Source organism: Pseudomonas trivialis (genome assembly GCF_036864995.1).
In the GTDB taxonomy this organism is placed as follows: domain Bacteria; phylum Pseudomonadota; class Gammaproteobacteria; order Pseudomonadales; family Pseudomonadaceae; genus Aquipseudomonas; species Aquipseudomonas trivialis.
In genome coordinates, this window is sequence record NZ_CP142151.1 from 4,877,432 (window position 1) to 4,935,102 (window position 57,671).

The 57,671-nt window shown below is 58.5% G+C and carries 50 protein-coding genes, 1 tRNA gene and 3 pseudogenes (2 of these 54 running past the window's edge); 30 read left to right on the forward strand and 24 right to left on the reverse strand.

The annotated features are described in order from the left end of the window. Positions 1 to 445 carry the end of an esterase EstP gene (gene estP / locus VRB54_RS21610; protein WP_338478678.1) on the forward strand. Its footprint begins 1,478 nt before the window's first position, so only the last 445 of its 1,923 coding nucleotides appear in the window; its start codon lies beyond the left edge, outside the window; its stop codon occupies positions 443 to 445. Between the two features lie 74 nt (positions 446 to 519). Here estP and trpE read toward each other — a convergent pair whose 3' ends face one another. The 10 genes and pseudogenes from trpE to VRB54_RS21660 all read right to left on the reverse strand — a co-directional run bounded on the left by trpE (position 520) and on the right by VRB54_RS21660 (position 12,291). Further along, complete coding sequence (gene trpE / locus VRB54_RS21615; protein WP_338478679.1) at positions 520 to 2,001, reverse strand: anthranilate synthase component I; 1,482 nt, start codon at positions 1,999 to 2,001, stop codon at positions 520 to 522. Positions 2,002 to 2,071: 70 nt separating this feature from the next. After that, entirely contained in the window at positions 2,072 to 2,890 is an 819-nt protein-coding gene (locus VRB54_RS21620; protein ID WP_338478680.1) for a phosphoglycolate phosphatase, read from the reverse strand. Further along, the gene (gene rpe, locus VRB54_RS21625) at positions 2,887 to 3,561 is read right to left on the reverse strand and encodes a ribulose-phosphate 3-epimerase (RefSeq protein WP_338478681.1); all 675 of its coding nucleotides are present in this window, start codon (positions 3,559 to 3,561) and stop codon (positions 2,887 to 2,889) included. The genes VRB54_RS21620 and rpe overlap by 4 nt, the downstream gene beginning before the upstream one ends. A gap of 84 nt (positions 3,562 to 3,645) precedes the next feature. After that, on the reverse strand, positions 3,646 to 4,794 hold the full coding sequence (locus VRB54_RS21630) for an iron-containing alcohol dehydrogenase (protein WP_338478682.1): 1,149 nt from the start codon (positions 4,792 to 4,794) through the stop codon (positions 3,646 to 3,648). A gap of 200 nt (positions 4,795 to 4,994) precedes the next feature. After that, positions 4,995 to 5,818 (reverse strand): annotated as a pseudogene (locus VRB54_RS21635) (ABC transporter permease). A 12-nt stretch (positions 5,819 to 5,830) separates the two neighbouring features. Beyond that, positions 5,831 to 7,078 carry an ABC transporter permease gene (locus VRB54_RS21640; RefSeq protein WP_338478683.1) on the reverse strand — a complete coding sequence of 416 codons (1,248 nt, stop codon included), beginning with the start codon at positions 7,076 to 7,078 and terminating at the stop codon, positions 5,831 to 5,833. Between the two features lie 147 nt (positions 7,079 to 7,225). Beyond that, positions 7,226 to 8,266: an ABC transporter substrate-binding protein gene (locus VRB54_RS21645; RefSeq protein WP_338478684.1), complete on the reverse strand. Its 1,041-nt coding sequence runs from the start codon at positions 8,264 to 8,266 to the stop codon at positions 7,226 to 7,228. Positions 8,267 to 8,309: 43 nt separating this feature from the next. Further along, positions 8,310 to 9,422, reverse strand: coding sequence for an ABC transporter ATP-binding protein (locus tag VRB54_RS21650; RefSeq protein WP_338478685.1), 1,113 nt, complete (start codon positions 9,420 to 9,422; stop codon positions 8,310 to 8,312). 226 nt (positions 9,423 to 9,648) lie between these two features. Next, the gene (locus VRB54_RS21655; protein ID WP_003232590.1) at positions 9,649 to 10,278 is read right to left on the reverse strand and encodes a response regulator; all 630 of its coding nucleotides are present in this window, start codon (positions 10,276 to 10,278) and stop codon (positions 9,649 to 9,651) included. A gap of 18 nt (positions 10,279 to 10,296) precedes the next feature. After that, positions 10,297 to 12,291, reverse strand: a complete 1,995-nt coding sequence (locus VRB54_RS21660) for a PAS domain-containing sensor histidine kinase (protein WP_338478686.1) — start codon at positions 12,289 to 12,291, stop codon at positions 10,297 to 10,299. Positions 12,292 to 12,366: 75 nt separating this feature from the next. On the opposite strand from VRB54_RS21660, the gene VRB54_RS21665 reads away from it, so the two are divergent. Continuing rightward, entirely contained in the window at positions 12,367 to 13,341 is a 975-nt protein-coding gene (locus VRB54_RS21665) for an alpha/beta hydrolase family protein (protein ID WP_338478687.1), read from the forward strand. Between the two features lie 128 nt (positions 13,342 to 13,469). Here the strand turns inward: VRB54_RS21665 and VRB54_RS21670 are convergent, their stop codons facing one another. The 3 genes and pseudogenes from VRB54_RS21670 to VRB54_RS21680 all read right to left on the reverse strand — a co-directional run bounded on the left by VRB54_RS21670 (position 13,470) and on the right by VRB54_RS21680 (position 15,933). Further along, the gene (locus VRB54_RS21670; protein ID WP_338478688.1) at positions 13,470 to 14,237 is read right to left on the reverse strand and encodes a TerB family tellurite resistance protein; all 768 of its coding nucleotides are present in this window, start codon (positions 14,235 to 14,237) and stop codon (positions 13,470 to 13,472) included. A gap of 1 nt (position 14,238) precedes the next feature. Continuing rightward, entirely contained in the window at positions 14,239 to 14,913 is a 675-nt protein-coding gene (gene murU, locus VRB54_RS21675; protein WP_338478689.1) for an N-acetylmuramate alpha-1-phosphate uridylyltransferase MurU, read from the reverse strand. Next, positions 14,910 to 15,933, reverse strand: a pseudogene (locus VRB54_RS21680) (aminoglycoside phosphotransferase family protein). Before VRB54_RS21680 ends, murU begins: the two are co-directional and overlap by 4 nt. A 130-nt stretch (positions 15,934 to 16,063) precedes the next feature. Here VRB54_RS21680 and VRB54_RS21685 point away from each other — a divergent pair. The 11 genes from VRB54_RS21685 (at position 16,064) to VRB54_RS21735 (ending at position 30,220) form a co-directional block, all read left to right on the forward strand. Further along, a complete protein-coding gene (locus VRB54_RS21685; protein WP_338478690.1) occupies positions 16,064 to 18,874 on the forward strand; it encodes an LPS-assembly protein LptD in 2,811 nt (936 codons plus the stop codon). Further along, a complete protein-coding gene (locus tag VRB54_RS21690; protein WP_338478691.1) occupies positions 18,855 to 20,189 on the forward strand; it encodes a peptidylprolyl isomerase in 1,335 nt (444 codons plus the stop codon). Before VRB54_RS21685 ends, VRB54_RS21690 begins: the two co-directional genes overlap by 20 nt. After that, a complete protein-coding gene (gene pdxA, locus VRB54_RS21695; protein ID WP_338478692.1) occupies positions 20,186 to 21,175 on the forward strand; it encodes a 4-hydroxythreonine-4-phosphate dehydrogenase PdxA in 990 nt (329 codons plus the stop codon). Before VRB54_RS21690 ends, pdxA begins: the two co-directional genes overlap by 4 nt. After that, on the forward strand, positions 21,172 to 21,984 hold the full coding sequence (gene rsmA / locus VRB54_RS21700) for a 16S rRNA (adenine(1518)-N(6)/adenine(1519)-N(6))-dimethyltransferase RsmA (protein ID WP_338478693.1): 813 nt from the start codon (positions 21,172 to 21,174) through the stop codon (positions 21,982 to 21,984). Before pdxA ends, rsmA begins: the two co-directional genes overlap by 4 nt. 237 nt (positions 21,985 to 22,221) lie before the next feature. Then, positions 22,222 to 22,602 carry a Co2+/Mg2+ efflux protein ApaG gene (apaG, locus tag VRB54_RS21705; protein ID WP_015373096.1) on the forward strand — a complete coding sequence of 127 codons (381 nt, stop codon included), beginning with the start codon at positions 22,222 to 22,224 and terminating at the stop codon, positions 22,600 to 22,602. Then, on the forward strand, positions 22,602 to 23,447 hold the full coding sequence (locus VRB54_RS21710; protein WP_338478694.1) for a symmetrical bis(5'-nucleosyl)-tetraphosphatase: 846 nt from the start codon (positions 22,602 to 22,604) through the stop codon (positions 23,445 to 23,447). Before apaG ends, VRB54_RS21710 begins: the two co-directional genes overlap by 1 nt. A gap of 9 nt (positions 23,448 to 23,456) precedes the next feature. Continuing rightward, positions 23,457 to 23,786, forward strand: coding sequence for a thiosulfate sulfurtransferase GlpE (glpE, locus tag VRB54_RS21715; RefSeq protein ID WP_338478695.1), 330 nt, complete (start codon positions 23,457 to 23,459; stop codon positions 23,784 to 23,786). Positions 23,787 to 24,069: 283 nt separating this feature from the next. After that, positions 24,070 to 25,992, forward strand: coding sequence for a PrkA family serine protein kinase (locus VRB54_RS21720; RefSeq protein ID WP_338478696.1), 1,923 nt, complete (start codon positions 24,070 to 24,072; stop codon positions 25,990 to 25,992). A gap of 104 nt (positions 25,993 to 26,096) precedes the next feature. Continuing rightward, a complete protein-coding gene (locus tag VRB54_RS21725; protein WP_057006670.1) occupies positions 26,097 to 27,368 on the forward strand; it encodes a YeaH/YhbH family protein in 1,272 nt (423 codons plus the stop codon). Beyond that, the gene (locus tag VRB54_RS21730) at positions 27,365 to 28,930 is read left to right on the forward strand and encodes a SpoVR family protein (protein WP_338478697.1); all 1,566 of its coding nucleotides are present in this window, start codon (positions 27,365 to 27,367) and stop codon (positions 28,928 to 28,930) included. The genes VRB54_RS21725 and VRB54_RS21730 overlap by 4 nt, the downstream gene beginning before the upstream one ends. Positions 28,931 to 28,993: 63 nt before the next feature. Further along, the gene (locus VRB54_RS21735) at positions 28,994 to 30,220 is read left to right on the forward strand and encodes a multifunctional CCA addition/repair protein (protein WP_338478698.1); all 1,227 of its coding nucleotides are present in this window, start codon (positions 28,994 to 28,996) and stop codon (positions 30,218 to 30,220) included. A gap of 6 nt (positions 30,221 to 30,226) precedes the next feature. Here the strand turns inward: VRB54_RS21735 and folK are convergent, their stop codons facing one another. Both folK and folB read right to left on the reverse strand, forming a co-directional pair. Then, positions 30,227 to 30,751 carry a 2-amino-4-hydroxy-6-hydroxymethyldihydropteridine diphosphokinase gene (gene folK, locus VRB54_RS21740; RefSeq protein WP_338478699.1) on the reverse strand — a complete coding sequence of 175 codons (525 nt, stop codon included), beginning with the start codon at positions 30,749 to 30,751 and terminating at the stop codon, positions 30,227 to 30,229. Beyond that, entirely contained in the window at positions 30,742 to 31,095 is a 354-nt protein-coding gene (gene folB / locus VRB54_RS21745; protein WP_003232620.1) for a dihydroneopterin aldolase, read from the reverse strand. Before folB ends, folK begins: the two co-directional genes overlap by 10 nt. Positions 31,096 to 31,169: 74 nt before the next feature. Here folB and plsY point away from each other — a divergent pair, with 74 nt between their 5' ends. After that, on the forward strand, positions 31,170 to 31,739 hold the full coding sequence (gene plsY, locus VRB54_RS21750; RefSeq protein ID WP_338478700.1) for a glycerol-3-phosphate 1-O-acyltransferase PlsY: 570 nt from the start codon (positions 31,170 to 31,172) through the stop codon (positions 31,737 to 31,739). A 33-nt stretch (positions 31,740 to 31,772) separates the two neighbouring features. Here the strand turns inward: plsY and tsaD are convergent, their stop codons facing one another. Then, positions 31,773 to 32,798: a tRNA (adenosine(37)-N6)-threonylcarbamoyltransferase complex transferase subunit TsaD gene (tsaD, locus tag VRB54_RS21755; RefSeq protein ID WP_338478701.1), complete on the reverse strand. Its 1,026-nt coding sequence runs from the start codon at positions 32,796 to 32,798 to the stop codon at positions 31,773 to 31,775. Between the two features lie 203 nt (positions 32,799 to 33,001). Here tsaD and rpsU point away from each other — a divergent pair, with 203 nt between their 5' ends. The 6 genes from rpsU to VRB54_RS21785 all read left to right on the forward strand — a co-directional run bounded on the left by rpsU (position 33,002) and on the right by VRB54_RS21785 (position 42,709). After that, complete coding sequence (rpsU, locus tag VRB54_RS21760; protein ID WP_002551877.1) at positions 33,002 to 33,217, forward strand: 30S ribosomal protein S21; 216 nt, start codon at positions 33,002 to 33,004, stop codon at positions 33,215 to 33,217. Positions 33,218 to 33,661: 444 nt separating this feature from the next. Next, positions 33,662 to 35,632, forward strand: coding sequence for a DNA primase (gene dnaG / locus VRB54_RS21765; protein ID WP_338481140.1), 1,971 nt, complete (start codon positions 33,662 to 33,664; stop codon positions 35,630 to 35,632). A 67-nt stretch (positions 35,633 to 35,699) separates the two neighbouring features. After that, positions 35,700 to 37,550 carry an RNA polymerase sigma factor RpoD gene (gene rpoD, locus VRB54_RS21770; protein WP_057006663.1) on the forward strand — a complete coding sequence of 617 codons (1,851 nt, stop codon included), beginning with the start codon at positions 35,700 to 35,702 and terminating at the stop codon, positions 37,548 to 37,550. A gap of 133 nt (positions 37,551 to 37,683) precedes the next feature. Next, positions 37,684 to 41,427 carry an EAL domain-containing protein gene (locus VRB54_RS21775; RefSeq protein ID WP_338478702.1) on the forward strand — a complete coding sequence of 1,248 codons (3,744 nt, stop codon included), beginning with the start codon at positions 37,684 to 37,686 and terminating at the stop codon, positions 41,425 to 41,427. A gap of 15 nt (positions 41,428 to 41,442) precedes the next feature. Further along, positions 41,443 to 41,519, forward strand: a tRNA-Ile gene (locus VRB54_RS21780). 125 nt (positions 41,520 to 41,644) lie between these two features. Beyond that, positions 41,645 to 42,709: a site-specific integrase gene (locus tag VRB54_RS21785; RefSeq protein ID WP_338478703.1), complete on the forward strand. Its 1,065-nt coding sequence runs from the start codon at positions 41,645 to 41,647 to the stop codon at positions 42,707 to 42,709. Positions 42,710 to 42,937: 228 nt separating this feature from the next. Here VRB54_RS21785 and VRB54_RS21790 read toward each other — a convergent pair whose 3' ends face one another. Then, complete coding sequence (locus tag VRB54_RS21790) at positions 42,938 to 43,792, reverse strand: hypothetical protein (RefSeq protein WP_338478704.1); 855 nt, start codon at positions 43,790 to 43,792, stop codon at positions 42,938 to 42,940. 772 nt (positions 43,793 to 44,564) lie between these two features. Between VRB54_RS21790 and VRB54_RS21795 the strand changes: the two genes are divergently transcribed. From VRB54_RS21795 to VRB54_RS21835, 9 genes are all read left to right on the forward strand, one after another. Then, positions 44,565 to 45,338, forward strand: coding sequence for a hypothetical protein (locus tag VRB54_RS21795; protein WP_338478705.1), 774 nt, complete (start codon positions 44,565 to 44,567; stop codon positions 45,336 to 45,338). 464 nt (positions 45,339 to 45,802) lie between these two features. Next, on the forward strand, positions 45,803 to 46,045 hold the full coding sequence (locus VRB54_RS21800) for a plasmid-related protein (protein WP_338478706.1): 243 nt from the start codon (positions 45,803 to 45,805) through the stop codon (positions 46,043 to 46,045). Further along, the gene (locus VRB54_RS21805; RefSeq protein WP_338478707.1) at positions 46,042 to 46,677 is read left to right on the forward strand and encodes a helix-turn-helix domain-containing protein; all 636 of its coding nucleotides are present in this window, start codon (positions 46,042 to 46,044) and stop codon (positions 46,675 to 46,677) included. Before VRB54_RS21800 ends, VRB54_RS21805 begins: the two co-directional genes overlap by 4 nt. Before the next feature lie 173 nt (positions 46,678 to 46,850). Then, positions 46,851 to 47,105 (forward strand): hypothetical protein, encoded by a 255-nt coding sequence (locus VRB54_RS21810; protein ID WP_338478708.1) that lies wholly within the window; start codon positions 46,851 to 46,853, stop codon positions 47,103 to 47,105. 275 nt (positions 47,106 to 47,380) lie between these two features. Beyond that, entirely contained in the window at positions 47,381 to 47,719 is a 339-nt protein-coding gene (locus tag VRB54_RS21815; protein WP_338478709.1) for a hypothetical protein, read from the forward strand. A gap of 84 nt (positions 47,720 to 47,803) precedes the next feature. Next, complete coding sequence (locus tag VRB54_RS21820; RefSeq protein WP_338478710.1) at positions 47,804 to 47,989, forward strand: EexN family lipoprotein; 186 nt, start codon at positions 47,804 to 47,806, stop codon at positions 47,987 to 47,989. A 1-nt stretch (position 47,990) separates the two neighbouring features. Then, positions 47,991 to 48,920 (forward strand): type IV secretion system protein, encoded by a 930-nt coding sequence (locus VRB54_RS21825; RefSeq protein WP_338478711.1) that lies wholly within the window; start codon positions 47,991 to 47,993, stop codon positions 48,918 to 48,920. Between the two features lie 1,329 nt (positions 48,921 to 50,249). Further along, positions 50,250 to 50,507, forward strand: coding sequence for an antitoxin VbhA family protein (locus VRB54_RS21830; protein WP_253399690.1), 258 nt, complete (start codon positions 50,250 to 50,252; stop codon positions 50,505 to 50,507). A gap of 254 nt (positions 50,508 to 50,761) precedes the next feature. Continuing rightward, positions 50,762 to 51,352, forward strand: coding sequence for a plasmid mobilization protein (locus VRB54_RS21835; protein ID WP_338478712.1), 591 nt, complete (start codon positions 50,762 to 50,764; stop codon positions 51,350 to 51,352). Positions 51,353 to 51,612: 260 nt separating this feature from the next. Here VRB54_RS21835 and VRB54_RS21840 read toward each other — a convergent pair whose 3' ends face one another. The 7 genes from VRB54_RS21840 to VRB54_RS21870 form a co-directional block, all read right to left on the reverse strand. Next, entirely contained in the window at positions 51,613 to 52,218 is a 606-nt protein-coding gene (locus VRB54_RS21840) for a hypothetical protein (protein WP_338478713.1), read from the reverse strand. Between the two features lie 220 nt (positions 52,219 to 52,438). Next, positions 52,439 to 52,756 (reverse strand): hypothetical protein, encoded by a 318-nt coding sequence (locus VRB54_RS21845; RefSeq protein WP_338478714.1) that lies wholly within the window; start codon positions 52,754 to 52,756, stop codon positions 52,439 to 52,441. A gap of 81 nt (positions 52,757 to 52,837) precedes the next feature. Beyond that, complete coding sequence (locus VRB54_RS21850; protein WP_338478716.1) at positions 52,838 to 53,509, reverse strand: serine/threonine protein phosphatase; 672 nt, start codon at positions 53,507 to 53,509, stop codon at positions 52,838 to 52,840. Next, positions 53,506 to 54,204: a hypothetical protein gene (locus tag VRB54_RS21855; protein ID WP_338478717.1), complete on the reverse strand. Its 699-nt coding sequence runs from the start codon at positions 54,202 to 54,204 to the stop codon at positions 53,506 to 53,508. The genes VRB54_RS21850 and VRB54_RS21855 overlap by 4 nt, the downstream gene beginning before the upstream one ends. Before the next feature lies 1 nt (position 54,205). Further along, a complete protein-coding gene (locus VRB54_RS21860) occupies positions 54,206 to 55,000 on the reverse strand; it encodes a MarR family transcriptional regulator (RefSeq protein WP_338481141.1) in 795 nt (264 codons plus the stop codon). A gap of 224 nt (positions 55,001 to 55,224) precedes the next feature. Next, a complete protein-coding gene (locus VRB54_RS21865; protein WP_338478718.1) occupies positions 55,225 to 56,337 on the reverse strand; it encodes an XRE family transcriptional regulator in 1,113 nt (370 codons plus the stop codon). Continuing rightward, positions 56,330 to 56,950 (reverse strand): hypothetical protein, encoded by a 621-nt coding sequence (locus tag VRB54_RS21870; RefSeq protein WP_338478719.1) that lies wholly within the window; start codon positions 56,948 to 56,950, stop codon positions 56,330 to 56,332. Before VRB54_RS21870 ends, VRB54_RS21865 begins: the two co-directional genes overlap by 8 nt. A 271-nt stretch (positions 56,951 to 57,221) precedes the next feature. On the opposite strand from VRB54_RS21870, the pseudogene VRB54_RS21875 reads away from it, so the two are divergent. Beyond that, a pseudogene (locus VRB54_RS21875) lies at positions 57,222 to 57,671 on the forward strand (ATP-dependent nuclease); it runs 1,507 nt beyond the window's last position.

Consider the following 57,671-nt stretch of genomic DNA (forward strand, 5'->3'; position numbering starts at 1 on the left):
TGACATTGCCGCGCCGGGCAGCGACTGGCATATGTCACCGTTCATCAGCGCCGATTACGCACGGGTCGAAGTCAACGGCTACTCGGAGAAAGACAATCGCTCCACGGCCCTCACCTTTGACGACCAGCAACGCGACTCCAAACGCCTGGGCGCAGGCCTGCAAGGCAGCTACCGGGTAACGCCGCAGACCCAGGTGTACGGCGAAGTGGCCCATGAGCATGAGTTCGAAAATGACACGCAGAAAGTGAACATGTCGCTCAACAGCGTGCAGGGCATCGACTTCAAGCTGGACGGCTACACGCCACGCAGCAATTCGGATCGCCTGAGCCTGGGCGTCAGCCACAAGCTGACTCAGGAGCTGGCGCTACGGGCGGCGTATAACGTGAGGAAGGATGACAGTTTGACCCAGCAAGGCGTCAGCGTTGGGGTGAGTCTGGATTTCTGATTCAGTCTTGAGAGCGGTACAAAACAAATGTGGGAGCTGGCTTGCCAGCTCCCACATTTATTCAATGCCAGCCTTTAGCTTTGCGGCGTTTGCTCGGCCAACGCCACCGCACGGAACATGGCGCGGCGCTTGTTCAGGGTTTCTTCCCACTCGAGGGCCGGCACCGAGTCGGCGACAATCCCGCCACCCGCCTGCACATGCAGTTCGCCGTCCTTGATCACCGCCGTGCGAATCGCAATCGCCGTGTCCATGTTGCCGTTCCACGCAAAATACCCCACGGCACCGCCGTAGACACCGCGCTTGACCGGCTCCAGCTCATCAATGATTTCCATCGCGCGAATTTTCGGCGCGCCCGACAAGGTGCCCGCCGGCAGAATCGCGCGCAGTGCGTCCATGGCGGTCAGCCCGGCCTTCAGCTCGCCGGTGACGTTGGAGACGATGTGCATCACGTTGGAATAACGCTCGATCACCATCTTCTCGGTCAACTTCACCGAACCGATTTCCGAGACACGCCCGGTATCGTTACGCCCCAGGTCGATCAGCATCAAGTGCTCGGCAATTTCCTTGTCGTCGCTCAGCAGGTCCTGTTCCAGCGCCAGGTCGGCTTCTTCGGTCGCGCCACGGGGACGCGTGCCAGCAATCGGGCGCACGGTGATCAGGTTGTCCTCGACACGCACCAGCACTTCCGGCGAACTGCCCACTACATGGAAGTCGCCAAAGTTGAAAAAGTACATGTACGGCGTCGGGTTGAAGCAGCGCAGTGCGCGATACAGGTCGATGGGCGCAGCCTTGAAGTCAATGGACATGCGCTGCGACGGCACCACCTGCATGCAGTCTCCGGCAAGGATATATTCCTTGATGGTATCGACTGCGCGCTCGTAGTCATCCTGAGTGAAGCTTGAACGAAAGATCGGATCGGCGGCCGGCGGACGGCTGAGGTCCAGGCCGCGACGCGGAGTGATCGGCTGGCGCAGTTTGTCCAGCAAGGCTTCGAGGCTCGCCAGCCCCTGCTCGAACGCATCGGCCTGGGCCGGGTCGGCGAGCACGATGGCGTGCATCTTGCCGGCCAGGTTGTCGAACACCACCACCGCGTCGGAGACCATCAGCAGAATGTCCGGCACGCCCAGCGGGTCCGGGTTCGGGCATTTGCCCAGGCGCTTTTCCACATAGCGCACGCAGTCGTAGCCGAAATACCCCACCAGGCCGCCATTGAAGCGCGGCAGGCCCGGGATGGTCGGCACGTTGTAGCGTGCCTTGAAGCTTTCGACGAAGGCCAGCGGGTCTTCCACGTCATGGCTTTCGATCTCGACGCCATCGTGGGTGATGCTCACGTGGTGATCATGCACCCGCATCACCGTGCGGCACGGCAGGCCGATGATCGAATAACGGCCCCACTTTTCGCCGCCCTGAACCGATTCGAGCAGGTAGGAATTGGGCTCGTCGGCCAGTTTCAGGTAGATCGACAGCGGCGTGTCGAAGTCGGCCAGGGTGTCGCAGGCCAGGGGAATACGGTTATAGCCGGCAGCGGCCAAACGCAGGAATTCTTCGCGGGTCATGATGTGCCTCGTGGCATGAGGGTCTAGCGGTCGGGTAGGCAAACGTGCCGCAGGGTGCGGCCAGGAGCAGTCAGGCGCGCCAACGCCAGCGGGCCAGAGCCTTGATGACTTTCATCCAGAGTTTGCGGGTAACCACCACGATGGCGTTTCCAGAAGGGGACGGGTCGATGTCGGGCAACGTTATCCCAGCGCCCGCTCCCAGGCAACCGGGGATTAACAGGCGCAGATCATCAATCACCAGCGCCGGCGATTCTTCGGCAATCGGCCGGCCATGGTTGTAGCCATAACTCAAGGCCACGCACTGCACGCCTGCGGCTTTCGCCGCCTGCACATCGCTGCGCGAGTCGCCGACGAACAACGACTGGGATGCCGGAATATTGGCCATTTTCATCACGAAAAACAGCGCCGCCGGGTCGGGCTTTTTTTGCGGCAAGGTATCGCCGCCGATGATCCAGCGGAAATAGCGGCCGATTTTCATCTGGTCCAGCAGCGGCGCGACAAAGCGTTCCGGCTTGTTGGTGATCAGGGCCATTTCCACGCCCTTTTTGTGCAGCCACTTGAGGGTGTCGCGCACGCCGGGGTACACCACCGTCAATTCATGGCTGCTTTCATAGGCCGCGTTGAACAGTTCCAGGGCGTGCTCGGCCTCCATCTCGTCGACACCCGCTGCGTCGATATGGTTGGCCAGGGCCCGGCGCACCAGCATCGGCGCGCCATTACCCACCCAGTCGCGCACCGCCTCAATCCCTGCCGGCTTGCGCCCCAGTTTGAGCAGCATGGTGTCCACCGCCGCAGCCAGGTCGGGCACCGAATCGATCAACGTACCGTCCAGATCGAACATCACCAGCCGTGGCAACTTGCCGGGGAACAGCTGCTCGAAGCCGCTCATGGACGCGTCAGCGCCAGTTCGGCGCGCATCTTGTCGATGACGTCCTGGTAGTTCGGCGCATTGAAGATCGCCGAGCCGGCCACAAAGGTGTCGGCACCGGCGGCGGCGATGTCGCGGATATTGTTGACGTTCACCCCGCCGTCGATCTCCAGGCGGATATCCCGGCCAGAGGCATCGATCAGCGCCCGCGCTTCGCGCAGCTTGTTCAGAGTGCCGGGGATGAACTTCTGCCCGCCGAAGCCCGGGTTGACGCTCATCAGCAGTATCATGTCGACCTTGTCCATCACGTACTCGAGCACGTTCAGGGGCGTGGCCGGGTTGAACACCAGGCCCGCCTTGCAGCCGCCTTCGCGGATCAGTTGCAGGGTGCGGTCGACGTGCAGCGTGGCTTCCGGGTGGAAGGTGATGTAAGTGGCGCCGGCCTCGATGAAGTCACCGATGATGCGGTCGACCGGGCTGACCATCAGGTGCGCGTCGATCGGCGCGGTGATGCCGTATTTGCGCAGCGCTGCGCAGACCATCGGGCCGATGGTCAGGTTGGGCACGTAGTGGTTGTCCATGACATCGAAGTGCACGAAGTCGGCACCGGCGGCCAACACCTTGTCCACTTCTTCACCCAGGCGGGCGAAGTCGGCGGAGAGAATCGATGGAGCAATGACGAAGGGTTGCATGACGCACCTTTTCTGAGCTAAATCACGATGGCGCGCATTGTATACCTCATGCTTTGCCGCGCGCACCGTGACCTCGCTCAAGGATCAGAAAGCGGCCCGGTAGATTTTCTCGATATCCGCCGCGCTGAGCTTGCGCGGGTTGTTGCGCATCAGACGTTCGATGCCCGCCGCTTCCACCGCCATGGCCGGGATCGCGTCCTCGGGCACCCCGAAACTGTGCAGCCCGGCCGGGATTTCGACGGCGGCGCACAGGCGCGTCATCGCCTCGACAGCCTGGTCGGCGGCGTCATTGGCGCTCAGCCCGGTGACATTCACGCCCATGGCCTGGGCTATGTCCTGCATGCGTTCGACACAGGCCAGTTTGTTCCAGTGCATCACGTAAGGCAGCAACAGCGCGTTGCTCACGCCATGGGCGATGTTGAAACGTCCGCCCAGTGGGTACGCCAACGCATGCACCGCGCCCACCCCGGCATTGCCGAACGCCATGCCGGCCATCAGGCTGGCGGTGGCCATATCGTCACGGGCCTTGAGATTGGCCGGGTTGGCATAAGCCTTGGGCAGCGCGTTGGCAATCAACTTGACCGCACCGATGGCCAGCGCATCGGTGATTGGCGATGCATTCAGCGACAGATAGGATTCGATGGCATGCACCAGCGCATCCAGACCGCTGGCGGCGGTGACGCTGCGCGGGCAGGTCAGGGTCATTTGCGGGCTGATCAGCGCCACATCCGGCAGCAGGTAGTCGCTGACGATGCCCTTCTTCAATTGCGCCACCTTGTCGGAGAGGATCGCCACATTGGTCACCTCCGAGCCGGTGCCGGCCGTGGTGGGGATGGCGATCAGCGGCGGCCCTTTGCGCGGCACCTGGTCAACGCCGAACAAATCCGCCAGGGCGCCATGGTAGCCGGCGTAAGCGGCCACGCTTTTGGCGATGTCGATGGCGCTGCCGCCGCCCAGACCGATCAGCCCGTCGTGCCCCCCGTCGCGATAGACCTGCATGCAGTCTTCGACGATGGCGATTTCCGGGTCGGGCAGCACACGGTCGAAAATCTCATAGGTGCGTCCGCCCAGGTGTTCGAGCGCCAGCGCCACGGTGCCGGACTTGACCAGCGCGGCATCGGTGACGATCAGCGGGTTATCCACATCCAGGCGCGTGAGTTCGGCGGCGAGTTGCTCGATGGCGCCAGCGCCGGTGAGCAGTTTGTGGGCGATCTTGAATGAGGAAGTACTCATGTGCGCGGCCTCTTATCGGTGATGGGCTGGCACAAGGATAGCTGACAGATGAGCGTTGTCTGCCATTCAGCATCTGAATGCACACAATTCAAACGTGGGAGGGGGCTTGCTCCCGATGGCGGTGTATCAGTGACAGATAGATGACTGATACACCGCTATCGGGAGCAAGCCCCCTCCCACAATGGATCTCTATCTGATCTCTAGACCTGTGCTGTTCGCAGCTTCTCGCTGCGCCCACGCAACCACTCCAGCGTCAGCAACAGCAGCACCGAGAACCCGATCAGCAAGGTCGCCGCCGCGGCAATCGTCGGGCTGAGGTTTTCGCGGATACCGCTGAACATCTGCCGTGGCAGGGTCGCTTGCTCGGGGCCGGCGAGGAACAGCGTCACCACCACCTCATCGAACGAGGTGGCAAAGGCGAACAGCGCCCCGGAAATCACCCCCGGCGCTATCAACGGCAACGTCACCCGACGAAACGCGGTCAACGGTGAAGCCCCCAGGCTCGCCGCCGCACGCACCAGATTATGGTTGAACCCCTGCAAGGTGGCCGACACGGTGATGATCACGAACGGCACGCCCAGCACCGCATGCACCACGATCAGCGAAAAAAGCTGTTGCCCAGCCCCAGCGGTGCAAAGAACAGGTAACTGGCCACGCCGATAATCACCACCGGCACCACCATCGGCGAAATCACCAGGGCCATCACCAGCGCCTTGCCGGGGAAATTGCCGCGCGTCAGGCCAATCGCCGCCAGCGTGCCGAACACCATCGCCAGCACCGTGGCCGCCGGCGCCACGATGATGCTGTTCTTCAGCGCGCGCATCCATTCGGCCGAGGCGAAGAAATCTTCATACCAATGCAGCGAAAAGCCCTGCAACGGGTACACCAGGAAACTGCCGCTGTTGAACGACAGCGGGATGATCACCAGTACCGGCAAAATCAGGAACAGCAGGATCAGGCCGCACAGCACCCGCAAGCTGTAGAACCACACCCGCTCCACCGGGGACATATAAGGACTCAGCATCGCAAGGTCTCCTCAGCTCAGGCGCAGGCGGCTCGCGCCCACCAGTCGGTTGTAGATCAGGTACAGCAACACGGTGGCCAGCAGCAGCAGGCCGCCCAACGCCGTGGCCATGCCCCAGTTGATGCTGGTGTTGGTGTAGAACGCCACGAAGTAGCTGACCATCTGGTCGTTCGGGCTGCCCAGCAAGGCCGGGGTGATGTAGTAACCAATCGCCAGAATGAACACCAGCAGGCAGCCGGCGCCGACACCGGCGTAGGTCTGCGGGAAGTACACGCGCCAGAAACTGGTGAACGGGTGACAGCCCAGGGAAATCGCCGCACGCATGTAGGTGGGCGAAATACCCTTCATCACGCTGTAGATCGGCAGAATCATGAACGGCAGCAGGATGTGCACCATGGAGATGTAGACACCGGTGCGGTTGAACACCAGTTCCAGCGGACTGTCGATCAGGCCCAGGCCCATCAGCGCGCTGTTGATCAGGCCGCCCGACTGCAGCAACACGATCCACGCCGCCACCCGCACCAGAATCGAGGTCCAGAACGGCAACAGCACCAGAATCATCAGCAGGTTGCTTTTGCGCGCCGGCAGGTTGGCCAGCAGGTACGCCAGCGGATAGGCCAGCAGCAGGCAGATCACGGTGATCACCAGGCCCATCCAGAAGGTGCGAGCGAAGATGTCCAGGTAGATCGCCTGGTCAGGCGTGGCCGCGGCAATCTCGCCGAGGTCGTCGATGCGGTGATCGACGGCCGCCAGCAGGTAGTACGGGGTAACGCTGCTGGTATTGCGCCGGATCGCCTGCCAGTAGGCTGGGTCGCCCCAGCGTTCGTCGAGGTTTTCCAGCGCTTGCTTGTAAGAGCCGGGCGTTTCGGCAAACGGCAGCGCCCGCGCGGTTTTCGTCAGCAGGCTGCGATAGCCCGCCAGTTCCATGTTCAAGCGTTTGGACAAGTCGCCCAGAGTCTGGTTTTTACGCGCCTCGCCCAGGTCCTCGCTGAGCGCCTGGTACACCGGCTCGCCCGGCAGACCGCGCCCGTCCCAGGCCGTCACGGCCACCACGGTACGCGGCAAGCCCGCCACCACTTCCGGGTTGCCGACACTCTTGAACAACAACGCGACAATCGGCACCAGAAACACCAGCAGCAAAAACAGCACCAGCGGCGCAATCAAAGCCTGCGCCTTCCAGCGGTTGAGCCGCTCGGCACGCGCCAGGCGCTGCTTGAGGGTGGGGCTATTGACCTCGTTCGAGGGAACGGCGATGGCCATGGCTGACTCCGGATATTGAAGATAAATGCAAACACTTGTGGGAGGGGGCTTGCTCCCGATAGCGGTGGTCCAGTCAGCCTGTGTGTTGCCTGACCCTCTGCCATCGGGAGCAAGCCCCCTCCCACAGGGGGTCAGCGGTGCTGCTGCTTACTTGGCTGCCCAGGAATTGAAGCGCTGCTCCAGTTGCTCGCCGTTATCGGCCCAGAAGCTCACGTCGATCTGCACCTGGTTGGCGATGTTTTCCGGGGTGGTCGGCATGTCCTTGAGGATGTCCTTGGCCAGCAACGGCACGGCCTGGGTGTTCGCCGGGCCGTAGGCGATGTTTTCCGAGTAGGTCTTCTGCTGCTGCGGCTGCACCGAGAAGGCGATGAATTTCTTCGCCGCTTCCGCACGGTCCTTGGCCAGGCCTTTAGGGATGGCCCAGGCGTCAAAGTCGTAGATGCCGCCATTCCACACCACTTTGAGGTTGCTCTCTTTCTGCACGGCGGCGATGCGGCCGTTGTAGGCCGAGCTCATCACCACGTCACCCGAGGCCAGGTACTGCGGCGGCTGTGCACCGGCTTCCCACCACTGGATCGACGGTTTGAGTTCATCGAGCTTCTTGAACGCGCGGTCCTGTCCATCTTTGCCGGCCAGCACTTTGTACACGTCCTTGGGCGCTACACCGTCGGCCATCAGTGCAAATTCCAGGGTGTACTTGGCGCCCTTGCGCAGGCCACGCTTGCCGGGGAATTTCTTGGTGTCCCAGAAATCCGCCCAACTGGTTGGCGCGGAAGCCAGTTTGTCGGCGTTATAGGCCAGCACGGTCGACCATACGAAGAAGCCCACGCCGCACGGCTGGATCGCGCCCTTCACGTAGTCGGCGGTGTTGCCGAACAGTTTCGGGTCCAGCGGCTCGAACATGTCTTCGTCGCAGCCACGGGACAGTTCCGGCGATTCCACTTCCACCAAGTCCCAGGACACGCTCTTGGTGTCGACCATGGCTTTGACCTTGGCCATCTCACCGTTGTATTCGCCGGCGACGATCTTGCCATTGCCCGCACTTTCCCACGGCGCGTAGAACGCCTTGACCTGGGCCGCCTTGTTCGCGCCACCGAACGACACCACGGTCAGGTCGGGGCCTGCCATGGCCTGTGTGGCGCCCATCAAGCCAAGTGCCAGGGCCGAATACTTAAGGGATTTCAACATTGTTGTGCTCTCCACGTGCAGGGTTGGTGAAGCCAGGGGGCGATCAGTTCGCCTCTAGAAGTGGGTCGAGTGCGCGAACGTGCTCGACTTGCCAGCCAATCGGTACCACGTCGCCGACCGCCAGGGCCGGGTCCAGCTCGGCAATCGGTTGTTTCACAAAGAAATCGGTCTTGCCGCAGACTTCCAGGCGCACCCGCACGTGGTCGCCCAGGTAGATGAACTCCGCCACGCGCCCGGAGAAACGGTTGACGCAGCGTTCGCTGGTGCCATTGAGGCTGACGCGCTCCGGGCGCACCGACAGGGTGACAGGGCCGCCGACCTCGCCGACGTTCACCGCCAGTGCCTCGACCTTCTCGCCCCGCGCCAGCTCTACCACGCAACGCTCGCCGGTATGGCTGTGCAGGCGGCCATTGAGGCGGTTGTTTTCGCCGATGAAGTTGGCGACAAACGTGTTTTTCGGCTCTTCATACAAGCTGCGCGGCGCGGCGATCTGCTGGATTTCGCCCTGGTGAAACACTGCCACGCGGTCGGACATGGTCAAGGCTTCGCCCTGATCGTGGGTCACGTACACCACGGTCAAGCCGAGGCGCTGGTGCAGGTGCTTGATCTCCATCTGCATGTGCTCGCGCAGTTGCTTGTCGAGGGCACCGAGGGGTTCGTCCATCAACACCAGCTGTGGCTCGAACACCAGCGCGCGGGCCAGGGCCACGCGCTGTTGCTGGCCGCCGGACAGCTGCGCGGGGTAGCGCTGGGCGAAGGCATCGAGCTGGACCATGCTCAGCACGCGTTTGACCCGTTCGCTGATATCGGTCTTGCTCAACGAGCGTACCGACAAGGGAAAGGCGAGGTTTTCGGCGACGGTCATGTGCGGGAACAGCGCGTAATTCTGGAACACCATGCCGATATCGCGCTTGTGCGGCGGCACGTTGTTGATGGAGCGCCCGGCCAGCAGGATCTCCCCGGCGGTGGGCGTCTCGAAACCGGCGAGCATCATCAGGCTGGTGGTCTTGCCCGAACCGGACGGCCCGAGCAGGGTGAGGAACTCGCCCTTGCGAATCTCCAGGTTGAGGTCCTTGACGATCAGGTTCTCGCCGTCGTAGCTCTTCTGCACGCCACGAAAGCTGACCAGCACATCCTTTGAATCCACCTCGCTCATACCCGCACCTTTGTGTTTTGGACTGCTGTGGCACAAGCGTAGTCCAGGCGCGAGGCCCCGGAAATCGGGGGCCAGGAGAGAATCGCATCAGCCGGATGGAAGGTGGCGGGTAGGGATTGCCCTACACCGATGGCGGGGATGGGACAGTGCCGTGGCAAAGGGTGAGCTGCAAGCGGCAGGAACGGTGCGACGGTGGTTTTTCGGGTCGTCGTTATTGGATAAGTCGCTAGAGAAGCTTGTGCTCCATGGCGTACTTCACCAGCTCGGCCAATGAGGTGATATGCAGCTTCTGCATCAAACGCGCCTTGTGGGTGCTGATGGTCTTGTTGCTCAGGGCCAGTTGCTGGGCGATGTCATTGACGTTGGCGCCCTGGGCCAGGCGCTCGAACACCGAAAACTCCCGCTCCGAGAGCAGCGAATGCAACGGCCGCGAGTCGGTGAGGCCGACCTCGAAGACCATCCGGTCGGCCAGGTCCGGGTCGATATAGCGCCCACCCGCCGCCACCTTGCGAATCGCCGCCAGCAGCAGCGCGGGGTCGCTGTCCTTGGTGGCGTACCCTGCCGCACCGACTTTCAGGGCGCGCGCGGCCATTTGTGCTTCGTCGTGCATCGACAGCACCAGGATCGCCGGCGGATCGTTCAGCGCGCGAATACGCGCAATCGCTTCCAGCCCATTGACGCCCGGCATCGAAATATCCAGCAATACCACCTCGCAGGGCACATGACGCAAGGTCTCGAGCAACTGCTCGCCGTTGCTGGCCTCGCCAACCACCAGCAGGTCTTTGGCCAGGCCGATCAATTGCTTGATGCCTTCTCGAACAATGGTGTGGTCTTCGGCTACCAGTACGCGGATCACAGGGGTTTCCTTTTGTAGTTAGGCATCCAGCGGCACCGTGACACTCAGGGTGGTGCCCTCCCCCAACGCGCTGTCCAGGGTCAACAGCCCGCCCATGATCAGCACCCGCTCGCGCATGCCCACCAGGCCGAACGACACCGGGCGCTCCCCGGTCTGGACGAACCCCACGCCGTCATCGCTGATGCTCAGCCGCAGGGATTCGCCGTCTATCGCCAGGGTCAGTTCGACAGTATGCGCCTGGGCATGGCGCATCACATTGGTCAGCGCCTCCTGCAGGATACGGAACAGGCCGATGGCCTTGGCATCACTCAGGGCCGGCAGGTGTTCCGGCACCTGCACCAGGCAAGGAATCTGCGTGCGCGCTTCGAACCGCCGCGCCTGCCATTCGATGGCCGAGCCGATCCCGGCATCCAGAATCGGCGGGCGCAGGGCCGTGGCCACGTCGCGCACCAGTTGGAACAGTTGCGCGATCAGACGCTTCATGCTGTTCAAGCGCTCATGCAGCCCGGGATCAAGCTGCGCATAGGCCAGCTCGCACATGGAGGTTTCCAGCTTGAGTACCGTCAGCATCTGCCCGAGTTCGTCGTGCACCTCGCGGGCGATGCGTGCCTTTTCTTCTTCGCGCACGGTTTCCAAGTGGGCGGAGAGTTCGCGCAATTGCGCTTCGCTTTGCAGCAAGGCGGCCAGGGTGCGACGCAGTTCGGTGACGTCATTGAGGTAGACCACCAGGTATTCGGCCTCGGCAAAGCGCAGAAAACTCAGCGACACCGTGACCGGCAGGATGCTGCCATCGGCGCGCGTGCAGTCGGTGGCGAAGTTCTGTGGCGCCTCTTCGTTGGCCCGCGCGCGCTTCCACAGGTTGAGCCAGCGGTCCATGTCCAGCGTGGGATCAAGCGCGGCCAGCGGCCGTTCGATCAGCGCGCCGGGGCCGTAGCCGAGCATGCTTTCGGCCGCACGGTTGGCGTAGCGCACATGGCTGTCCCAGTTGACCCAGAGAATTCCGACGGTGCTTTGATCGATGGAAAACTGCGTCAGCCGCAGCGCTTCAGCGCCGGCGGCGCGGGCGGCACTTTCTTCACGGGCGGCCAGCAGGGTGCGTTCGAGCCCGCGCTGCTGACGGCGCTGCAGTGCCACCAGCGTCAGGCTGGCAAGCAGCAACAGGCCCAGCAGCAGGCAGAGGTTTTGCCACACCCCTGGGGATGCGGACAGCCGTGGATACTGGGGTTGCAGCCAGCGATTGTGCAATTGGTCGAGGTCGCGGGCGGGGATGGCGCGCAGGGCGCTCTGCATGATGCCCGCCAGCTGGGGCCAATCGCGGCGCGTCGCCACCCGCAGCAATTGCGGCAGGCCCACATCGCCCACCACCGCCAACCCGGCGAACTCCGCTTCGCCCGACAGCCGGCTCAACTGCGCTTCGTCCACCACCGCATAGCGGGCCTGCTGGCTCACCAACAATTGCAGGGCCTGGCGCTCCATGGGCACGCCTTGCAGGTTGAGGCCGGGATAAGTGCTGCGCAGATAATCGGCCACTGCGCTGGGCATGCGCACGGCGATGCGCGAGAGGCTGTCGAGCTTTTCCAGCTCCACCGCACCGCCGCCCTCGCGGATGCCGACGATGTGCTGCGGCACGCGCATGTAGGGATCGCTGAACGACCACAGGCGCAAGCCGGCCGGGGTTTGCTGCAAGCCGGGGGCGATATCGATCTCGCCGTCGCGCAGGGCGGTTTCGAGTTGCTCCTGAGCAGGAAAATTGCGCCACGACAGCTCGATGTTCAGCATCTTGGCCAGCCATTGCATCAATTCCACATTGGCCCCGGACAAGCGCTGCAACCGCCGGTCGTATTGCGCATACGGCGCCTGCAGCACCAGGCCGACGCGCAGTTGCGGATGACTAGCCAGCCAGTCCCGTTGCTCGGCATTGAGCTGCGCCTGCGGTACGCCCGGCGCAGGGGCGGCATTGGCGATCAAGGCGAGGCACAGACAGCCGATAAACAGCACACAGCGAAAACCCATGATCACGTCTCACGTCACTGACAAATACTGACCAACCCATTAGGCTGCTGGAATCATTCCGGCCGGGAAGCAACAATGCCATCACATAACCGCTCAGCAGTGCCAGCATTGTGCCTGTCGCTGCTATTTACCAGCGCCTTTTCTGTCCAGGCCGCCGACGCCCCTGCGCCCGCCGCCGAAAAACCGGCCGAGCGCCAGCCTCTGGTGGAGCGCAGCCAGGAAGAGTCCGCCGCCCTCGAGCGCCAGGTCCCGCGTGGCGAGCAGCAACAACTGCAGGCTGGCAGCGAGTCATTTCTGGCCCTGTGGAAGCCGGCCAACAGCGCCGAACCTGAAGGTGTGGTGATTATCGTGCCGGGTGCCGGGGAAACGGCGGACTGGCCGCAGGCAGTTGCGCCGCTGCGACGTAAATTGCCGGACGCCAACTGGGGCACGCTCAGTTTGTCGCTGCCGGACGTGAACCTCGATACCCTGCCGCCGCGGGTGATGGAATCCCCCAAGGCCGCCGTCGACACCAGCAGCAAGGAAGGCAGCACCGCCGCCAAGCCGATCGAACAGGCCGCCAGCGCCGAGGCCGAAGGCACCGACCCGGCGGTGGTACCCGGTGCGGATGAACAGGACAAGACCGACGCCAAGCGCATCTTCGACCGTATCGACGCTGCCGTCGCCTTCGCCCAGGCCCAGAGCGCGCGCAGCGTGGTGCTGCTCGGCCATGGCACCGGTGCCTGGTGGGCTGCGCGTTACCTGAGCGAAAAACAACCGGCCCAGGTGCAGAAACTGGTGATGGTGGCCGGCAAGACCCCGCCGGCCCGCCAGCCAGACCTGCTGCAACTGGCACCGGCGCTGAAACTGCCGACTGCAGACGTCTTCTATCAAGACAGCGCAGCCGCCAGCAAAAACGCCCTGGCACGCAGCCAGGCCGCCAAGCGCGCGAAAAATGAGGGTTACAAGCAGGTGTCGCTCAAGACGCTGCCCGGCAACAGCTCGGCCGAGCAGGAGCAGTTGTACCGCAGGGTTCGCGGCTGGCTGAGTCCCCAGGGCAGTGCCGACTGACACCATAGAACCAGGTTGAATGCTTAAACCCAGTAGTCAGGGGGCCATTGTGGCAAGCCCGCTCGCCACAGAGGTCTTCGGTCGGAAGCAACTCCTCCTGTATTCATTGGGTTGTCATTTCGACACTGTCAGCGAAAATCCCGTCGCTCGCGAATCAACGCATATGCATTGTGCAACTCCCGGGTACGTTCGGTGGCCTCGCGCACTTGCGCGGGGCTGGCGCCTGTGCCGGCGATTTTATCCGGGTGATGGCGGCTGAGCAGGCGACGGTAGGCACGCTTGATCACGGAAGGCTCGCTCGTCGCGGTCACCCCCAGAATGCGCAGGGCGTCCTGATAGGCGCCGCCCCGGTTGGCCACCGGCTTGCGCTCCGGCGCATAGTCGGACGCCAGCGCCTGCAACTGTTGCGGGGTCCAGCCCAGCCATTTGCCCCACAGGTCGATGAGGTCACGCTCGGCGTTGTCGGCCTTGCCGTCCGCCCAGGCCATGCGCCAGCAGGCGCGCAGCACGCCTTCCGCCGCATGGGGCTGGGCCTTGAGCACGCGCAAATAGGTGCGCACCCGGTCGGATCCGGACTTGCCGCGGTTAAAGGCGGCAATCGCCCGGCGCCTGGCCGGCTCGCTCATGTCCAGCCCGCGCATTTCCTGGCGGGCCTGCTGGATATGCCCGTCCACCACGCGGCCGTTGCTTTTGGCCAGACGACCCAGCAGCACAAACAACAGTTCGTCGTTGCGCAACACCGGGCGCCCACCCAGGCGTTCACGCAACTGTTCCCAGCTTTGCAACTGCAGGCGGCGGTCCAGCGCCTGCCCCAGCAATGCGCCCAATAAAGCCCCCGGAATACTGGCAATGGCATAGCCAGCCCCGGCGCCGATCAGCGTCCCTGGCCACAACATGCTAGCGCCCCGCTGTCAGCAGGGTTTCGACCTGCGCCAGACGCTCCAGCGTGCCGACATCAATCCAGCGTCCCGTCATGTGCTCTCCCGTTACCTGATCCCTGGCCATCGCCTCACGCAACAACGGCGCGAGTTTGAAGGCGCCAGCGCTGCAACCCGCGAACAAATGTGGGTCGAGCACTGAAATGCCACTGAAGGTCAGGTTATCGGCACCGGGCGCCGCATCATGAAGCAGGCCGTCGTCCAGGCGAAAATCCCCGCCCGAAGGGTGGTGCGTCGGGTTGTCGACCATCACCAGGTGGGCCAGGCCCTGAATCGGCTGTTTGAGACAGGTAAAGTCGTAGTCGGTCCAGATATCGCCATTGACCACCAGAAACGGCTCATCCCCCAGCAGCGGCAAGGCCTGGAAAATCCCGCCGCCGGTTTCCAGCGGCTCGCCCTCGGCGGAATAACGGATGCGCACACCGAACTGCGCGCCGTCGCCAAGGTAGCGCTCGATCTGCTGGCCGAGCCAGGCATGATTGATCACGATCTCGGTAAAGCCGGCCCCGGTCAGCGCCTCCAGGTGATACTCGATCAAGCGCTTGCCGCCGGCCTGCACCAGCGGCTTGGGCGTGTGCAGGGTGAGCGGGCGCATGCGCTCGCCCTTGCCGGCCGCCAGAATCATCGCCTTCATAACACGGCCTCGGCCGGCTGGCGCAGGCTGCAAAGCAGCTCACCCAGCGCATCGAGTTCGGGGCGATCGGCGAGCACGGCTTCTATATAAGCAAAGAAACGTGGCACATCCGCCAGGTAACGCGGCTTGCCGTCGCGGTGGCAGATGCGCGCGAAGATGCCGATGACCTTGAGATGACGTTGCACGCCCATCAGGTCGCTGGCACGCAGGAAGTCGGCGAAATCCGCCTGCACCGGGATGCCCAGTTGTACGGCGCGCTCCCAGTAACCGCGCTGCCATTCATGCACGCGGGCCTGGGGCCAGCTGAGGAAGGCATCCTTGAACAGGCAGGTGATGTCGTAGGTGACCGGGCCGTAGACTGCGTCCTGGAAGTCGAGTACGCCGGGATTGGGCGTGCTGAGCATGAGGTTGCGCGGCATGTAGTCGCGGTGCACCAACACCTTGGGCTGGGCCAGGGCGCTGTCGATCAGCAGGTCGCTGGCGCGCTGCCAGAGAGCCTGCTGCTGCGGGTCTAGTTCCACACCCAGGTGCCGACGCACGTACCACTCGGGGAACAATTCCAGCTCGCGGCGCAGCAAGGCCACGTCGTAACTGGGCAGCGGCTCGTCCATCGGCAACTGCTGAAAAGCCAGCAAGGCATCGATGGCATCGGCGAACAGGTCGTCGGCATTTTGCGTGTCGATCACGTCAAGGAAGGTCTTTGTGCCCAGGTCATTGAGCAAAAGAAAGCCGCGCGGCAGATCTTCTGCATAAATTTTTGGGACATTTATTCCTGATTTCGCCAGCAAATGAGCGATATCGACGAAAGGTTTGCAGTTTTCCTGGGGGGTGGCGCGTCCATCACGACCAACGTGCGGCCGCCCCCTCCCAACGGAAGTAGCGCCTGAAACTCGCGTCGCTGCTGGCCGCAGTCAATGTGGCCGGGGGTACGGCACCCCAGTCCTGAGCGTTGAAAAGGATCGGCAACTGCTCATCCAGCCAGACTTCCAGCTGTTGTAAACGTAGATCGTGCTCGGGCATTACAAGGGTCTCCGACGGCGCTAGCCGTCAAGCGGGGCATGCTTTATTATCACGCATCTTTTTCAGACCATCGAGAGGCGTGCGGCCCAAACCGCGGGCAGATGGCACGCAGGAAGCCCGGACTAATAAGATGGCATTGAAATCCCCCGCGTTTCGTAGAAAATTTCCGTTGCTGGTAACCGGCAGTCTGCTGGCCATGCAACCTTTCGCCACCTCATTCGTGGTCGCCGCGGAACAGTATGACTGCTCAGTCTCTGCTTCGGGTGCCTGGGATTGCGCGCCGAAAACCGCCGCCGCCCCATTACCACCGCGCCCGGTGCATGACGGCGCTGCCGTCAGCTCGGCCAACAGCACGGCCCAGGCCGCTGCGGGCGGCACTGCCGAGGCCGAGCCGAAGACGGCGCTGGTCACCGAATCCAAGGGCCGTGGCCTGCGTTCGCGCAGCGCCGACTACAGCCACCTGGACTGGGTGCCGCGCAATAAGCTGACCGCAGCCCAGCTGGCCGAAACAGGCCCGTACTGCGGTGGTGCGTACATCGAGCCGATTCGTCCTGGCATGAACGACAAGACGGACAAGAGCGATGCGCCCACCTTCATCGGTGCCAAAGCCTCCCGCTACGAGCAGGAGTCGCAGGTCGCGACCCTCGCCGGTGACGTGGTCATGCGCCAGGGCAGCATGCAGCTCGAATCCCAGGAAGCCAGCCTGTACCAGGCCGAGAACCGTGGCGAGCTGAACGGTAACGTGCGTCTGCGCGACAATGGCGCGCTGATCGTCGGCGACCATGCCGAGGTCCAGCTGGACACCGGTGCTGCGCAAATCGACAACGCCGAGTACGTGATGCACAAGTCGCGAATCCGCGGCAACGCGCTGTACGCCAAGCGTGCCGAAAACGCGATCATCCGTCTCAAGGACGGTACGTACACCACCTGCGAGCCGGACAGCAATGCCTGGCAACTGCGCGGCAACAACATCACGTTGAACCCGGCCACCGGTTTCGGTACGGCCACCAACGCGACGTTGCGGGTCAAGAACATCCCGATCCTGTACACCCCGTACATCTACTTCCCGATCGATGACCGTCGTCAGTCCGGCTTCCTGCCGCCGAGCTTCAGCACCGGCAGCGAGACCGGCTTTACCCTGGTAACGCCGTACTACTTCAACCTGGCGCCGAATTACGACGCCACGTTGTACCCGCAGTACATGACCAAACGCGGCATGATGATGGAAGGCGAATTCCGCTACCTCACCAAGTCCAGCGAAGGCCAGTTCGGCGGCGCGTACCTGAACGACGACAACGACGAGCGCAGCAAGCAGACTGATTACGAGAAAACCCGCTATATGGTCAATTGGCAGCACCGTGGCGGGTTGGATTCACGCGTGACGACCGGGGTGGACTACACCCGCATCAGTGACCCTTACTACTTCCAGGACCTCAAGACCTACGAAGAAGGCGTCGAGAAAAGGGATGCACTCAACCAGCAAGGCTCTGTGACGTATCGAGGCGACAGCTACCAAGCGCGCTTGAATGTGCAGGCATCGCAACTGGCGACCATCTCCCAGATCACGCCGTATGACCGTTTGCCGCAGATCACTTTCAACGGTGCACTGCCCTACCATCCGGGCGGGCTGAACTTCAGCTATGAAACCGAAGCAGTCCGTTTTGAGCGGGATCTGCAGACCGGCAGCTTTACCGATGAGAACGGTGCAACATCTGCTCGCCTGGACACCCTTGTCAACGGCCTGACCCGTGCAAACGGTACTCGCCTGAACGTGGCACCCGCTGTCGAATACCCGATGGATTGGACTTACGGCTTTATTACGCCGAAGCTCAAGTACGTTTATACAAAGTACGATCTGGATCTGGACAGCAAAGGCAAGAACGACATTATTGTCTCGCAAGCTGCCGCTACGGCTGCGTCGCCTTATGCCGGAGGCGTATTCAAGAGTTCCCAGGACCGTGCCATTCCGGTGGCCAGTGTCGACAGCGGCTTGTACTTCGACCGCAACACCAACTGGTTCGGCAAAGACTATCGCCAGACCTTGGAACCGCGTGCGTTTTACCTCTATGTGCCAAACAAGGACCAGAGCGATATCCCGGTCTTTGATAGCAGCGAATATACATTCAGCTACGCCTCGCTGTTCCGTGACAACCGCTTCAGCGGCAGCGACCGTATTGGTGACGAAAACAAGCTGTCGCTGGGCGTGACCAGTCGCTGGATCGAAGAGAACGGCTTTGAGCGTCAGCGTGTTTCTGTCGGTCAGGCGTTGTACTTCAAGGACCGCAAGGTGCAATTGCCGGGCATCCTGGCCTCCGACCGCGCGGACGCGCAATCGGATGTGTCGCCAATCGCCCTGGACTACGAGTTCCGCTTCAACCGCGACTGGCGTGCCACTGCCGACTACAACTGGGATACGGAAACACATACCCCGCGCTCCGGCAGTGCCATGTTCCACTACCAGCCGGAAGACAATCCGAACAAGATCATCAACCTCGGTTACCGCTATCGTAACGACCAGGTGGTCTATAACCAGCTGACCGGCAAATGGCAGTTCGGTGGTGACTTCGGCTCGGTAGGGCAACCGAACTTCGTGAAGGATTACTACAAAATCCAGCAACACGACTTCTCGATGATGTGGCCGATCATTCCTCAGTGGAACCTGATCACCCGCTGGCAGTATGACTACGCCCGCAACCGCACTCTGGAAGCCTTCGGTGGTTTCGAGTACGACAACTGCTGCTGGAAACTGCGCGTCATCAACCGTTACTGGGTTTCCAACGACGAATACACGCAGATCGCCCCGCTTAACGAAAAGGGTGACCACGGGCTCTTCTTCCAGATCGTCCTCAAAGGACTCGGCGGCCTGACCGGCGCCAAGGTAGAGAGCTTCCTCGACAAAGGCATTCAAGGTTATCGTCAACGTGAAGATCAAGCTTTCTGATTGTGTGCGCCCGCTCCTGCTGGGCGCGCTGTTCCTGGGTGCCGCATCGGCGCACGCTGCGGTTCAACAGCTGGATAAGGTCGTGGCCATCGTCGATAACGACGTGATCATGCAGAGCCAACTGGACCAACGCGTCAAGGAAGTTCAGCAGACCATCGCCAAGCGTGGCGGTGGTGTGCCGCCGACCAGCGTGCTGGATCAGCAGGTACTCGAGCGCCTGATCGTCGAAAACCTGCAACTGCAGATCGGCGAGCGTTCCGGCATCCGTATTTCGGACGAAGAACTGAACCAGGCCGTCGGTACCATTGCTCAGCGCAACAACATGAGCATTGACCAGTTCCGCGCTGCCCTGGCCCACGATGGTCTTTCCTATGAAGACGCCCGTGACCAGATCCGCCGCGAGATGATCATCAGCCGTGTACGCCAGCGCCGTGTGGCCGAGCGGGTTCAGGTATCCGAGCAGGAAGTGAAGAACTTCCTCGCGTCGGACCTGGGCAAGATGCAGCTTTCCGAAGAACTGCACCTGGCCAATATCCTGATCCCGACCCCGGACAGTGCCAACTCCGAGCAGCTCAACGCCGCCGCCGCGAAAACCCAGGCTATCTATGATCGCCTGAAGGCCGGCGCCGACTTTGCGCAAATGGCCATTGCCCAATCCGGCAGCGACAACGCCCTCGAAGGTGGTGACATGGGCTGGCGTAAAGCCGCGCAACTGCCGCCTCCGTTCGACCGTGAGCTGAGCGCCATGGAAGTCGGCGGCATTACTCAGCCGGCTCGTACTCCGGGTGGTTTCATTATCCTGAAGCTGCTGGAGCGTCGTGGCGGCGAGACCTCGCTCAAAGACGAAGTGCATGTGCGTCATATCCTGGTCAAGCCAAGCGAAATCCGTTCCGAGGCGCAAACCAAGGAACTGGCCCAGAAGATCTATGACCGCATCGAAAGCGGTGAAGACTTCGCCACCCTGGTCAAGAGCTTCTCGGAAGACCCGGGTTCTGCCCTCAACGGCGGCGACCTCAACTGGATCGACCCGCGTGCGCTGGTACCGGAGTTCCAGGACGTAATGGCCAAGACCCCGCAAGGCGTGCTGTCCAAGCCGTTCAAGACTCAATACGGCTGGCACGTGCTGGAAGTCCTCGGCCGTCGCGCTACCGACAACACCAACCAGGCCCGCGAACAACAAGCGCTGACCGTGCTGCGTAACCGCAAGTACGACGAAGAGCTGCAAACCTGGTTGCGTCAGATCCGTGACGAAGCTTACGTGGAAAACAAGCTGCCAGGCGCCGAGCAAACAGGCACCGACCAGGCAACTCAGTGAAACCACAGCGTTTCGCAGTGACACCCGGCGAGCCGGCCGGCATTGGTCCAGACCTGTGCCTGCTGCTCGCCTCGCACGCCCAGCCCCATCCCCTGATCGCTATTACCAGCCGCGACCTGCTCCTTGAGCGGGCCGCGCAGTTGGATGTGGCTGTCACACTGCTGGACGTGGCGCCGGGCAACTGGCCCGAGCTGCCGGCCCCGGCGGGCAGCCTGTACGTGTGGGACACGCCCTTGCAGGCCAGGGTCGTTGCCGGTCAGTTGGACAAGGCCAACGCGGCCTTCGTACTCGAAACCCTCGCCCGCGCAGGCCTTGGCTGCCTCAACGGTGACTTCGCCGGCATGATCACCGCCCCGGTGCACAAGGGCGTGATCAATGAATCCGGCATTGCCTTTTCCGGGCATACCGAATTCCTCGCCGAACTGACCCATACCGAACAAGTGGTGATGATGCTGGCCACCCGCGGCCTGCGCGTCGCCCTGGTGACCACGCACCTGCCACTGCGGGACGTCGCCGACGCCATCACCGCCGAGCGAGTGGAGCGTGTGACGCGCATCCTGCACGCCGACCTGCAACACAAATTCGGCATTGCCCGGCCCCGCATCCTGGTCTGTGGGCTCAACCCACACGCCGGCGAAGGCGGCCACCTGGGCCATGAAGAAATCGACATCATCGAACCCACCCTGGAGCGTCTGCGCCAAGAAGGCATGGACCTGCGCGGCCCGCTGCCGGCGGACACTCTGTTTACCCCCAAGTATCTGGAGCACTGCGACGCAGTGCTGGCGATGTACCACGACCAGGGACTGCCCGTGCTGAAGTACAAAGGCTTCGGCGCCGCCGTCAACGTGACACTGGGCCTGCCGATCATCCGCACCTCCGTCGACCATGGCACCGCCCTGGACCTCGCGGGCAGCGGCAAAATCGATACCGGCAGCCTGCACGTGGCCCTGGAAACCGCCTATCAGATGGCCGAGACCCGTATATGACCGAGCATTACCAACACCGGGCACGCAAGCGCTTCGGGCAAAACTTCCTGCACGATGCAGGCGTAATCGACCGCATCCTGCGCTCCATCCATGCCAAGCCAGAAGATCGCCTGCTGGAAATCGGCCCGGGCCAGGGCGCGTTGACCCAAGGTCTGCTGGCCAGCGGCGGCCAACTCGACGTGGTTGAGCTGGACAAGGACCTGATCCCGATCCTCAACCAGCAGTTCGCCGGCAAGACCAACTTCAACCTGCACCAGGGCGACGCGCTGAAGTTCGACTTCAACAGCCTCAATGCCGTGCCCAACAGCCTGCGGGTAGTGGGCAACCTGCCCTACAACATCTCCACACCGCTGATCTTTCACCTGCTCAACAACGCCTCGATCATCCGCGACATGCACTTCATGCTGCAAAAGGAAGTGGTCGAGCGTCTGGCGGCAGGCCCTGGCGGCGGTGATTGGGGCCGGCTGTCGATCATGGTTCAGTACCATTGTCGCGTGGAGCACTTGTTCAACGTCGGCCCCGGCGCGTTCAACCCGCCGCCGAAGGTCGACTCGGCCATCGTGCGCCTGGTGCCCCACGCCGTGCTGCCACATCCAGCCAAGGATCACAAACTGCTGGAGCGCGTGGTGCGTGAGGCGTTCAACCAACGCCGCAAAACCTTGCGCAACACGCTCAAGGCACTGCTGAGCAATGCCGAAATCGAAGCCGCCGGCGTCGACGGCAGCCTGCGTCCCGAGCAACTGGACCTCGCAGCCTTCGTGCGCCTGGCCGACCAGTTGGCCATCCAGCCTGCGCCAGCAGTGGAATAAGGCTCAAGCCTCGACACAATCCAAATGTGGGAGGGGCTTGCTCCCGATTGCAGAGTGTCAGTCGATGCGTGGCTGACTGATCCGCCGCTATCGGGAGCAAGCCCCCTCCCACAATTGAATCCAGTGATGCCGGCAGATGTTCAAAGCCCCGGAGAGCATGTCTGGCCTAGTGCCCACCTCTTGGCCTAGACTGACCCGCATCTGCTGTCTTCCGCTTTTGCTTTTAAGGCCTCTTGCATGTCCGATCCTCGCTACCAGATCGACGTCAGCGTCGTCACCCGCTTTCTGGCGGACCAATCCCAACCCGAACACAACCGCTTCGCCTTTGCCTACACCATCACGGTGAAGAACAACGGGCTGGTGCCGGCCAAGCTGTTGTCGCGCCACTGGGTGATTACCGACGGCGACGGCCAGGTCGAGGAAGTACGCGGCGCGGGCGTGGTCGGCCAACAGCCGTTGATCGACAGCGGCGCCAGCCACACCTACAGCAGCGGCACGGTGATGACTTCAAGGGTCGGCACCATGCAAGGCTCGTATCAGATGAAAGCCACCGACGGCCAGCTGTTCGACGCCATCATCAAGCCGTTCCGCCTCGCCGTGCCCGGGGCCCTGCACTGATGGCGACGTACGCGGTCGGCGACCTGCAGGGCTGCCTGGATCCCCTCAAGCGCCTGCTCGAGCGCGTGGCCTTCGACCCGGCGCAAGATCGACTGTGGCTGGTCGGCGATCTGGTCAACCGCGGCCCGCAGTCCCTGGAAACCCTGCGCTACCTCTATGGCCTGCGTGACTCGCTGATGTGTGTGCTGGGCAACCATGATCTGCATCTGCTGGCGGCCGGCCGTAATATCGAGCGCCTGAAAAAGGGCGATACCCTGCGCGAAATCCTCGAAGCGCCGGACCGCACCGAACTGCTGGAATGGGTGCGCCGGCAAAAAATCATGCATTACGACGAAGCGCGCAACATGGCGCTGGTGCATGCGGGCATTGCGCCGCAGTGGACGCTGAAAAAAGCCCTCAAGTGCGCCGCCGAAGTCGAAATCGCCCTGGCCGACGATAACCTCTATACCGCCTACCTCGATGGCATGTACGGCAACGAACCGGTCAAATGGGACAATGACCTCACCGGCGTGGCACGCCTGCGGGTGATCACCAACTACTTTACGCGCATGCGCTTCTGCACCGCCGATGGCAAGCTGGATCTCAAGACCAAGGAAGGCACCGACAGTGCGCCACCGGGCTACAAGCCCTGGTTCGCCCACAAGGAGCGCAAGACCCGCGACACGAAGATCATCTTTGGCCACTGGGCCGCCCTCGAAGGCAACTGCGATGAGCCCGGCGTGTTCGCTCTCGACACCGGCTGCGTGTGGGGCGGCGCCATGACCCTGATGAACATCGACACCGGCGAGCGTCTCAGTTGCCAGTGCCAATCCCCTCTCCCATCACAGACGGCCGCCCAGCCCTAGGAGCCCGCCATGAGCGAATTCAAACGTATCCCTCCCGAACAAGCCCAGGCCCTGCGCGAGCAAGGCGCCGTGGTGGTCGATATTCGTGACCAGCCGACGTATGCAGCCGCGCACATCAGCGGCGCCCGGCATCTGGACAACGTCAATATTCAGGACTTCATCCGCGCCGCCGATCTCGACGCGCCGCTGATCGTGGCCTGCTACCACGGCAACTCCAGCCAGAGCGCCGCCGCTTACCTGGTCAGCCAGGGGTTCTCCGACGTCTATAGCCTGGACGGCGGCTTTGAGCTGTGGCGTGCGATCTATCCCGCAGAAATTTCCTCGGGCGATCCGCAATAATTTTTTTCATACCCCGCCACCCCGCGTGATGCTTGGGCTTGCGCCGTTTCTGACGAACGGCGCGGGCAAACTAATTACGCATCACGCCTTGACCTCCACGATTCCGAACTATCCTTAAGCGCAGGCCATCCAAATCAGGGGAGAGCCGGTACACCGGCGCACGGGTCATCGGTAGCGTTTCAGGGTGTTCTGGGGGAAACAGCCATTGGTGTCTGCCAATGGTTGCCAGCATCGACTGATTGATCCGGCGTCGGCTCCACGTATCGAGCGAGGTGACGACGTCATGAGTATCTTTAGCCACTTCCAACAACGCTTTGCGTCCACACAGCAGGAAGAACTCACGCTTCAAGAGTATCTGGAGCTGTGCAAACAGGACCGCAGCACCTACGCGTCGGCCGCCGAGCGCCTGCTATTGGCGATCGGCGAGCCGGAGCTGGTGGAGACCGCGAACAATTCGCGCCTGTCGCGAATATTCTCCAACAAGGTGATCCGTCGCTATCCGGCCTTTGAAGACTTCCACGGAATGGAAGAATGCATTGACCAGATCGTCTCCTACTTCCGCCACGCCGCCCAAGGCCTGGAAGAGAAGAAACAGATTCTCTACCTGCTCGGCCCGGTGGGCGGCGGTAAATCCTCCCTCGCCGAAAAGCTCAAACAACTGATCGAAAAGGTCCCCTTCTACGCCATCAAGGGCTCGCCGGTGTTCGAGTCGCCCCTGGGGTTGTTCAACGCCACGGAAGATGGCGCGATCCTCGAAGAAGACTTCGGCATCCCACGGCGTTACCTCAACACCATCATGTCGCCATGGGCCACCAAGCGCCTGGCCGAGTTCGGTGGTGATATCAGCCAGTTCCGCGTGGTCAAGCTCTACCCTTCGATCCTCAACCAGATCGGGGTGGCCAAGACCGAGCCCGGCGATGAAAACAACCAGGATATTTCGGCGCTGGTGGGCAAGGTCGATATCCGCAAACTCGAGGAATTCCCTCAGAACGACGCCGACGCCTACAGCTACTCGGGCGCGCTGTGCCGGGCCAACCAGGGCCTGATGGAATTCGTGGAGATGTTCAAGGCGCCGATCAAGGTGCTGCACCCACTGCTCACCGCCACGCAGGAAGGTAACTACAACAGCACCGAGGGCCTGGGGGCGATTCCGTTCAACGGCATCCTGCTGGCCCACTCCAACGAATCGGAATGGCACACCTTCCGCAACAACAAGAACAACGAAGCCTTCATCGACCGGATCTACATCGTCAAGGTGCCGTACTGCCTGCGGGTGAGCGACGAGATCAAGATCTACGACAAGCTGCTGTTCAACAGCTCGCTGGCCAAGGCCCACTGCGCGCCGGACACCCTGAAGATGCTCGCGCAGTTCACCGTGCTGTCGCGCCTCAAGGAGCCGGAAAACTCGAATATCTATTCGAAGATGCGTGTGTACGACGGCGAAAACCTCAAGGACACCGATCCGAAAGCCAAGTCGATTCAGGAATACCGCGACACGGCGGGCGTGGACGAGGGCATGAACGGCCTGTCGACGCGCTTTGCGTTCAAGATTTTGTCCAAGGTCTTCAACTTCGACCCCCACGAAATCGCCGCCAACCCGGTGCACTTGCTCTATGTGCTGGAACAGCAGATCGAACAGGAGCAGTTCCAGGCCGAAACCCGCGAGCGCTACCTGCGCTTCCTCAAGGAATACCTGGCGCCGCGCTATATCGAATTCATCGGCAAGGAGATCCAGACCGCGTATCTCGAATCCTACAGCGAGTACGGCCAGAACATCTTCGACCGCTACGTGCTGTACGCCGACTTCTGGATTCAAGATCAGGAATACCGCGACCCGGAAACCGGCGAAATCCTCAACCGCGTGGCCCTCAACGAGGAACTGGAAAAAATCGAAAAACCGGCCGGCATTAGCAATCCGAAGGATTTCCGCAACGAAATCGTCAACTTCGTACTGCGCGCCCGCGCCAACAACAACGGCAAGAACCCCACCTGGCTCAGTTACGAGAAGCTGCGCGTGGTCATCGAGAAGAAAATGTTCTCCAACACCGAGGACCTGTTGCCGGTCATCAGCTTCAATGCCAAGGCCAGCAAGGAGGATCAGCAAAAACACAACGACTTCGTCACACGCATGGTCGAGCGAGGCTATACCGACAAACAGGTACGACTGCTGTCGGAATGGTACCTACGGGTCCGGAAATCGCAGTGAGAGCAGTAGCTGCAAGCTTCTAGCTACAAGCTGCAAGAGAACAGCCCACGCCGTTCCAACTTGCAGCTTGCAGCTTACGACTTGAAGCTCCCCGGAGGGGCCCCATGAGCTATGTGATCGACCGACGCCTCAATGGCAAGAACAAGAGCACGGTAAACCGTCAGCGTTTCCTGCGGCGTTACCGTGACCACATCAAAAAGGCCGTGGAAGAAGCGGTCAGCCGCCGCTCCATCACCGATATGGAGCATGGCGAGCAGATCAGCATTCCCGGCCGGGATATCGACGAACCGGTGCTGCACCACGGGCGCGGCGGCAAACAGACGGTCGTGCACCCCGGCAACAAGGAGTTCACCACCGGCGAACACATCCAGCGCCCCCAGGGTGGCGGTGGCGGCAAGGGTGCGGGCAAGGCCGGCAACTCCGGCGAAGGCATGGACGAGTTCGTGTTCCAGATTACCCAGGAAGAATTCCTCGAGTTCATGTTCGAGGATCTGGAGCTGCCCAATCTGGTCAAGCGCAACCTCACCGGTACCGACACCTTCAAGACCGTGCGCGCGGGGATCAGCAACGAAGGCAACCCGTCGCGCATCAATATCATCCGCACCCTGCGCTCAGCCCACGCGCGGCGCATCGCGCTGTCCGGCAGCAGCCGCGCCAAACTGAGGGAGGCCAAGGAAGAACTGGCGCGGCTCAAGCGCGAAGAGCCGGACAACTTTGGTGATATCCAGCAGATCGAGGCGGAAATCGAGAAACTCAGCGCGCGTATTCATCGTGTGCCGTTTCTCGACACCTTCGACTTGAAATACAACCTGCTGGTCAAGCAGCCCAACCCCAGCTCAAAGGCTGTGATGTTTTGCCTGATGGACGTGTCCGGCTCCATGACCCAGGCCACCAAGGACATTGCCAAACGCTTCTTTATCCTGCTGTACCTGTTCCTGAAGCGGAACTACGACAAGATCGACGTGGTGTTCATCCGCCATCACACCAGCGCCCGGGAAGTGGACGAGGAAGAGTTCTTCTACTCGCGGGAAACCGGCGGCACCATCGTGTCCAGCGCGCTTAAGTTGATGCAGGAAATCATGGCCGAGCGCTATCCGGCCAATGAGTGGAATATCTACGCGGCCCAGGCTTCCGACGGTGACAACTGGAACGATGACTCGCCGATCTGCCGCGACATCCTGATCAACCAGATCATGCCGTTCGTGCAGTACTACACCTACGTCGAAATTACCCCCCGTGAGCACCAGGCCCTGTGGTTCGAATATGAGCGCATCGGCGAAGCCTTCGCCGACACATTCGCCCAGCAGCAACTGGTCTCGGCCGGCGATATCTACCCGGTCTTCCGTGAACTCTTCCAGCGCAGGTTAGTGACATGACCGCCAAAAAAGAGACTAGGCGCCAGCCCCTTTCCACCGGGTCCGAGTGGACCTTTGAACTGATCCAGGCCTATGACCGGGAAATCAGCCGCATTGCGGCGGGTTATGCGCTGGACACTTACCCCAACCAGATCGAAGTGATCACCGCCGAACAGATGATGGATGCCTATGCCTCAGTGGGCATGCCGCTGGGTTACCACCATTGGTCCTACGGCAAACACTTCCTCAGCACCGAGAAATCCTACACGCGGGGCCAGATGGGCCTGGTCTACGAGATCGTGATCAACTCCGACCCATGCATCGCCTACCTGATGGAAGAGAACACCATCTGCATGCAGGCGCTGGTGGTGGCCCATGCGTGCTATGGGCATAACAGCTTCTTCAAGGGCAACTACCTGTTCCGCACCTGGACCGATGCCAGTTCGATTATCGATTACCTGGTGTTCGCCAAGCAGTACATCATGCAGTGCGAGGAGCGCCATGGCATCGATGCGGTGGAAGACCTGCTCGACTCCTGCCATGCGTTGATGAACTACGGGGTCGACCGCTACAAGCGCCCCTACCCGATTTCCGCCGAAGAAGAACGCCTGCGCCAGGCGGAACGCGAGGAGCATCTGCAGAAGCAGATCAACGACCTGTGGCGCACCATTCCGAAAAAGGCTGGCAAAAACAGCGACAAGGACAATGCGCGCTTCCCCGCCGAACCTCAGGAAAACATCCTCTATTTTCTGGAAAAACACGCGCCACTGCTTGAACCCTGGCAGCGCGAAATCGTGCGCATTGTGCGCAAGATCGCCCAGTATTTTTATCCACAGCGCCAGACTCAGGTGATGAACGAAGGCTGGGCAACCTTCTGGCACTACACCCTGATGAACGACCTGTACGACGAAGGCCTGGTCACGGACGGCTTCATGATGGAGTTCCTCACCTCCCACACCAGCGTAGTGTTCCAGCCCGGCTTCGACAGCCCTTATTACAGCGGCATCAACCCTTACGCCCTGGGCTTCGCGATGTACCGCGATATACGGCGCATGTGCGAGCACCCCACTGAGGAGGATCGCCGCTGGTTCCCGGAAATAGCCGGCAGCGACTGGCTGTCGACCATCAAGTTCGCCATGAGCAGCTTCAAGGACGAGAGCTTTATCCTGCAGTACCTGTCGCCTCAGGTGATTCGCGATCTCAAGCTGTTCAGCATCATGGATGACGACCTCAAGGACGATCTGGTGGTGCCGGCCATCCACGATGAACCGGGCTACCGCACCATCCGCGAAACCCTGGCGGCGCAGTACAACCTGGGCAATCGCGAGCCCAACGTGCAGATCTACAGCATCGATGTGCGCGGTGATCGCTCGCTGACCCTGCGTCACCAGCAACACGACCGCAAACCCTTGGGCGAGTCCACCGAAGAAGTCCTCAAGCACCTGCACCGGCTGTGGGGCTTCGACATTCATCTGGAAACCCTGCAGGGCGATCAAGTGATGAAAACCCATCACGTGCCACCGCGCAGCGATCATGGTGATGGCGACTATGGCCGCCTGGATTTGGCAGTAGTTCATCTCTGAAACGGCAAAGCCTCCATTGGTCAGGCACAGGCGGTATCCTGTGGTGCTAATGGAGGCTTTTTCATGAAAATCTACAAAGTCGGCGGCGCCGTACGCGACCGCTTGCTGGGCATCAAGGTTACCGATATCGACCGCGTGGTGGTTGGCGCGAGCGCCGAAGAAATGCTCGCCAAAGGCTACAAGCCGGTAGGCGCAGACTTCCCGGTATTCCTTGACCCTAAGAACGGCGACGAGTACGCCCTGGCCCGCACTGAACGCAAAAGTGGCCGGGGCTATGGCGGCTTTGTGTTTCACGCCAGCCCCGAAGTGACGCTGGAAGAAGACCTGATCCGCCGCGACCTGACGATCAACGCCATGGCCGAGGAAGACAACGGCAACGTGATCGATCCGTATCACGGCCAGCGCGACCTGCAAGCCCGCATTCTTCGCCACGTTTCCCCCGCGTTTGCCGAAGATCCGTTACGTGTGCTGCGCGTGGCGCGCTTTGCCGCACGGTATGCGTCCCTGGGTTTTACCGTGGCGCCACAGACCCTGGAACTGATGCGCCAACTCAGCGAGTCCGGCGAACTGCAGGCGCTGACGCCCGAGCGCAGCTGGAAGGAAATCTCCCGCGCCCTGATGGAGGGTCAGCCCCAAGTATTTATCCAGGTGTTGCGCGACTGCGACGCGCTGAAAACCCTGATGCCGGAAGTGGACGCCCTGTTCGGTGTGCCGCAACCCGAAGCCCATCATCCGGAAATCGATACCGGCGTGCACACCTTGAGCGTGCTGGAACAGGCCGCCGTGCATCAGCAGCCGCTGACGGTGCGCTGGGCTTGCCTGCTGCACGACTTGGGCAAAGGCACCACGCCTGTGGATAAGTTGCCGCAGCACATTGCCCATGAACAGCGAGGTTTGAAGCTGATCAAGGCAGTGAACGAACGCTTCAAGGTGCCGAAGGATTGCCAGGAGCTGGCACTGCTGGTGGGCCAATATCATACCCACGGCCACCGCGCACTGGAGCTGAAAGCCTCGACTTTACTGGAGTTGCTGCAAAGTTTTGATGTGTACCGTCGGCCGCAACGCTTTGAAGAGTTTGTGGTGAGCTGCGAAATGGATGCGCGTGGGCGCAAGGGACTGGAACAGAGAAGTTATCCACAGGCGGATTATTTACGCGGCGCAGCGAAGGTGGCGCGCGAGGTGCCAGTGGCACCGTTGCTGGAGCAAGGCTTCAAAGGCCCGCAACTGGGCGAGGCATTGAAGCGCGAACGACTCAAAGCACTGCAGGCCTACAAATCACTGCAGGCCTAAGCTGGCTCACGCCTGCAGGAGGCTAGCGGGCGTGAGTGGCTGGCCCTGCCATTCGAACCCGACCGGCGCCAGCACCTGGTCGATCTGTGCATCACGCCACAGCTCGGCCATGGTCCTGCGGGCCAGTGGATGCAGGCGTTCCGGTGCCATCATCGACAGCGGCCACAGAACGAAAGCGTTGGTCAGGATCTCTGCGCGCGGCAGGATCAAACCGTCGAAATCCCCCACCAGCTCGCCGTACAGCAATACATCGATATCCAGCGGCAAGCCTTTGCGGCTGGGTGCATAGCGGCCATTTTCGGCCTCGATGAGTTTCAACCTGCGGTCCAGCTCCTTCAGCGGCAGGTCGGTATATGCCGACACCACCAGGTTGAAAAAGGGCCCGCTCTTGATGCCAACCGGCTGGCTTTCGAACACCGCCGAGCAATGCATCTCGGTCAGAAAGCTCGCCAATGCATCCAGCCCGGCACACAAACGCAATTCGCGCTCGATATTGCTGCCAAGGCCGAGGTAAACCTGAGTCAGCGACATCCGCGCTCGATCTCCACGCCCACGCCCCTGGCGGCCGGAACGGCGCCTGGCTTGGTCAACTTGAGGTGCAGCCAGGGAATCTGGAACTCGCTCATCAGCACCTGTGCCAGACGTTCGGCGAAGGTTTCCACCAGTTGGTATTGGGACTCGTCGGCAAAGGCCTGGATACGCGCCGACACGCTGGCGTAATCCAGCGCCAGGGTCAGGTCGTCACCGGCCGCGGCCGGGCGATTGTCCCAGGCGAAACTCAGGTCCAGGCGCAGGCATTGCTTGATGCCGCGCTCCCAGTCGTAGGCGCCGATCACCGTGTCGACTTCCAGGCCTTCGATAAACACTCTGTCCAAGCACTCTTCTCCGCAGCACGACAAGGGCGCGATGCCCCGTTAGAATCAGGGCGTCCTCGCCCGGAATAGTTAGCATGTTTTGGTCACTGGCGATTTTCGCCTACCTGCTCGGCTCGCTGTCCTTCGCCATTTTGCTCAGCCGCCTGACGGGAAATCCCGATCCGCGAATGAGTGGCTCAGGCAATGCCGGCGCCACCAACATGTTGCGCCTGGCCGGCAAGAAACTTGCCGTATTGACCCTGCTGGGTGACGTCTGCAAGGGTCTGGTGCCCGTGCTGATCGCCAGCCTCGCCGGCCTTAACCTGCAACAGCAGGCCTGGGTGGGCGTATGCGCCGTCCTGGGCCATCTGTTTCCCCTGTACTTTCGCTTTCGCGGCGGCAAAGGCGTCGCCACGGCGGCCGGCATGCTGCTGGGGATCTATCCACCGGCGGCTTTGCTGGCCATGACGGCCTGGCTGCTGACGTTCTACCTGACCCGCACCAGCTCCCTGGCCGCGCTGATCGCCACACCGCTCACCCTGCCGTTGCTGGCCTGGCAGGCGCCGGCAGCGCTGTTGCCGATGAGCGTGCTGACGCTGCTGATCGTCTGGCGCCACCGCGGCAATCTACGCGACCTGTTTGCCGGGCGCGAACGGCATTTTTAAATACGCCCGGTGAACCCGGTTCACGCGCGAGCCTTACAACGGTGACAACCGCTCCATCGGCCAGCGCGCCTGCACGCTGATCGCCAGGCTTTCATGCTGCCCGGCCTGCAAACGCTGGCAGCCGGCGTAGGCGATCATCGCGCCATTGTCGGTACAGAACTCGGGGCGTGCGTAGAACACATCACCTTTCATGTCTGCGAGCATTTTTTCCAGCGAAGTACGCAAGGCCTTGTTGGCGCTGACGCCGCCAGCGATCACCAGGCGCTGCATGCCCGCCTGCTTGAGCGCGCGCTTGCACTTGATGGTCAAAGTCTCCACCACGGCCTGCTGGAACGCCAGAGCGATGTCGCAACGGGCTTGCTCACTGTCGTCCCCGGCGCTGACGCTTTGCTGCCAGGTGTTGAGTGCCGAGGTTTTCAAACCGCTGAAGCTGAACATCAGCCCCGGGCGATCACACATCGGACGCGGGAAGGTGTAGCGACCGACCACGCCCTTTTCGGCCAGGCGCGCGATTTCCGGGCCGCCTGGATAATTGAGGCCCATCATCTTCGCGGTCTTGTCGAACGCCTCACCGGCAGCATCGTCCAGGGACTCGCCCAACAGGGTGTATTGGCCGATCCCATCGACCTGAACCAGCTGCGTATGGCCGCCCGAAACCAACAAAGCGACGAACGGGAACTGCGGTGGTGTTTTTTCCAGCATGGGCGCCAGTAAATGGCCTTCCATGTGGTGCACACCGAGGGCCGGAATGCCCCAGGCAAATGCCAGCGCCTGGGCGCAAGAGGCCCCAACCAGAAGGGCTCCAACCAATCCGGGGCCGGCGGTGTAAGCAATGGCATCGATCTCGGTCGGCACACAGCCGGCCTCGTCCAGCACCTGGCGAATCAAGGGCAGCATGCGCTTGACGTGATCACGGCTGGCGAGCTCCGGCACCACGCCGCCATAGGCTCGGTGCAGGTCGATCTGACTGAACAGTGCATCGGCCAAAAGCCCGCGTTCACTGTCGTAAAGTGCGACACCGGTTTCGTCGCAGGAGGTTTCAAGTCCCAGTACTAGCATGGGTTTGCGCCTTGTAGAGGCTGAATTCGAAGGCGCGCATAATAGTCGCCACTCCCCCTCCCGCCTAGCGGTTTTCGATCAGAGGCTTTGCATTCCGGGCAATGAGGGGTTAACATCCGCAACCCTTAAAAACCGACGACCTCAGCCGCGAATTTTTTGCGACGAGAACGTTGAATCCCGGTAATGAAAGAAGGTAGCTCTGGATGCCAGCCGTCAAAGTAAAAGAGAACGAACCCTTCGACGTAGCTCTGCGTCGTTTCAAGCGCTCCTGCGAAAAAGCCGGTGTTCTGGCTGAAGTTCGTAGCCGCGAATTTTATGAGAAGCCAACTTCTGAGCGTAAGCGCAAGGCAGCAGCCGCTGTTAAGCGTCACGCCAAGAAAGTTCAGCGCGAACAGCGCCGCGCCGTTCGTCTGTACTAATACACAGACGTTCGTAGCAAGCTTCTGCCAAGCCCGGCCCTCAGCCGGGCTGTTGGCATTTGCGGATATCGCTTGATGCTTCACTGTTGACGCCGCACACGCGACCGATACAACCGCTTCACACGTCAGGACTGGCTCTTTTGCCAGCGGTGCGCGTCTCTTCTGACGAGCCTAACAAGGCTACTGACGAGCACACTTATTCTTCAAACAGACGATCAACCGTGTCGGCTGTGCCCATTGACGAGTTCCGAGGCCGCCCGCAGGCCAAGACCGGATACCGGGGCAACATTTCCATGCCGACTCCTGATAGAAACCTAACGTCAGAGAATGTTCGGCAGATACACTTCCTGACAATCCATGCAGACGCAAGCTGGTCGAGCACTCGATAGCTGCGCTTGAGCACTTCATGGACCCCGATTGACACGCAGTGATGACGAGAACGCCATGGCCGGGCTGATTCCCCAGAGCTTTATTGACGACCTTCTGAACCGCACCGACATCGTCGATGTTGTCAGCTCACGCGTGCAATTGAAAAAAGCCGGCAAAAACTACACCGCCTGCTGCCCGTTCCACAAGGAAAAGACACCGTCGTTCAGCGTCAGCCCCGACAAGCAGTTCTACTATTGCTTCGGCTGCGGCGCAGGCGGCAACGCCCTCGGCTTCCTCATGGACCACGACAACCTGGACTTCCCCCAGGCAATCGAGGACCTGGCCAAAGCCGCCGGCATGGAAGTCCCCCGCGAAGAGAGTGGCCGCCCGCACAAACCGCGTCAGCCCACCGATTCGCCGCTGTACCCGCTGCTGACCGCTGCTGCCGACTTTTATCGTCAGGCGCTCAAGAGCCATCCGCAACGCAAGGCCGCCATCGACTACCTCAAGGGCCGCGGCCTCACCGGCGAAATCGCCCGTGACTTTGGCCTGGGTTTCGCGCCGCCCGGCTGGGACAACCTGTACAAGCACCTGAGCAGCGACACGCTCCAGCAAAAAGCCATGATTGATGCCGGCCTGTTGGTGGAAAACGCCGAGACCGGCAAACGCTACGACCGCTTCCGCGATCGCGTGATGTTCCCGATCCGCGACAGTCGTGGCCGCATCATTGCTTTCGGTGGACGCGTACTGGGCGACGACAAGCCCAAGTACCTGAACTCACCGGAAACCCCGGTATTCCACAAGGGCCAGGAACTCTATGGCCTGTATGAAGCGCGCAAGAACAATCGCAACCTCGATGAGATCATCGTGGTTGAAGGCTATATGGACGTGATCGCCCTGGCCCAGCAAGGTTTGCGCAACGCGGTGGCCACTCTCGGCACCGCCACCAGCGAAGAACACCTCAAGCGTCTGTTTCGCGTGGTACCCAGCGTGCTGTTCTGTTTCGATGGCGACCAGGCCGGCCGCAACGCCGCCTGGCGCGCCCTTGAAGCCACGCTGTCGAGCCTGCAGGACGGGCGCCGCGCGCGTTTCCTGTTCCTGCCCGAAGGCGAAGACCCGGACACCCTGGTACGCGCCGAAGGCACCGATGCATTCCGTGCGCGCATCAACCAGCATGCACAGCCGCTGGCGGATTATTTCTTCCAGCAACTGACCGAGGAAGCCGACCCGCGCTCCCTCGAGGGCAAGGCCCACATGGCCACTCTCGCCGCACCACTGATCGACAAGGTGCCCGGCGCCAACCTGCGCACTCTGATGCGCCAGCGCCTGCTGGAAATTACCGGATTGAGTGGCGAGGCCGTCAGCCAGCTGGTGCACAGCGCGCCGCAGAATGCACCACCAGCCTATGACCCGGGTATGGACTACGATGCCATGCCGGACTACGCCGACTTTCACCAGCCGCAGGACGCCTATGCGCCGCAGCAGGACTGGACGCCAAAGAAACCCGGCGCCGGCGGCAAGAAGTGGGAAAAGAAACCCTGGAGCAAGAATTTCAAGCGCGGTGATCGCGACGAAGCTTATGCCCCGCGAACACCGGTCGCCGTCGAAGCACCCACACTTATTGCCCTGCGCACGCTCATCCACCACCCGGAACTGGCGGGCAGGGTTGAAAGTGCCGAGCATTTTGCCAATGAGAGCAACACCTACGCTCAGGTGCTGATTGCCCTGATCGAAGCCGTGCAGAAAAATCCTAAGCTAAACTCCATCCAGTTGATGGCTCGTTGGCATGGCACCGAACAGGGCCGCTTGTTGAGAGCACTCGCGGAAAAGGAGTGGCTAATTGACGGCGATAACCTTGAACAACAGTTTTTAGACACCATTACTAGGTTATCAGCGGGTCAGCACACGCAGACCCTCGATGAGCTCATCAAGAGAGCAAGGCAGCCAGGATTGTCGGCTGAAGAGCAAATTCAGATAGCAAAACAGATGCGCGACCTATTAAAACAGAATGTTTCAGCATCAAACCCGACCTCAGCTGGCGTGTGAGGTCATAGCTCGGGTATAATCCTCGGCTTGTTTTTTGCCCGCCAAGACCTTCAGTGGATAGGGTGTTATGTCCGGAAAAGCGCAACAGCAGTCTCGTATCAAAGAGTTGATCACCCTTGGTCGTGAGCAGAAGTATCTGACTTACGCAGAGGTCAACGACCACCTGCCTGAGGATATTTCAGATCCTGAGCAGGTGGAAGACATCATCCGCATGATCAATGACATGGGGATCCCCGTACACGAGAGTGCTCCGGATGCGGACGCCCTTATGTTGGCCGACGCCGATACCGACGAGGCAGCCGCTGAAGAAGCCGCTGCCGCGCTGGCTGCGGTGGAGACCGACATCGGTCGCACGACTGACCCTGTGCGCATGTATATGCGTGAAATGGGCACCGTCGAGTTGCTGACGCGTGAAGGCGAAATCGAAATCGCCAAGCGCATTGAAGAGGGTATCCGTGAAGTGATGGGCGCAATCGCGCACTTCCCTGGCACGGTTGACCACATTCTCTCCGAGTACACTCGCGTCACCACCGAAGGTGGCCGCCTGTCCGACGTCCTGAGCGGTTATATCGACCCGGACGACGGCATTGCGCCGCCTGCCGCCGAAGTACCGCCGCCAGTCGATCCGAAAGCCCCGAAAGCGGACGACGAGACCGACGACGAAGAGACTGAAGGCAGCAGCGACGACGAAGACGAAGTCGAAAGCGGTCCGGATCCGGTCATCGCTGCCCAGCGTTTCGGTGCGGTTTCCGATCAAATGGAAATCACCCGCAAGGCCCTGAAAAAGCACGGCCGCTCCAACAAGCAGGCAATTGCCGAGCTGTTGGCCCTGGCTGAGCTGTTCATGCCGATCAAGCTGGTACCGAAGCAGTTCGAAGGCCTGGTTGAACGTGTTCGCAGCGCCCTTGAGCGTCTGCGTGCACAAGAGCGCGCAATCATGCAGCTGTGTGTGCGTGATGCACGCATGCCGCGTACCGACTTCCTGCGCCAGTTCCCGGGCAATGAAGTTGACGAAAGCTGGACCGATGCACTGGCCAAGGGCAAGGCGAAATACGCCGAAGCCATCGGTCGCCTGCAGCCCGACATCATCCGCTGCCAGCAAAAGCTGACCGCGCTTGAGACCGAGACCGGTCTGACGATTGCCGAGATCAAGGACATCAACCGTCGCATGTCGATCGGTGAGGCCAAGGCCCGCCGCGCGAAGAAAGAAATGGTTGAAGCCAACTTGCGTCTGGTGATCTCCATCGCCAAGAAGTACACCAACCGTGGCCTGCAATTCCTCGATCTGATCCAGGAAGGCAACATCGGCTTGATGAAGGCTGTGGACAAGTTCGAATACCGTCGCGGCTACAAGTTCTCGACCTATGCCACCTGGTGGATCCGTCAGGCGATCACTCGCTCGATCGCTGACCAGGCACGCACCATCCGTATTCCGGTGCACATGATCGAGACGATCAACAAGCTCAACCGCATTTCCCGGCAGATGTTGCAGGAAATGGGTCGCGAACCGACCCCGGAAGAGTTGGGCGAACGCATGGAAATGCCTGAGGATAAAATCCGCAAGGTATTGAAGATCGCCAAAGAACCGATCTCCATGGAAACCCCGATCGGTGATGACGAAGACTCCCATCTGGGTGACTTTATCGAAGACTCGACCATGCAGTCGCCAATCGATGTCGCCACCGTTGAGAGCCTCAAGGAAGCGACCCGCGACGTACTCTCCGGCCTCACTGCCCGTGAAGCCAAGGTACTGCGCATGCGTTTCGGCATCGACATGAATACCGACCACACCCTTGAGGAAGTCGGTAAGCAGTTTGATGTGACCCGTGAGCGGATCCGTCAGATCGAAGCCAAGGCGCTGCGAAAGTTGCGCCACCCGACGCGAAGCGAGCATCTGCGCTCCTTCCTCGACGAGTGATACCAGAACCCCCGGCCAGGCCGGGGGTTTTGCTTTCTGTACATGCCTTTCTACAGATTAACTGCCTCGCCTCCCCCTCCCCCGCATTGCCCGTCTACACTCGAAATATTCCCCGTGCCATAACGAGACCGTTATGCCCAGATTGCCGACCGTGATACTGCTGTCGCTGCTGACCTGGACCGCAACGGCTGGCGCGTTGACGCTTACTGATGAAGAGCGTGGCTGGCTGTCGGACCATCAGGAGCTGAAACTCGGTGTGGACCCTTTATGGCCACCGTTTGAATACCGTGATGAAAATGACCGTTACCAGGGCCTTGCGGCCGATTATATTCGCCTGATCCAGGATCGCCTGGGCGTCAGGGTCAAACTGATCGAGCCTGGAAGTTGGAGGGCCGTTCTCGATCTGACGAAAGACAATCAGCTCGACCTGCTGCCTGCCGTCATGTCCACCCCAGAGCGTCAGAGCTTCATTGCGTTCACGCGGCCTTATCTGGATTTCCCCATCGTCATCCTGGCCCATGAGGGTGGCGCCAAACCGCGCAACCTTCAGGACCTGTACGGGCTGAAGATTGCCGTGGTGGAAAACTATGCGCCCCATGAGCTGCTGCACAGTCACCATCCCGACCTCAATCTGGTCGCCATGCCCAATGTCAGCTCGACCTTGCAGGCGCTGGCTACCGACGAGGTGGATGCGGTAGTCGGTGATCTGGCTTCCAGCGTCTGGAGCCTGCGCCAACTCAAGCTGGAAGGCCTGTACGTCAGTGGCGAAACGCCCTATCGCTATCAACTGGCAATGGGTGTGCCGCGCGACAACAAGGTCCTGGTGGGCATCCTCGACAAGGTGCTCGCCGACCTCACTCCCGGCGAAACCGAAGCCATCCAGCAACGCTGGGTAGGCGGCATCAACGATCACCGCACTTTCTGGAAAGACATGTTGACCTACGGCCTGCCCGCCGTATTGCTGTTGATCACCGTATTGGTCATCGTGATTCAGATCAATCGCAGGCTCAGCTCGGAAATTTCCCGCCGCGTTGCCCTCGAACAGGAACTGCGCAGCAGCGAATACCACTACCGCGGCCTGGTGGAGAGCCTTTCCGCCATTGCGTGGGAAGCCAGCGTCGCCGATTTCACCTACAGCTACGTGTCGCCCCACGCTGAGGATTTACTCGGCTATCCCCGTGCCCATTGGCTGATCCCGGGCTTCTGGCGCAACATCATTCACCCCGCCGACCTGACTCGCGCCGAAGCCTATTGCAACCGTGAAACCCGCGCCAATCGCGACCACAGCATTGATTACCGGGTTGTCACCGCTGACGGCCGTTGCCTGTGGGTGCGTGACATCGTGAGCCTGATCGAACACGGGCACGAACCCGTGCTGCGCGGGTTGATGATCGATATCAGCGAAGCCAAGCGCACGGAAGAAGCCCTGCAGCGCTCCGAGCAAAAATTCGCCTCGGTGTTCCAGCAATGCCCGGACATCCTGGTGATCGCGCGCCTTTCCGACGGCTGCCTGCTGGAGGTGAACAAAGCCTTCGAAGACCAGATTGGCCTGAGTGCCGAGCAGGTAATCGGCAAGGCCGGTACCGAACTGGATATCTGGGGCATTCCTGGCATCGGCTCGGAGTTGCTACAACGCGTCCAGACCACCAGCATCCGCAACCTTGAACTGCCCTTCCGGCGCAGCAATGGCCAGGCGTTTATCGGGCTGATTTCCGCCGAACCGTTCCTGCTCGATACCACCGAAGCCATCGTCGTCGTCGTGCGCGATATCACTCAACTCAAGGAAACCCAGCAACAGCTGCAAACCTCCGAAGAGAAGTTCGCCAAGGCCTTCCATGCCTCGCCTGATGGCCTGTTGCTGAGCCGCCAGCGGGACGGCATGTTGATTGAGGTCAACGAAGGCTTCAGCCGTCTCACCGGCTACACCTCCGCCACGTCTCTGGAACACTCAGCCATGGAATTGGGCATCTGGGTCGACCTCAACGAACGCAAACACATGCTGGATCTGATACGACGCGACGGCTTCGTGCGTGACTTCATTTGCCACATACGGCGCAGCGACGGGGAGATCCGGCTGTGCGAAGTGTCCAGCCGGCCCCTGCCCATCGGCGATGAAGCCTGCATACTGACCATCGCCCGCGACATCACTGAACGCCAACTGATGCAGGAGAAACTGCAACAGGCCGCGACCGTGTTCGAAAGCACCGCTGAAGGCGTGCTGATCACCGACACCTCGCAGAACATCAGCGCGGTCAACCGCGCGTTCAGCGAAATCACCGGCTACAGCGAGGCCGAAGCCCTGGGCCAAACCCCGCGCCTGCTCGCCTCCGGCCAGCACGACAGCGCATTCTTCGCTGCGATGTGGCACCAGTTGGCCGCCCATGGGCATTGGCAAGGCGAGATCGCCAACCGTCGCAAGGATGGCGAGGTGTACCCCAGCTGGCTGACCATCAACGCCGTGCGTAATCGCGACGACGTGATCACCCACTTCGTTGCCGTATTCGCCGATATCTCCAGCCTCAAACTTGCCCAGGCCCGCCTCGATTACCAGGCGCACCACGACCCGCTCACCGGCCTGCCCAACCGCACCCTGTTTGAAAGCCGGCTGCAGGCCGCTCTCAATGGCCACCAGGAAACCGGCCAGCAAGGCGCCGTGCTGTTCCTCGACCTGGACCGTTTCAAACACATCAATGACAGCCTCGGCCACCCCATCGGCGACCTGCTGCTCAAAGGCATCGCCGTGCGCCTCAAAGAACAACTGCGCGACATCGACACCGTGGCGCGCCTGGGCGGCGATGAATTCATCATCCTGCTGCCCGGCCTGCAAAACGCCAGCGACGCCGACTACCTGGCCAACAAGCTGCTCGCCTGCTTCACGCAGCCGTTCCAGGCGGGCGAACACGAGTTCTTCATCAGCGCCAGCATCGGCACCAGCCTGTACCCCGAGGACGGCACCGACGTCGCCACCCTGGTCAAGAATGCCGACGCCGCCATGTACCGCTCCAAAGCCAAGGGCCGCAACCGGGTCGAAAGCTACACCAGTGACCTGACGACCCAGGCCAGCGAACGCGTGGCACTGGAGCACGAACTGCGCCGCGCCATCGAACGTGACGAACTGAGCCTGTATTACCAACCCAAGCTGAGCCTGACGAGCCAGGAACTGATCGGCGCCGAAGCCCTGATCCGCTGGCACCACCCCACCTTTGGCGACGTGCCGCCCGAACACTTCATCGCCCTGGCCGAAGAAAACGGCACCATCCTGCAGATCGGCGATTGGGTGCTGGAACAGGCCTGCCAGCAACTGCACGCCTGGCAGGGCAACTTCGACACATTCGGCCCGCTCTCGGTCAACCTCGCCGGCGCACAACTGCGCAGCCCAAACCTGCTGGCGCGCATCGAACAACTGCTGCACGACTACCACCTCGAACCCGGCTGCCTGCAACTGGAGATCACCGAAAACTTCATCATGAGCCAGGCCGAAGAAGCGCTGGACGTGCTGCACCAGCTCAAACACCTCGGCGTGCAACTGGCGATTGACGACTTCGGCACCGGCTATTCCTCCCTCAGTTACCTCAAGCGCCTGCCCCTGGACTTCCTGAAAATCGACCAGTCTTTCGTCCGCGACCTCCCCGACGACCCCCACGACGCTGCCATCGTCCGCGCCATCATCGCCCTGGGCCACAGCATGCAATTCACCATCATCGCCGAGGGAGTGGAGAATGCAGCGCAGCAGGATTTCCTGGCGGCGGAAGGGTGTGAACAGATGCAGGGCTACATCGTGAGCCTGCCATTACCGCCGGGGCTTTTTGCCGAGGCGTTTCTTCGTACGAAGATTGAGAATTTTACGGATGGCACAGTGAAGAAACCGTCGTTATAATCCGCGACCTACTGAGGGCCTATAGCTCAGTTGGTTAGAGCAGGGGACTCATAATCCCTTGGTCCACGGTTCGAGTCCGTGTGGGCCCACCATACTCAAAGCCGCGCATTGCGCGGCTTTCGCGTTTCTGGCGGGACCATCTCAGATACAGTCCTATGGTCCAAGGGTACAATTTAGGTACAGTGCTGGTTCGCCAGCCGCCTAGGAGCACCCTCTCATGGCTACTCTCGTCAAAACTCCTTCCGGCACCTGGAAGGCACTCATTCGTAAAAATGGCTGGCCCACTGTCGCCAAAACCTTCCGCACCAAGCGTGATGCGGAGGATTGGTCGAGGCGTACCGAAGAAGAGATGGTGCGTGGCGTGTACATCCGGCGTAGCGGCTCGGAGAAAATGACGCTAGAAGCTGCACTTAAGCGCTACCTGAGCGACATAACCCCCACCAAGAAGCCCACCACTCAGCGTGGCGAAACCTCGAAAGCCAAGAAACTCATCGAGCACCTGGGCAAATACTCCATGGCTGCCCTCTCCGCTGAAATCATCGCCGGCTATCGTGACAAGCGCCTGAACGAACCTAGCCGTGGTGGGACCATCAGCAACAACACCGTGCGCCTCGAACTGGCCTTATTGAGCCACCTGTACACGGTAGCGATTCAGGAGTGGGGTTTGGGTCTGACGTTCAACCCAGTGCTGAACATCCGGAAGCCAAGCCCTGGGGATGGTCGTGACCGAAGATTGTCGCCGGAGGAAGAACGCCTTCTGCTTGCGGCAGTGAATCGACACAGCAACCCTATGCTGGGTTGGATTGTTTGCATCGCTCTGGAAACGGGTATGCGCTCGTCAGAGATCTCATCCCTACGTCGCCCTCAAGTGGATTTGGCAAAGCGCGTCATACGTCTCTCAGACACAAAGAACGACGGCTCGCGCACCGTGCCTCTCAGCAAGCGTGCCACCGAAGTATTCAAAGCTGCGATGGATAACCCGGTGCGACCAATCGACTGCAACCTGGTGTTTTTCGGTGAGCCTGGAAAGGACGGGAAGCGTCGGCCGTATACCTTCACCAAGATTTGGGGACAGCTCAAGAAGAAGCTCGATCTACCTGACTTCAGGTTTCACGACCTGCGCCATGAAGCAGTAAGTCGGCTTGTCGAAGGTGGGTTATCGGATCAAGAGGTTTCGGCCATCAGTGGTCATAAGTCGATGCAAATGCTAAAGCGTTACACACACCTACGAGCCGAAGACCTCGTCAGTAAACTGGACAAAATAACGAGACCTGCCACTTAAGTTTATTCGTTTGAGGCGGGGGATTTTTGCCACCCCCGCACTTTCAGAGCTTTGCTGTGTGCGAAATCAATCATCATTTGACCACCTGATTGCATTTTGACCAGCACGCTTCGTGACCATGATCGGCAGAGATCTGCGAATTGCTGTTGGTCGTCAACAGCAGCAATCGGCCAAAAACGGTCTGTCAGCGGCATCGATATGGCAGACCTTTGCATCGTATTGACTTATCTATTGGAGTGACTCTCCCAGAGCACTCGCAATATCTGAAGCTTGAACGTGCAGACCATACATCGAGCCCGAATGATGTTTGATCTTTCGAATTCTTCGGCCCACCACCACCGGATTTCTCACGCGTAGTTCATGACGACTCTTCAAAAGCCCCGCATTGATTGATCTGAAGATCCAATTTGGCCGCAGCTGACCAGCAACGCTAGTATCAATCTCTTCAAGGCACACCCTGACGAGCTTGACCAATGTAATCGTCTCACTCGGAGAAAAGGTTGTTGGAGATTTGTCTCCGAAAATCAGGCCGGGGATGGATGAGCGTGCCTCCCAGAATCTCTGAAGACCTGGTGCGTCGTGTTTCAGGAGCTTCGAGTACTCGCTCGAAAGCTCAGTCGCCCCGTGGATTACGTGGTTTCGCCTTAATCTCAGGTATTTAACCGTCCTTAGCAATGAGGGCTCTATTGGCACAGAAAGCGTCACCAAATGCTCATTTAAGGTCTCATCGATGGGATCAGCCAGTTTAATGGGGGTTTCAGCCATATCTCCCCAGTGCCGTAAAGCAGCCTCAATGAAGAGAAGCAATTGCTCGACTGCGAAAGCGAAGCTCACGCCCAGTGATGTATTGAGTTGAGCATCACGAAACGACAACAGGCGTGTCATAGGAACGTGTATTCGCTCGGCGAACTCGTTGCCAGGGAATACTTCGCTCGTGAATTCAGTCGGGCGCAACGTCGCTAACTCCTGCCATCGCGCAGCGACATCTTCGTGCATAAACAGAGTGAGGCACAATTGGTCGTTGACGCTCGCTAATGCTCGCATGTAAAGGTTGCGAAGAGGCGTTTTGGTCGGTAGCAACATTCATAGTTCTCTTGAGTCTTGGAAGGTGGCTGGCTTTAGATTGTCACGAATGAGTAGAGAATTCCCAGAGCTGGAGTGGTTGATCTGAATCGCCCCTGGTTTCGTAGACACCTCGAACGGCTGCAAAGGGTCGATTCTGTTGAAAAAGTCGATCATGGTTTCCACGGCAGAGAAGTACGCGTCCGAGATTGAAATCTTTACTTTTGTTAGAGGTTTCCAGACGCAGATTTCACGCAGTAGCGTGCAAAAATGGCGTTCTCACTAGGCAATGGCCAGGCCGTTTTGGATAACCGACTTTTTCAACAGAATCGGTCGAGACCGGCCATTCATTATTGCTCTCTTTTGGCACAGAGCAGGTCGTAAGCGCGTACCTCTTGCCCTTGCTCTCCACACAGCTCCAGTACCAAGACTTCGCGCAGATCCAGCACTCCTGACCTGTTATCCGGCACGCTCGCAGACTATGGCTACAAGAAAATTTTTCTTCGCACGAAAATATGTACCTATCATTGAAAAGCTTTTCATCGCGGAGGCCAGGAACGTTTTCTTTAGAATTGACTTCATCGCTATGTTATCAGCCGTGCGCATGACATGGAGGACGACTCCATTGACTTGACCGGACGCTCGGCGAGCTGCTCGCTTACCTTAGCAGCATCTGATGGTACGGCCATCGTGACATCAGCCGGCTCTTGAGTCTGGAACGCTCTCTACGGTTACAATTTCTACGGTTGCGCATGCAGCGGTGACGAACGTTGGGGTAAGGATATGAGCACGAATGGCTAATGATCTAAGTACAGTTGAAATTTTTGACGCTCTCGTAGAGCGCTGGCGAAAAATCGTCGTACCTTTCTTTACCAATGGGAAGAAGAGCAGAACGGGAGCGAATGGATTCGGCTCAGGATTTATGGCCACTTATCGGGGCGTGCATTTTTTAGTAACTGCTAAGCACGTTCTCGATGACGCTATGCGTCATGGCACCTGCGTAATTAACATTAACGACCATGTTTTACTTCTAGAAAATATGTATTTCTTTACTGATCCTGATAATGACTTGGCGTTTACGCCAATAAAAGAGGCTTTATTAAAGAATAAAGTAGAACGCGTGTCCGCGATTGACTTGACCCCAGGATCTGAGGTGCGAGAAAGCCTCGGATATCACCTACTGATGGGTTACCCAGCCTCAAAAAATAGGTTGGATTCAAGATGGGGAAAAGTGGACCGGATGCTTTTGAGTATTACTGCTGAGAAGAATGAGGCCGAGCATCTATGGGTAAAAAAAATCTCCGACCCAGTTGTTTTCAATTATGATCCAAAAAAACAAATTGATAGTGCTTTCCAGCCTACAGGGCAGCCTCCTCAGCCGTATGGCATGAGCGGAGGTCCGGCATTAGAAGTGAGATTCTCTGGAACATACGAAGAAGGATTCAATTTTTATGTCACGCTTTCCGGAGTGCTTGTGGAATGGCACGAAAATAAACGAGCCATCGTCGCTGCCTCTAGCGACTCACTTCTCAGAGCGTTTGAAGCAGCTGCAAATACCGCCGCATAGTTTAATTTTCTGATCAACGTGTCGTAGATGCAGCGGGCTACCCATATATGTAGCCCCTCTATTTTAAGGGCGGCGGAGCAAGCTGGTTATTCTATCAGTGGTCATAAATCGATGCAGATGCTCAGGCGTTACACCCATCTTCGGGCTGACGACCTTGTGGGTACGCTGGACAAAACTTCAAAGCGATTCAGTTTCTGTAAGAAATCGTGAAAAAAATGCGACTATTTTTATAGTCGCATCATAGAAAACCAAAAAAAACTACCAAACACCCGTTACATATAGGCCCTATCAGAAAGCCACCGTTCAACTTTAAAACCAAGATAGCCAACTTAAGACTACCAAGACGCATAAAGCAGTCAACCAAGATACTATATATTGGTAGTTTCGACGCATCAGCCGGTTTGACAATACGCCAATCCCCCTCAAGAATTCGCAGACCTTCTCCAAAAACTGCGAACTTACACATGACAACTGAAGAGTATCTACTTAATCGTTTTGGCCCGTTGATGAGCATCCCAGACATTGCCACCCTACTAGGCCGATCGCCTGATGGAGTAAGGGTCTCTTTATATTCAGACACCGACATTTCTCGAAAACTCAAACCTGCAATGATACGGATCGGCCGCCGCGTATATTTTAGGACAATGCAAATAAATGACGCGCTGAACTTAGATATTGAGGTGAGCTCTCAGGACAGACTGCAATGAACCACACGGTTAATAACTTGGTATGGGCACGTCGATTTGGCTCTCCTACCGAAAAACTCATAATGCTTGAATTAGTGAGGTATGCTGACGAAAAGGGGAAGTGCTGGCCAAAAATAAAAACCATAGCAAGCTCTTGCCTTATTTCTTCCAGAACAGTCCAGCGTCAAATTAAGGAGTTTGAACGAATGGGCCTCCTATCCATTCAAAAAGAGTATCGTAACGATGGAGGTCAGACGACGAATAGATACTTCATAAGTATTCCCGCGCTAACTGCCTTACCCCCCACTGACAACGCTGTCACCGGGGGGGCGACATCCAAGACACCCCTGCCCCAGCCAACAGCGTGTCGCACCGGGGATGACACAGCGGTGACACCCCAAGAACTACCAACAGAACCAACAATAGAAATACAACAACAACTAACTGAGAATGGCCTGCAATATCCGGCAAGGCTAAAAGCCAGTGATCGCGTGTGGATCATCAAGCTTCTTCAGGATGTACCACAGCAAGACGCTCAGTTATTGCTTGACGAACTCGCAGCAGCGCTAAGCGCCGGAAGAATCAAAGGAACATCGTCAAGATGGTTCTACGGACTACTAAAAACTACAACAAAGGAAATTTCTGCCCCCTAGCAAAACCGAGCAAACCGGAGCCGACTTCCAACAAACGCATTATTGAAGAGGCGGAAGAATTGAAACCTCGAAGTGAAATTGGCGCCAGCGCCCTGGAAAGCTTAAAAAGAAAAACCTTGATAAAACCTTCAAACTAAAAATTGGCCCTATCACTGCGTCAAGGGAGAATGACAATGTCACTTCACTTTAAGCAACTTGAAAATTACTGCGACAGCCTAGACCGAACTGGCAATATTCAAGTTATTCTGCGCGCGCACTACAAGAACGGATTTGCGCTCAGCGTTTCTGATGGAGTAATTGACCACACCATTACCGACGAAGAGAACCGACCATATTTTTTCAGGACGGTAGAGATGGCATTGGATGAGCTAGCGAATATTCCCTATATTTCAGACCAAATCATGGTCGACCGAAAGTTTTGGCCTTAGCGATAGAAGCAAAAACCAGCTACAGCCGATCCAAACTAATATATATGCCTGCCCCCCCATAAAGTAAAAAATCAATACCCGAATCTAAAGGACACAGTCCTGCGCCCGCGAACAATCAAAGGAACAGCACAATGATTTCATATACATACTTACCAATGTTAGTCCTGAGCACGTACTTGATTATATCCATCCGCAGATTTTGGATATGCACCGCCCGTATGGGGTTAATGTTGGAGCTTTCACGGCGCGCACCTACACTACTCCATAGGGACATCATGGCTGCCGTCCTCGCGCTGGTGCCGTTCTCGATGGCACTGCTTGATTGGTTTGGCATAACCCTTCCCCGTCAATCAGCCCCAATTTCTCCTTTGCTTGGCGTACTCCTCGCAGCCGGTAGCCTTGGAGCATCAATCACCATACTGAACAATTCCCTGCACCGGCTTGCTGGTAGCTGGGCAGGCACTCGGGAAAGCGTGCTGCGCACTGTGGCAGCACTGCGAATCATTGATGCGACCGAATTAGCATTTACTATGAACACCGACAAAGTCGACATTGCAAAACCAGCGAGCGCTGAACGGACCCTCAACGTCATTCAATCCATGGAAGAAAAATGAAATCCCCCCTGATTACCTCCGCGTTCCTAATGATCGTCACTGCCATCCTCTCAGGCTGCGGCAAACAAGAGCCCGTGCAGACGGTTGATTTGGTACAAAGCAAACGCGCCTCAAAGACTTAAGGTTCTGGAAAGGTGTAAGGCAAATCCTGGCGAGCTTGCTCTGACACCGAACTGCGTCAACGCGAAAACTGCCGCAAACGCATTGGTCCTTGAGAATCGTGAGTACAAGCACCGTGAGCCGATAAATTTCTCTTCTCAGGGGAAATAGAATGGCGACCAAAACAGGAATATTTGAATGGATCGGAGGGTCAATGGATCAAACCCTCCATACGTTCATCAGCATCACTTCGAGCCGAGTGATTGAGGATTTCACGCTCACCGTGACGATAGGCGGGACGCTATATTTGACGATGGTCGGCTACATGATGATCACCGGAACAATTGAGCAGTCGGCCTCTCACTTTCTCAAAACCTGCGGAAAGTTCCTGCTTATCAGCGGCCTCGCCATGAACGCCGACACGTACATGTCATGGGTAGTAGAGTCATTGAGGGGGCTTGAAACAGGAGTAACGGCCGCCTTCACAGCGACTAGTGATCCATCAACCTCAGATTCGGTTTTCCAGGTCATCGACAAGGCAATGTCAGACGGCTGGCAGATCGGTGCAGACATGTTGTCGAAAATGGGGCAACGCCACTCCTATGAAATCGGAATGATTATGTGGGATGGGCTGAACGCTCTGATCGTCTATGCCGCTACGCTGCTCATCGCAGTTCCGGCAGGCGCGATGATTATTGTCGCAAAAGGAATGCTGTCGATCATGCTCGGAATCGGGCCAGTCTTCATCATGATGCTGCTGTTTGGTCAGTTCACGTCCAAGTGGTTTGATAGCTGGTTTGCCCAGGTCATCACTTACATCATGCAAACGGCACTGGTTAGTACGGTTCTTAGCTTCGGGATCAAATACTTTTCCTCGATAACTGCCAGCATATTGGCAAACCCAACCGATTACCCAATCGCAACGTTCCTGGAGCTACTGGTTACAACCATCGTCGTGCTCTACATGATGTATCAAGCCCATGGCGTTGCAGGAGGCTCTTGCAGGAGGTATATCGAGTGCGGCACTGACCTTGCGCGGAATCGCAAACGGCGCCATGGCACCAATCACCAGGGGCCTCAACAGACAGTCAACGCGCCGTGACATGCAGTCGGGCCAGATGGTCACAGCTGGACGATTGAACCACCTCGCGGCGGGTAATACAGCCTGGAATCCAGCGTACCGACAGCACGTCATGCAGAACATGGGCAAAAATTGGGGAAGCGCTACTGGAGGCAAAGTAAATCAGTAGCTCCTGACTCAAGACTGATCAGACCTCGTTTCAACGGGGTCTTTTTCTGAGTACTTTCAGCAAGCGGATGGCGGGTCAAGGGGTTGGTGCGGCCCGCAGGAGCGAAGCGACGAGGACTCGGCCCCTTGACGCGGCAGAAGCGACCAACGCTCACGGCATGGGTGTAGGGGGTCAAGGCCGAAGGCCTCCCCTGCACCCTTGACGACAGAGGGCGACTCGCTCCCTTCCCGCTTGCGGGAAGGGCGGGGGGATGGGATATGAAAGAACGTTAACACTATGAATCTAATGAACTAATCGAAAAAACAAGACAATTTCAGCGTTCTTGTTTTGATAACTCATGCGTGCAAACCCATCCCGGGACGGATGGTCACTTGGTCCGGTAGATCCGTCGAAACCAGGTCCTGCCGGTATAAAGGCGCTTACAGATCTTTATGGACAGAACGCCTACCAGTGCGAAGACAATCCCGAAAACAACCCACAACACTGTCGAATTGGTAGACAGGTGATCGTGAACGAGCTTCGCCGCATACCAGCCTGCTGCCACCGAAACGATAATGAAAACGACGATACTTGCCCGAGGGGTGCCATAAGAAATTTCAGCATGACAGCCTCTACAAACTGAGGCGCCCCATGGAACGTTGTTCATGCAATGTGGGCAATTGACGGTTTGGTTGGTTTGCACCGATTCACTCCTTTGAAAAGCTTCCTTGAAGAACCACTAGTCTAACCGAGGTTCTCCCCAGTAAGGCACCGGAAAAGACGCTTGCACCGGTCAGTAATCCAAACGATGGAAATGTTTGAACACCGGTCTTAAAGCTCCGCGCTCCGCTTGGGCAACCCCTTCGGTTGCATCCCGTGTCCGAACTTGCCGGACTGGCTGCGGGGCAGGCACGGCGGGCGGAGCCCTTGACCTCCCCTAGCGATAGGCTGAGCGCTTCCTGTGGAGTCAAGGGTACGGCTACGCCCGTCATCCTCACCCGTTCGGTGCTCGCCTTCGGCTCCGCTCCGCATGCGGCCTCCGGTGCCGCCCTTGACACCACATCCAGCAAAAACCTTGGTAATTTCACACATGCGAGCTTTCGCGCTCTTACGGGGCCAGCCAAGATCGCGCACATCTGACACTGCCTCAAACCGCTATCCTTTAAATGATCAGGAATTCTTAAAAATCATCAGGAACCACTATGACTTCAGGCGACCAAAAAACCGCGCAACATCAAAGCAACATTGAGATTTCAGCCGGAGTTGACCACCCCAAGGTATCCCAACTCTCGGAGGCTGAGCGGAATAAGCGAAGGGAGGCCGTCGCCTTTGCCAATGCCTCAGCAAACCTGTCTGCATTTGAAATCACAGACGGTATGAAACGCCTCGGCGAGCGTTACATCAGCGGTGAGATTGATCTGGAGGAATTTGTAGCCACCTCGCGGAAAGAAAACGCCTAGTGAGTGACTTCCACATATGCCCAGACTTTCATTGCTGGAGCGCGCATCGGACCGAAAAAGTTTGTTCATGAACAAGTTCTAAATCCCCCTAAGCACTAATGCAGGATAGGCTTTTCGCCGGTCAATAGGCGCCCAGAGCTTGTTCATGAACAAGGATTCAAGCACATGGAGATCAAGTGCAGGATAGGCGCTCGCCGGTAAATTGTGGTTCACTACAGGCATAGTCAGCTGTTGATTTCGAAGGAGGAATGCACATGCCGCGCAAAGCTAGCATCGGCGCCACAAGGGATAGCGACGTTTACCGCGTACGCATACCAGCCGAGTTGAAATCAGAGTGGGAAGCGCACTGCGAGAAAAAAGGCAGCTCCCAACACGGCATGATCCGAGCGCTAATGCGCTACGTCATCCAAGATGAAATGCCCCCAGACGTTCACAGTTGGATATCAGGGCAAATCGCAGGCGAACCCGACGAAGGTCCAAAACAAAGGCTTGAGGTTCGATTCACACCGAGTGAGCACCATGAGATCGTGGCACGCTCAGAGGCCGAGGGATGCTCTCCTCAGCGCTGGGTAATCAATTGCGTTCGAGCCAGCCTCACCAACCAGCCTCAGTTCACCATGGAAACTACGAAGGCGCTTTGGGATTCGTCGGGACAGCTCCGAAGCATCGGAAGAAACCTGAACCAGATAGCTAAAAAGCTGAATGAAGGTGGAAGTGAGACAATCGCACAGATCGAAATAGCTCAACTCTCCAAGTACATATACAAACATACTGAAATTGTCGCCGCGCTCCAGGACGCCAGCTTGAGCCGATGGAAACTTATCCCCCAAACCAAGCATGATTAGGGGTAAGAGTTCTGGAAAGTTACTTTCTGAAATAGTGATCTATACAAATTATCTACAACGATGTGCGCAAGACCTTTGATGACCTCGACTCAGCCCGATAGCCTTCAGCCAGAAAAGCCATAATGGCCCTTTATTGGGCGGGCGAGGCGCCTGAAAACAGATATTTCTCTTGCATAATAGAGCAGCATCAGAGCGGCCCAGCGTCGAGGCAGGGCCAAATCTCCACGTAGCGGCACAAGCAATAGTGCTATCGATACCAATCAAAGCGCAGTCTGGATATTGTTCTTGAATTTGTACTGAAACCGATCGCCGTAAATGGATTTCACGATCAGGGTAAAATCCAGGTGTTGCTGGATTTTGGCCCCAAGCAACAACTTCGTAAGTGCACACGTACTAGGAGCATTTTTGCTGATCTCGATTAGGCCAATTTCCTCACCCAGTTTCAAAGAGTCATTTGGGCGAGGACCGCCTATAGTGAGACAATCGGTACCAAGGCGCATTGATTGAACGGCACCACCGAATCGGCCATAACTAATATCCGTAACAGGCTCTCCATCTACCGTTACTTCAAGGCTCTCAACATAGGCAGGGCCTAAGCCATTATTGAAAATGTATAGGCCGTTCTGATCCGTTTTGCCGTCGAGCTTGAAATAGGCATTGATCCTTGGCTCAACAGCAACATGGTTTTGCACTCTCTGCTGATACCCCTGCCATAGCGAAAGCCCCAATGCACAGACTGCAATCGCCAAGCTCAATTTATCAATGTGCGACTTCTTCAATGCTCTGCCTTTTCTTTCGGGATTGTGTGGAGATGAAATTTTTAGCAGAGAGCTGCCCGTTGATAGATCGCCCTTGAAGGTCTTCACGCAAACAGTTCTTTCCGGAATTCGTGTTGTAAGCCAGTTTAGGCGACACGTCGCATAGAACAAACTTGGCATTAGCTGAACCTGCAACGCCTCAAGCGTCACGACAGGAGGGAAACGCACGCCCGTTCTGATCAACGATATTCAAGTGACGTCGCTTCTGCCACTGCAAGCCCGGAACACGCAGGTTTCCCATCGACTGCCGTCTAAATGTGAACACCAGTCAGTCTTCATACCAGCTCGAATAGGCTTGAAGCGCCTTGCCGTCTCTCACCAGCTCCACCGTCATCTTGTTCCTGTCCGGCTTGTTCTGAAACGGTGAACTGGTGTCCCAGGATTTCACTACCAGCGTCACAGTACCGCCGGTTGCATCCGAGTATTCATACGTGAACCCAAGAGTCATCACGCTTGGATCTTTTCGGCCACCAGTCATGCCAGCATTTTCGGCCGCCTCATTCACAATTCCGAAGCTTTCTCCCGCTACCGACCGGTCGACCGCCTCTTTCAGTTGTTCAAACAGATCTTCTGCTGACAAGCTCATCATTTATCCCCTTTTTTTGGTCTTGTTAATGAAACGCTACCAGCTAGCCGGAGTGTATGTCTGTTTTCTGCGCTTCCAGGGTTAGATTTGAACGTCAATCCACGTAACGTCATCTTCAACAGCAATAAAGACGCTATCTGGTGCTACCAGCAAGCTGCTTTGCTGCGACTCCGTTAACTCCGCCCAGAAGCCATCGGTTACGAACACCAGTCGCTCACCGACGGCCAATTGATGAAAAACAAAATCAGGATCCGGAGCACGATTAGCCTTCAAGCATCGAGTTATCCGGTTTCGAGCCGGATCTTGCGCCAGCTCACGGTGTGAGCGGTCGCGCTTCCAATTGACCTTGCAGTGGGGCGGAGTAATCCACTCGATAGTGCCTGCCGGTGTCACCACTCCACACGAACAGTCTCCCTCATAAGCAAGCGTGAGCCTCCCATAAGCAACGACACCGACTAGGTAACACATCGTCCCTGTCTGGTCCGCAAACAAAATCGCGTGAAGCTCGGCCAGCACTGAACAAAGTACCTGCTCCACCGCTCCATACTCAGTGATATCGCCCCCCTGATCTAAGTGTTTCTGATAGGCCGCTAAAATACCTTTTACGAAGTGTTCAGCCAGTTGGCCACTGCCGGTCTTCGACGTACCGTCCGTGATAACGAACAGCCCTCTTTCGCCATCGCAGAGAGCTCCAGCACGGTCATGATTGGCTTTCCTAGTCCTTCCTATTACTGATCTGGTGTCGTATCTCATGCGTTGCCCAGGTCCTTCATGCGCATGTGGATGATTCGGCCTCTACCTGGATTAGCCTGCACCGAGCCCGAGCTTTCAATCACGTAGTCGATACCACTGAGCGCCGTGAGATCTCGAATTCCAGCAGTGATGAATTCCTTAAGCTCAGACTCTGCTTGGCGAACTTCCTCCAAAAGCTCTGTACGACCATCAATCAGGATGACGATGTCTTCGACGTCCTTGTGGTAGGGATCGCCCTCACCGCGGCCGCTAAAGGCCTCTAGTTTCGTCGCAAGAAAGTAGGTCGGTTTAAATATCTGGATTACGATACCGCTGGGCAAAGTAAATTTATCAGCCCTTGCCAGCCCTTCCACGAACCAACGGTTGGCATATCCGAGAACAGCGGGATCAGAAGGCATAACGTCGACGACGACGTCGTTGAAGCGGAAACGACAGTTGACCTCATCCTCACCAGTGATTTTGAAGTTCTTAGCCGCCAGGCGCTCTGTGAGGTGCTGCCAAGCGCTAATGCCTGCTAGCTCAATCACTAGGTCAACATCATCGGTAAAACGAATGTCGTCCAGCACGGCAGCATCAGTCACCAGCATGGCGGTGGTACAACCACCGACAAAGGCAACCTCAGCGAGAAAAGCCTCCCCCAAGCCGTCTGCAACAAACTCTATGAGCTCATAGTTGTGATCCGCGTTTGATGACATGTTATTTCAGCCCCATCCCTGCTTTTAGAATGTTAACTGCCACACCACACTCTCGCGGGCCGCCAAGACGGATCGCATCAGCAAGCGCAAGATAGTGATAAAGGGTTCTGTCCTTCTTTACCGCTTCCGGCACCGTTTTGTAGAGCGGCTCTATCGCCTGACCACGCTCAGTTCCGAGAGCATCAGGCCAAACCGGAATCAGACCGCCAGCGCTCTTGATGCTTTTGGAGAGCGCAGGCGCTGCGAAGCCTGTTGGAATACCGCGAACCATTGCGCCCGGCTTCACGGGGAAAAAGTACTTCAGAGCATGCTCGGTGATTTTCAGCAGCTCTCGCCGATTAACTTTCGGAAGCCCCGTGTCGTAATCATTGGTGAGCATTCCGGACTCGCGACACCTAGCTATGGAGTTTGAAACCTCGCTTTTGCTTAGCCCAAGAGACGCGGACAACGCACGCAACGAGTAGCCTTCACTCCAGCTCGCCAGCGGCGGAGAAGGTACGGGGTCCGACCAACCTTCCCACCCATCCTCGTCGTCCAAGGGCGAGTCGAACTCCTGGCGGTGGAATACAGTTTCTTCACCATCAGCGGGGTAGGTGACTAGCGGCTGCCCCACTCGCCCTCCTGCCGTCATTCGATGTATCTGCTGCGGCTTTAACAAACCCTCAACCGTGTTCGAATTCGACTCAGATTCCATCACCCCATAAAGATTTTCTTCTTGGGCGTGCAGACTGGCCATCTTGAACAGAAGAAAAATATCTTGACTCTTCATAAAGCCAAAAACCTCAAGTGTCCACATTCCATAAAACGTGGACACTTGTCTCATTGTAAATATTAAGCCGTCAAGACCTTTCGCGATTTAATCTGGGATCTCGCTATGAGCAGGAAAGAAGAGTCTCCTAGGCGACGCTGGCAAAAAGCAGTCTACGCGCGACTGGAAGGACTCATCAGTGCCTGCGCGATTTCCTTGAACTCAATTCAGCGGGCCAATCTCTGGCGTTTAACTCTCAACGCAAAGCAGCCCTAACCTACGTTGACCTCGACCAATCGCAAAGGGGATGACGGCACGTCCAGCATGTACTGCCTGGTCACCATCTCCGCCGTAAGCCCGGCAGCCGTCAGCACCCGCCTCCAAGTACTATAGTCCAGCAAATTGATCGCTCTCTGTACGAGCATGGGCGACTCCATTGGGATCAACTCGTCAAACTCCTCATGCTTCGTGAAGCCCTTGCGATTGAGGTAGGTGAAGCCGGATTTAGCCTGCTCGGCTGTGAGCAGATCAAGCGTGTGAGCCCTAAAGATAAGCGCCTTGAAGCTTACCTTCCAACGAAGCTTCATATCCTTGAGCGCTGGCCAATTAAGGTACTTGCCTCGCATCGGAGGAAATTCTGATGCAAAGCTTACCCGGGGCATCAACAAGGCACTGGCAAACTGGTTAGCCTGATCCTCAGTGAGGCGGCAGCCGGTCTCAATCCCCTGATGCATTACCAAATGGCCCATCTCATGAGCAAGGTCGAAACGTTGCCGGCATGGATTGACCTTGGCGGTGTTCCTGACGATCAACGGCCGTTTGTTGGATAACGAAAACGCATCGACCTTGTCATCGGCTTCCGCTAGGTTAACGACCAATACTCCAACCTTCTCTGCCAGCTTTGTCACGCTGGACAAGGGACCGACTCCCAGGCCCTGTTCACGTCGAAATTTTTCAGCTACCTGTTCGATTTTGCTGACACCGGATACCGGCTCTTCAAGCATGCTGAAACTCAGTGCAGGAAAAGCAACCTCCTTATCCAACTCGTCGATCAAAAGCTCAAACATCTCGACCTGAGCTGCAATGGTCTTTTTTAGCGTCTGCGAAGAAGATCGCACGCTTCGAAAATGGCATTGTTCCAACTCCACCGAACCGCGTCGTGGCGAAAAGAAAAAGCTCTCGCGCACGCCCAAGGCCTCAGATAGCTGGGCGAGTTGGGTGCTCGAAGGTATCGCATTAACTTCCAGCTTATGCGCGTATTGCCGAGTAACGCCCAGGAGCTCTCCGATATCAGCGAGCGAACGCCCCGCCGCGCATCGCGCGAGGCGGAGTTTGTCGGGCGAAAATTCGTCGCCAAAAGGCAAAAAACCTGTTCTGTCATTCATTTATTGGATCAGCATCTCGTGTTGCGTTCTGGTCGGCATCTTTGTCCCGACGAGCGACTAACGCCTCCTCGATTTCCACCTCTTGTGGAAGCTCGGTGGTACGAGGAGCAAACAGAGGCACGTAATCATGCACCCACTTACAGACGAGGCTGCGGTTGGTATCGAACCCCAGAATCGAAGCCGTTAGCTTGGGCCCGTCGAAGTTGCCGTCGCTATCTACATACAAACGCCAGGTAATGTTTTTGTCGATCGCGGGCCCGAGCAGGCTAGCTTGGTAGAGTTCAACGCGATTGGACTGAAGTCGGTAGCCTTTCTTCCTGATCTCGGGATCGTCCATCACCACCTGCATGAGCACGCCGTTCACGCTAAGCGTGAAGTCCATAGTGCGATTGGTAAGCATCAGCCATGGAAGGGTGGAATCGCGGTGTAGACGTTTGAATCGGCCGTGGACGCGACCATACGGGAGTGTTCCCATCGTCCAATTGGTGTCATCTTCTGTGGAGGTGACTTCCAACGCACGGTAAGCAGCGTCTAGAACGTTATTGCAGACTAGCTCAATGTATTCCTGCTTGAGTTTCGGTTCCAGCTCACTCGGGTGTTGGATCGGGGGCATATGGCCTCTCCATAAAAGCGTGCAAAACATAGATACTGTCAACCAACATTTTTGTGCAAATCACCAACTTTGTCAACCTAGTGATTTATCCGGCGCCGGTGGTTGTTCTAGAAGCTTTTGTGCCCTGGTGCAGGACAGGACTGCCATCATCCTGCTACCACACAGTCAATTGCTCAGCTACGATGGGTCTGCCCGGCAAGTGAACATTTGCCCGCTCTGCGTACGTCCGCGCTGTTCGCAGGTAAATAAAAAGCCAAGAAAGGATTCTAAGTTGAAACTTCAGCACGTCCGCATCTGCGGCTTCCAATCTTTCGGGGCAGAGCCGGTCACCATAGATCTCGAAAATCTCACATTCCTTATTGGCCCGAATGGCTCGGGGAAGACCGCGACACTACAGGCACTCTGTCGGCTTTTTTCTTTCGATCCCAATCAAAGGCGACTGCGTAAATCCGATTTCTCCGTCCCCCACGACGAGGAGCAGGCACCTGACGAAAGAACTCTGTGGATCGAAGCTGAATTTACATTCCCAGAGTTGGATGACGATGCGGGTGAGCATCCGACCATCCCTTGTCACTTTGGGCACATGCGACTGGATGATCCAGACGGGGTGCCTCGCGTAAGGTATCGGCTAGATGCTTCGATCGGCGTTGATGATGAGATCGAGCAAAGTCTTCGCTACGTCCTGGATGTCGATGAAGAAGATGATCCAGTAGATACCGTC

Coding starts and splice junctions, on each gene's coding strand:
- trpE (WP_338478679.1), bottom strand. CDS start 2,001: ATGACCCGCGAAGAATTCCTGCGTTTGGCCGCTGCCGGCTATAACCGT.
- VRB54_RS21620 (WP_338478680.1), bottom strand. CDS start 2,890: ATGAGCGGCTTCGAGCAGCTGTTCCCCGGCAAGTTGCCACGGCTGGTG.
- rpe (WP_338478681.1), bottom strand. CDS start 3,561: ATGCAACCCTTCGTCATTGCTCCATCGATTCTCTCCGCCGACTTCGCC.
- VRB54_RS21630 (WP_338478682.1), bottom strand. CDS start 4,794: ATGAGTACTTCCTCATTCAAGATCGCCCACAAACTGCTCACCGGCGCT.
- VRB54_RS21640 (WP_338478683.1), bottom strand. CDS start 7,078: ATGGCCATCGCCGTTCCCTCGAACGAGGTCAATAGCCCCACCCTCAAG.
- VRB54_RS21645 (WP_338478684.1), bottom strand. CDS start 8,266: ATGTTGAAATCCCTTAAGTATTCGGCCCTGGCACTTGGCTTGATGGGC.
- VRB54_RS21650 (WP_338478685.1), bottom strand. CDS start 9,422: ATGAGCGAGGTGGATTCAAAGGATGTGCTGGTCAGCTTTCGTGGCGTG.
- VRB54_RS21660 (WP_338478686.1), bottom strand. CDS start 12,291: ATGGGTTTTCGCTGTGTGCTGTTTATCGGCTGTCTGTGCCTCGCCTTG.
- VRB54_RS21665 (WP_338478687.1), top strand. CDS start 12,367: ATGCCATCACATAACCGCTCAGCAGTGCCAGCATTGTGCCTGTCGCTG.
- VRB54_RS21670 (WP_338478688.1), bottom strand. CDS start 14,237: ATGTTGTGGCCAGGGACGCTGATCGGCGCCGGGGCTGGCTATGCCATT.
- murU (WP_338478689.1), bottom strand. CDS start 14,913: ATGAAGGCGATGATTCTGGCGGCCGGCAAGGGCGAGCGCATGCGCCCG.
- VRB54_RS21685 (WP_338478690.1), top strand. CDS start 16,064: ATGGCATTGAAATCCCCCGCGTTTCGTAGAAAATTTCCGTTGCTGGTA.
- rsmA (WP_338478693.1), top strand. CDS start 21,172: ATGACCGAGCATTACCAACACCGGGCACGCAAGCGCTTCGGGCAAAAC.
- apaG (WP_015373096.1), top strand. CDS start 22,222: ATGTCCGATCCTCGCTACCAGATCGACGTCAGCGTCGTCACCCGCTTT.
- VRB54_RS21710 (WP_338478694.1), top strand. CDS start 22,602: ATGGCGACGTACGCGGTCGGCGACCTGCAGGGCTGCCTGGATCCCCTC.
- glpE (WP_338478695.1), top strand. CDS start 23,457: ATGAGCGAATTCAAACGTATCCCTCCCGAACAAGCCCAGGCCCTGCGC.
- VRB54_RS21720 (WP_338478696.1), top strand. CDS start 24,070: ATGAGTATCTTTAGCCACTTCCAACAACGCTTTGCGTCCACACAGCAG.
- VRB54_RS21725 (WP_057006670.1), top strand. CDS start 26,097: ATGAGCTATGTGATCGACCGACGCCTCAATGGCAAGAACAAGAGCACG.
- VRB54_RS21730 (WP_338478697.1), top strand. CDS start 27,365: ATGACCGCCAAAAAAGAGACTAGGCGCCAGCCCCTTTCCACCGGGTCC.
- VRB54_RS21735 (WP_338478698.1), top strand. CDS start 28,994: ATGAAAATCTACAAAGTCGGCGGCGCCGTACGCGACCGCTTGCTGGGC.
- folK (WP_338478699.1), bottom strand. CDS start 30,751: ATGTCGCTGACTCAGGTTTACCTCGGCCTTGGCAGCAATATCGAGCGC.
- plsY (WP_338478700.1), top strand. CDS start 31,170: ATGTTTTGGTCACTGGCGATTTTCGCCTACCTGCTCGGCTCGCTGTCC.
- tsaD (WP_338478701.1), bottom strand. CDS start 32,798: ATGCTAGTACTGGGACTTGAAACCTCCTGCGACGAAACCGGTGTCGCA.
- rpsU (WP_002551877.1), top strand. CDS start 33,002: ATGCCAGCCGTCAAAGTAAAAGAGAACGAACCCTTCGACGTAGCTCTG.
- dnaG (WP_338481140.1), top strand. CDS start 33,662: ATGGCCGGGCTGATTCCCCAGAGCTTTATTGACGACCTTCTGAACCGC.
- rpoD (WP_057006663.1), top strand. CDS start 35,700: ATGTCCGGAAAAGCGCAACAGCAGTCTCGTATCAAAGAGTTGATCACC.
- VRB54_RS21775 (WP_338478702.1), top strand. CDS start 37,684: ATGCCCAGATTGCCGACCGTGATACTGCTGTCGCTGCTGACCTGGACC.
- VRB54_RS21785 (WP_338478703.1), top strand. CDS start 41,645: ATGGCTACTCTCGTCAAAACTCCTTCCGGCACCTGGAAGGCACTCATT.
- VRB54_RS21790 (WP_338478704.1), bottom strand. CDS start 43,792: ATGTTGCTACCGACCAAAACGCCTCTTCGCAACCTTTACATGCGAGCA.
- VRB54_RS21795 (WP_338478705.1), top strand. CDS start 44,565: ATGGCTAATGATCTAAGTACAGTTGAAATTTTTGACGCTCTCGTAGAG.
- VRB54_RS21800 (WP_338478706.1), top strand. CDS start 45,803: ATGACAACTGAAGAGTATCTACTTAATCGTTTTGGCCCGTTGATGAGC.
- VRB54_RS21805 (WP_338478707.1), top strand. CDS start 46,042: ATGAACCACACGGTTAATAACTTGGTATGGGCACGTCGATTTGGCTCT.
- VRB54_RS21810 (WP_338478708.1), top strand. CDS start 46,851: ATGTCACTTCACTTTAAGCAACTTGAAAATTACTGCGACAGCCTAGAC.
- VRB54_RS21815 (WP_338478709.1), top strand. CDS start 47,381: ATGGCTGCCGTCCTCGCGCTGGTGCCGTTCTCGATGGCACTGCTTGAT.
- VRB54_RS21825 (WP_338478711.1), top strand. CDS start 47,991: ATGGCGACCAAAACAGGAATATTTGAATGGATCGGAGGGTCAATGGAT.
- VRB54_RS21830 (WP_253399690.1), top strand. CDS start 50,250: ATGACTTCAGGCGACCAAAAAACCGCGCAACATCAAAGCAACATTGAG.
- VRB54_RS21835 (WP_338478712.1), top strand. CDS start 50,762: ATGCCGCGCAAAGCTAGCATCGGCGCCACAAGGGATAGCGACGTTTAC.
- VRB54_RS21845 (WP_338478714.1), bottom strand. CDS start 52,756: ATGAGCTTGTCAGCAGAAGATCTGTTTGAACAACTGAAAGAGGCGGTC.
- VRB54_RS21850 (WP_338478716.1), bottom strand. CDS start 53,509: ATGAGATACGACACCAGATCAGTAATAGGAAGGACTAGGAAAGCCAAT.
- VRB54_RS21855 (WP_338478717.1), bottom strand. CDS start 54,204: ATGTCATCAAACGCGGATCACAACTATGAGCTCATAGAGTTTGTTGCA.
- VRB54_RS21860 (WP_338481141.1), bottom strand. CDS start 55,000: ATGTGGACACTTGAGGTTTTTGGCTTTATGAAGAGTCAAGATATTTTT.
- VRB54_RS21865 (WP_338478718.1), bottom strand. CDS start 56,337: ATGAATGACAGAACAGGTTTTTTGCCTTTTGGCGACGAATTTTCGCCC.
- VRB54_RS21870 (WP_338478719.1), bottom strand. CDS start 56,950: ATGCCCCCGATCCAACACCCGAGTGAGCTGGAACCGAAACTCAAGCAG.